A 57,671-nucleotide genomic window follows, 5' to 3' on the forward strand; every position below is an offset into this window, starting at 1 on the left:
TAATGCGTGTGTGCAATGCCACGACGGTCAAACCAACGAATGGGCAGCAAGCACGCTTGAAAAATGGCATGGTAAAGCACCGGCTTTGAGTGCAAGCGAGCACAGTATGCTTGAACTGCGCTCATTAAAAGCGATATCGCAAAATGCACATATGAGCTTAATTAATGACTTTTCGTTAAATGAAATAGACCGCGCCAGTGCAATTGCCTATTTAGGTAATTCGGGCGCTGAGCTAAACGATGCCACAGTAAAAAGTTGGGTTAATTCGCCGCTCCCGCTTATTCGCTTAGCGATTGCTAAAGTAGGCTTTTTACTCCCCGAAGCAGAGCGCTTAAAAAGCTACAAACAACTATTAACCGACAAATTAAAGTCGGTGCGTGTTGCTGCAGCGCAAAACCTAAGCCAAACAACAGCGCAGTTAAACGGGCTTAATCAATCAATTATAGAGCTTGCACACGCCAATACCGTCAATACATGGCGCGGTGAAGGCAACATCAATCAAAGTATGCTCGCGCTTAATAAACAAGACATAAACGGTGCTATAACGTCGTTACAAAAAGGCATTAGCGTTGACCCTTACTTTGATGCAAGTTATGTAAATTTAGCCGATATTTATTATCGCCTTGGTCAAACAGCGAAAATGCAAAGCACGTTAAACAGTGGTTTAAAGGCCGTACCTACGTCTGCGTCGCTGCACTATGCAAACGGTATGGCGCTTATTAGAAGCGGTAACAAACCCGCTGCGGTTGACTCGTTTAAACACGCAATGGCACTTGAGAATAATAACGTGCAATACGCTTATTTATACTTTTTAGCACTAGATAGCATTGGCTCAACAGCGCAAGCCGTGAGTGAATTAAAACTCAAAATTGGTGCTTATAATAATGCGCCGCAGCTTAAAAATTTAGGAATGAGCTTTGCTCAAAAGCTTAAAAATGCTGAGGATTACCACTTTTTTGCTCGTTTAAAATAATTTTTAAAAATTGAATTATTTTTCATTCTAAATTTGTAATTTAGATTAGAGATTAAAATTCAAACACTTAACTTAATAATCTTGTGTTACTTAAACGGTAATACAAGGTTATAACCTCAATATCACAAGCAACATTTAATAAACAAGTAATCAACACATTGCACTTGCAAACATCATATGTTTAAATTGTTAGAATGAATCATTCGTGATTATTTACACTTCTTGATTGCTTATAGCTTTATCGCAATTAAGAGTCGCTGTTTAATTAGCCTGATTCTAAATAACAGATACTGCCGTTGCATTATCTGCACACACAGTAATTATGAAGAAACGGAGTGGTTAAAATGCTTAAACACAGTAAATTGCATACAGCAATATTACTTGCATGTTGTTCTTTATCAGCTTTCACACACACTGCATATGCACAAGAAGAAACAACCGCAAAACAAGCTAAAAGCAATTCAGACGATTTTGAAGTTATTTTAGTGAGCGCACAAAAACGCGATCAAGCATTAAAAGAAGTTCCCTCTTCAATCGAAGTGCTAAGCGGTGATTTAATTCAAGAAATTGGTATAGATAATGGGTTTGATCTAGTCACCTACTTACCTGGTTTTGGCATTGATGACAGCAGTGAAATACGAACTACAACATTAAAAACACGTGGTATAGGCACTTTTACAAATTCAATTGGCTTACAGTCTTCAAACCTAGTCGTTATAGATGGTGAAGTATTACCTCGCCAATCAATGCTTAACTTACCTATTTCAGATGTACAGCGTGTAGAAGCAATGCGCGGCCCACAAGGGACTTTATTTGGCCAAAACACATCAACAGGCCTATTGCATTATGTAACTAAAAAGCCGCAACTAGATGACCGAGTTTCAGGCACGGTTAGAGCACAAGTTACTGAGTTTGATGGCACTGATTTTAGCGGCACCGTAAATGTACCACTTAACGAAAACTGGGCAGCTCGATTTAACGCACAATACAGTGATATTGATGGTTGGATAAAAAACACCATGCCTGGTGAAGAAGATTACACTATTGGCGCAAAAACAACGAAAGCTGGTCGCGGCCAACTTTTGTACGACAACGGTGAAGAGCTAAACGTACTATTTCGCTTAGAATATTCAGAGACAGACACAAATTGTTGTTCTCTTACTCGTTTAGGTGGAATAAACCCAGATTTTGGCCCTCGTCCAATCGTTAATGTAAAAGACGATGGCACTATTGAAGGCACAACCTATAACCGTGTAAATCCTGAGTCTACTTTTGAAGAAGCCGGCGGCCCGGTTACATCACGTAATGCAGAAGGTAACTTTGGTAGAACAGAAAATTTTGGCTTTTCAATATCGGCTGATTACTACCTAAATGATGAAATTACACTTAGCTATAATGGTAGCTACAGAGATTTTGATTTATATAACAGTTCAGCATTTTTTACTATTAATTTTCCTGTAGAGCGAACCGCTTTTGGTGGTAACGAATCGGTTGATGTTCTTCAACAAGAGTTTCGTATTTCGTCATTTAATAATGAAAAATTTGATTGGGTATTAGGTCTTTTTTACCATGATACCGACGGTCAGCGCTCTGAAATACGTGACGGTTGTATTGCAGGTAACCGTGGCTTTATTGAAGGCGGCGAATTAACAGGGTGTTATTCAAAGCAATCTACCGATGCTTTTTTAGCTAACTATGCAACTACTGGCGATGACGACCGCTCATTACTAACACCTTCTCGCTTACTAAATAGTGGTGATTTTACAACTGGTTTTGAAAACGTCGCTATTTTTGGACAACTTGAATACCAAATAACTGAGCAATTAGATGCTACTTTTGGTTTTAGATTATTACACGAAAAAAGTGATGCAACCTTTGCACGTACAGATTTGGCAACACCTTCTACAGGTGTTGGAATGGAAACATTCAATGAAGTATTAGAACTTGCTCAAACAGATCCATCGCTTATTTTACGCCAAGACGCGCCAACTAAATTTGATAACTCAGACACCGCATTTATATACAAAGCGGTTGTAGGTTATGACTTTACTGATGATATTCGCGGTTATGTGAATTATTCTACCGGCTATAAAGGGGCATCTTACTTTGTAACAACAAATACCGATCCTGCCGATGCAGACAACTTCCCTACCGATCCTGAAAACTCTTCAAACTTTGAAGTAGGTCTGCGTTCAGCTTATTTTGATAACGATTTACTGTTTAACTTTACGTACTTTGATATGAGAGTTGACGATTATCAAGTACGTGCCAGCCGTGTAATAGATGAAGAAAATAACATTATTTTTGCAGGCTATGTAAACGCAGCACAAGCACGTTCAACCGGTATTGAAGCCGATGTAGTGGTTAAAATATCAGATAAATTAAAGTGGTCGTTTAACTACGCTTATTTTGATGCTCGCTACGAGGACTTTGCTGATACACCTATAAACTGTCCTGCTGGTGATGGTGGTTTACTTGCTTCTCGTTGTACAACTGATTCAACAGGCCGTCAGAGCTTTGATCAAACGGGTTTATCTTTCCCTAATAATGCTGAGCAACAATTTTTAAGTACTATTTCATATAATACACAAATTGCTGATACAGGCTGGAATGCTAATACACGTGCAGTTTGGCGTTATAATGGCAGCCATACACAATCAATTAACGAACTTGCCTTTGGCGAATCAGCTAACCCATCGTCAAGCATTTGGGATGGTTACTTAAGCGTAAGCAAAGATAACTTACAGTTTAGTGTATTCATTAAAAACTTATTTGATAAGTCGTACACTACTCGCCAACGTATAAACTCTGAAGGTTTTGGGGAAGCATTCTACCCTCGTGACTGGAGTCGTTATGTGGGGGCAAGCGTTCAATATAGCTTTTAATACATAACGAAAACTGAATATAAAAAAATAGCGCTAATTAAGCGCTATTTTTCTATCTGCATTTTATTATTTAAATTACTTACAATGGCTCTTTTCTACCAACTAACTGCCCGTTAGCATCATTTATTACCGCATTGCTAATATCTACATGTTCATTATTACTCCAACGAACCGATACATTATTTATCTTTGTACACGTACCTAAACCAACGTGTAGCTTGCTGTTTTCGCTTTGTGAAAAGCCAGCACCTGTTGCGCCTACAACGCGTTTATAAGTTTGCCCACACGCTTTTATAGTCGCAGTAGCTCCCAATGCCGACACACCAGCGTTAAGTGAGTAACCAATATTAGTGACTAAAAAATTATGCTGCGCGTTTAAAGCTGTGTTGTTGGTAAATAAATGCCAACGGCCGCGCTCGTTTGAATAAATTAAGTCAAGGTCGCCGTCATTATCGTAATCAAAGGCCTGTGCGCTACCCCCTGTTGCTCCAAGCTCAGTTGAAATAACACCATGGTCTTGTAAAGTCTCAAAACCTTTACCTTGCTGATTTAAATACAGTAGCTGCTCGTTAGCTTTTGCCGGATTGCCATAACGTAATACAAATAAGTCACTCCAACCATCGTTGTTAAAATCCCCGGCTACAGCACTGGTTGTGGGTTCGCTAAGATTAATATTGAGTTTGGCTGTTGCATCAACAAATTTACCTTGCTGGTTTTCTAATAATACCGCTGGTAATGGCTCAAGCCCTTTTACTTTGGGTGAATTAGTCACTCTTTTAATAACACCCGCTGTAGGCGATTTAGTATCCCCCGCTACGCGCCAAGTATCGTTACCTAAGTAACCTATGTATAAACCTTTTTTATGTAGTTTTTTAGGCCAGCCAGCAGCTTGCTCTTTTGTTACCTGTACCGTACGTTCACTACCGCCATGCCCTTCGAGTGTTAAAGGCGCACTATTTTTGCCAATAAACACATTAAAATGGGGGTAAGCCATTTGGAGGTTTTCTATTTCAAAATTGCCTTCGATTTTAAAATCTTCAAATTTAAATGCTTCGTTACGAGTAAAAAAAGCAAAATTTTGAGATTGAGCGTCATAAAAAGTGTGTTGTTCAAATTGGTGTTTAGCGCGGGTTAAAAATAAATCAAAGTCACCGTCATTATCAAAGTCGATTTCGGTCATGCTGCTTACATGGCTAATATTGCGATTATTTCCTAGTACAGCCTTACTTTTATTTTTATAACCTAAATCAGATTTACTCTGCGCTGCAACAATGTCATCTCCACCGTAAAAAAATAAATCATCGTGCCCGTCATTATCAAAATCACTAACTAAGGCTTTATATCCAAGCCATTTTGCAGTAGGTAAGTAATCGACAAACTTAAATTGATTATGCCCTTCGTTTTTATATATATGATTAGCTCCCTTTTTTTGCTTTTTAAGTGGAAAAGCAGAGAGCATTAAATCTAAAGTGCCACTGTTATTACCATCAATTAATTTAACCGCACGTCCGCGTGTACGTTCAAAATCATCAAATGTTTCTCCACCTTCAACAGTACGGTCATGATTTATTTGAAACGATACAGGTAAACGCGGTTTTAGGCCTCCACCACCGCCTTGGGCTATTATTAAATCCATACGACCATCTAAGTCATAGTCAGCAACAGCCACGCCGTGTGTGTCGCCTTTAATAATTATCTGTGGTGCTGAAAAGGTATTGTTTTTGTTATTCCAAAAAATTTTTACTGCGTGGGTATGCTCAGTAATTAATACATCTTGATAGCCGTCTTTATCAAAGTCTGCAATCAACGCACTGTCCCATTTACGACGCGATAGTGGCTCAAAAGGTATGATATTGTGCGATTCGCTAAACATTAATTTATTACTGCTGTTGTCGCTTAGCGTTTCATTGCTTGCCCTTTGAGTGGTGTTACATCCATAAAGCAGAACACTTGTAGCGATCAGTGATAAACAAAATAACGTGTTTGCTGGCTTACTATTTTTTTTCATTTAACCCACTCCTTACTTAACTGACTGTAATGGTTTTTGTTGCCACACACGGATGTATTCAATTTCAAAGTCGACCACACCATCATCTTTTTTGCCCTCAGGGCTATTACGTTCAAGCTCTTCTTTACTTTTTGGTACGCCATGCCAAGGAAAAGTCTCCTGATCAAGCCATAAAAACAGTGGCTTAGTGGCTACGTAACCTTTATCAACCCCGCGATGCTCTTTTGCCCAGGCATCAGCTTGTTCTGCAGATACTTCGCTAAATAATTTACCGTCAACATAGTATTTAATTCCTTGGGCGCTCCAATCAATTCCATACACATGAAAGTCATCGGCTACTCTAAAACCTAAGTCTTTTCGTTCTGTGTAAGTGGGCTTGCCCATTACCTTTTTATTCCAATCGCGGATTGACCACCATAATTCACTGTCTATGTGATCTTTTTTAGGGTCGAGCGAATCGCCAAATAATTCAAAAAAATCAACTTCTAACTTTTCGCCCATCGACCAAAATGCACTGCTCACTTGCGCATCAGCGGCTTTGCTTTTAATTTCTATGTATCCGTACTGAAAAGACTTTCTGCCAATAAAGCATGCCGTTGTCAGGTTTTCGTATTTAAGTGCATCGCCAAACACGGGTTTATGTATTTTTTCTTCAAAAGGAAAGTCGGGTTCCCACCGTGTTTCTAGCTTTAGTTTGCCATTTTCTAGTCGGTAGTTATTACCCGAAAATTGCGAAGGTGCGCGGCCTTTCCATACTTTTTTATTTGGATTATCTGGATGCTTATAAATAGGTTTACCGTTTTCTATTTTACCCACAATGTACCAACGTTCTTCATCGATACTGCTGGCTTCAAATTCATCACTTACTTGAGTGTTTAAAACCCACTCGCCTTCATTTTGGGGATCCGTTAGTGGCAGTAGTAACTCATTAGCCGAAGCGCTCTTACTACCAAAAAACATCAACATACTAAGAGCAATTACACTTATTGCTGGCTTTTTAATGTGTAAAGTATTCATATAAAATTTTGCATCCTATAAATCAGATTTTAAAATTAATGTTAGGGAATATTTAGGGCATGTTGATCTTTGTGGATTGAAATTTGTTCAATCTAGGGGCGATTAAATCGCGGCGCGAGGTTTGTAACCTAGTGGGCTAAGTAAAAACCGAGCAACAAAGAGTTAATCGTCCCTAGAAAGAACCCAAAGGGCAGCGCATGTTTGGTCTTTATGCTGCGTTATCGCCTATTTATGGGGAATAACCACACTGCATAGACTCTGCCTTGCCTAAAAACCAAACAGTCTGCTGCAAATTCACCCACCAAAGATCAACACGCCCTAATTACGAGTTCAAAACAAAAATCCCATAGCTAAACTAACTATGGGATTAAAATTAAACGGCGCAGTTATTTGGTAATAAAATCGGTGGCGCTTTTAATACTGCCACCATTTTGATTAGTTCCATCAATGGCATTTTCGCGATAAATAGTCGATCGATTACGCGTAATATCACCTGCATTAAGTCCTAATAATGAATAATCAAGTGTAGCGTCAGCTTGTATAGCAGCATTAATTTTAATGTTGTATCGACCGCCAAACTTTCTATAACGCTTTCTTAGTGTGTTATTGCTACCTTCATCTAAATCTTGTCCAGATGCTTGAGCTGGGGCTTCAATATCACCATCAACAGTAAGTAAAGGGTTGTCGTAACGCTTAACTAAGTCATTCCCTACATCACTTTGAGAATATGAAGACACTACTGCAATTGGTGCTATGGGTTGACCTAACCAACGAGCGCCTGAACCATCGCGAGGCAATTTAAACAACTGAAAATTACCGTTAGAGCCATTTGATGCAGTATCACGAATACCCTCTCGCGGTAAAAAGTAACTACCAGCTTTAGTGATATCTGACTTAAAGTTTTTATTACTAACAATGTGCTTTACCGTGCCGCCTATTTTAGTGTCAGTAAAATATCCACGCGTAAAACCTATGTCGTCCGTATCAGCCCATACCGGCGCACTGCCTGAGTCAGCCCAAATAACAAAAGTGCTATTTTTACCTTCAGTTGTGCCTTTAATTTCTATGTTTTCGTTTATTTTTGTATGCGGTTTTAAAAATATGGCTGCAAACCCACCTGTATTACTAATATCTTCTAATATAATGTTTCTGTATGCACCGATACGTGGACCAGCTCGGTTTAAGCGATCTGTTACTAAACCACTGCCAGGCTCTATGCGCACTGTAATACCACGCTCACCGCTTATATTTTTAAAGTATAAATCTTCGCCACTAAAAGGTTGAATAACGGCATACCCTGTTGCTATTTTTTCTCCACTGATGTCAGCTAAATAACCTTTTTTAGGTATGCGAGCATAACTTGAGTTAAATACAACATTGCGATTTATATTAGTACCACCAGCGTCAGTTTTAACACCTGGTTGGCCATTATCATCTGCGACTAAAAATATATTGGGTGTTTGCGAGAAGTTATCTTTTTGATGTAGACGAGAAATAGAGAAATTTTCGGCATAACCAACTCTCACCATCCGTTTATCCTGAAAAATAGTATTAGTATTTACATCAATAATAAAACGGTCATTTCGGGTCGCATTTGTTTTTGCACCCGTTGTGGTTATTTCAATATTTTCTGCTTTTGCTCCATTGCCGCCACTTTTACCAAAATCAAACAAAATATTTTGATTCATTTTTAAAATAGTATCGGGTTCTATTTCAAGGCGAACATTAGAGGGCATAACAATGCGATTTAAAGTATAAGTACCTTTTTTAATAACTACTACACCACTAACCGCTGATGCAGCATTGAGTGCATTTATAATTTTATTAGTACATTGACCTGGAGTAGATGCACTATTGCTAGTACCACATTGTCCCGTATTAGTGATTGTCGCTTCTACGGTATTAGTAATAGTATTTGTAAAATACCCTGCTTTATTACCAATTGAGTCTGCGTAAGCTGAACTAATTGATGCACTTAGTAAAAGAGTGCAAAACGTAACTTTCTTCTTTTGTGTGTGTGTGAATTTCATAGGTAATCCTATTTAACGTGTGAGTTATGTGCCTCAATCGGCACATCGTTGCTAAAATAGCCATTACTGAATAAATAGTAATAACAGCAATAACTAATATTTGGTCAAGCTGTTATTCACTTATAATATCGGTACGTGTAACTGCGTAATCGTCAATCAAGATTGAATCACCCGTTGGCAGTCCATACACTTCCCAAAGGGTAAACACATCGGTAATTGAGCTCCATGTAGCTGGAATAGCCCAGTCCCGTTGATTAGTTGAATCCTCTACAAACTCGATGTATTGCCACTGCGTAGTAGCTGCGAGTGCTGCGCTAAATAAGCCGGCTTCTGAGTAACGACCTGTAAATCCATTTGCATCCTCAGGTATGCCGTCATAAACCCACGGTACAACCACATGGCGTAACGTAACGGGTTCAACAGGCACTTGATTTAACTTAACCCACACGGCATAACGGTATGTTTTACCAACAGACTCAGCACCACGCCCATAGTTGGCGCTATACCAGTTGCGTTGTTTATTCCAAACTTGCTGAGTTGCAAAAGAGTACGGTGTATTCGCTTCACCTTGAGTAGCAGTACCCGCTGTAATTTCAAGCGAACGACCATTACCCGACACAGAGGTTGCCGATACACTATAAGTGGCATTACCTTTATAAGGTGCGCCTTCACCATTGAGGTTAAAGTCGGTGTTAAAGCCTGCTTCGTGTTCAGACACACCCGGCTCACACATTTGGTTATTAACAGTATTAACCGTAATACTTTTTTGCGAAATAAGTGATAAAGGTGTACTTGCTGTATCGCCATCAATAAGTTCAACCGTTACCGTATTTGGGCTGTCTATTGTTGTAGGTGCTTTAATGGCAAGTACTTCTCCAAAGCCGCTTTTTGCGGTTAAGCTTTTCGTAAATGAAACTTCATCGTTAAGTGTCCAATCAAAAGTATATTCGCCGCTTAACTCTGCGTTTAGTAAAGCCGGCTGCACTTCTACACCACTGACCACACAGATTGGAACGTCCTTGTTACCTGAAGAAGCGCCTAACTCGTTTTTATCGTCGTTTGTTATTGCAAGACTAAAAGCACCTGTCACTGTAAGTGTGGCGCTTGCTGAAGCTTCGGGGTTATCAACACTTGTGGCTGTAATAGTCGTTTCACCGGTATTTTTAGCGCTAATAAGGCCATTTTCATCAATGGTTGCAATATCTTCATCTGCAATTGAGTAAACAAGTGCGGGGTTACACGCGTAATTTGGTATCGCTGATGCGAATACACTTGCTTGACCACCAGCAGGGATTTCAATCGGCGAGACGCTGACCTCAGTTACAACATCATCAATCGCATTGACAGTTAATTGTAATGTACGTGTAGGCAGTGCGCCGCCCGCAGCAATAGCTGCACCATTATTGATAGAATATGTCATGTTATAAATAACTTGGCTCGGAAAGTCTAAGTTACCATCAGCAATAGGGTTACCATCGCCATCTAAAGCGCCTCTTATATCGGTTTGGTCGCATTGTCTTAATGCCGCCGAAAACGCATCGGTATTTACAACTAATTTAGTGCTATCACTTGATTGCGTGAAAGGTGAAATTCGGTGTGATGCAATAGTATTAGCACTTGTTTGTGGGGTAGTGAAATTATTATTAGCCACAAACTCTAACTCACTTACGTTTATGGTTGCACCTGACTCAGAGGCTGGTTTACCGTCGATTGTTACGCCTTGCAGTAAATCAATTTCTTGAACTCCGGACTCTTCATTTAATGTGCTCGTGATCACTGCGGTATCGATTACAAGTGCTAAGTCAGATTTAAACTGCGGATCGTAACCTTCATCCGTTCCGCCGCACCCTGTTAATACTGAAAATATAATACTGCTAATTGCTGTTTTTATTAGTAAGTTATGTTTCATCTTACTCTCCAAGATTTGTAAGGCAGCGCGCCTAACGTGGCCCGCTGCTAATAGTTTCTCAATTAAAAGGTACCGCGAAGACCAACACGGAACTGACGACCTGTTTTCCAAACTGATGCTGTACGCGAAGTAGTCACACTGCCATCTTCAATTGCATTACCTTCATCAAGCACAACCTCTTGCGAGTTAGCTTCAAACGCATTACGACTAAATGAACTGGTGTAATAAATTCGGTTAGTTTCATCAGTTAAGTTAAGTGCCTGAAAAGTTAAGCTAAAGTTTTTATTAATTTTATAACTTGAGCTAAAGTCCAAACGATGGGTTGCCTCTTGCCATGTAGCGCCGCCAACTAAACCTCGGTTAACTAATTGATCCCCGGTGTAGCGACTCGCTAAACGTAATTGAATCCCTTTTTGTTCCCAATACAGTGTTGTATTTAGGGAATGCTTTGGAGTGAAAGGTTGTGGTAGTGGTTTTAAAAATATATCGGTATTACCTACCTGCTGACGATCAGATTCTGAATCTTGGTAGGTATAGTTCATGTTTAAACCTAAGCCACCCCAATAACTTGGTAAAAAGTCATAATTTTGGTTGTAACCTAGTTCAACACCTTTAATATCGGCGCCTTTACCATTGGTTACTGTGGTTACGTTTACAACGTCACATTCAATGCGCCATTGGTCAAAAAAGCCCGCGACTTGCCTAAGTGGCATACAATCTTCTTCGCCACCTGGTGCTCTATTCTCATCGTAATCAAGTAATAAATCGGCTGTTTGTAAATCGTATTCGGTCCTAACATCTTTGTAGTGATACGGAACAACCACCGTTTCTTCAAAGTCTTTCATATCTTTGTAAAAGAACGCAGCTGAAAGTAAACCTGAATCGCTAAAGTACCACTCATAAGACAAGTCGAGATTGGTTGATTTAAGCGGTTTTAAATTTGCATTACCTGCTGAGCCATTAGCAGAGTCCCATTGTTGCTCAAAAATTTGTGTACGTGGGTTTAATGAATCAAAACGAGGGCGCGTCATTGTTCTACTAACAGCAAAACGTGCAATCATTTCGTCGTTAACTGCATAATTTAAGTTTAAACTAGGTAAATAAGCGTCATGTCCGCCTTTTTTAGTTACCCATGCAACGCGGTCTTGTACTTCACGTCCGCTACCTTGTGTTCCTGTAAATGAAGTTGTTCTGTCTAAAAATGGCCAAATTTGTCCGTTACTTGCAAAGTGTGCCCATGCATTAGCTGACGTTGGAACTAAATTTCCGTTGCTGTCGTAAATTAAAGAAGGCAATGCATTGTTAGCTATAATGTTGCCATTTTCATCTACAAACACTTGCTGATTTACACCCAATCCTGTGTTGCCATCAGCCCCGGGAATTACAAATTGACCCGTTTGCGGATCAACAGGGAAAGTAGCTGGATTTGAGCGGTTATACGCATGAGTGATTTGCCATGCCCAACAATTTTGTAGCTCAGCATCGTTTGCTGGTGTGTAACGATGATCAGGCTGCCCCGTGTCAGATACCCCCATAACAGCTGCTGGGCAGGCATCTAAATTTGTATTTGCTAAACCACGCTCAACTAACAAATTATACGCATCAACCATTTGTGGAAAACGCGTATAGTTAATACCGCCTACGCCTGTTGCTGTTGTGTCATCTTTTACATACCTAAGGCCTAAGTTACCTGTTAGCTTGCCATCCATCAGCTCAAAGTTTGCTTTAAAATAAGCGGCTTTTGTTTCGGTTTCAATATTACGACTGCCTGTAATGGTTTCGCGTATACCTACTTCGCCTGCATCTTTACCTGAAACAATTTCAAGCGCTTTTTCGGCATCAAGTAACGGCCAGCCATTAAAAAACTGTGCAGAGCGATCTGATTGAATATCTTCACCAAAATTATCGTAAGGATAGGCACTATCAGCTACTATATCGGCTAAGCGAATTGTACCAAGCCCACGTACTTCAAACGCTTGATCAGGGTCTTCTAAATCTATTAAATCACTGCCATTTGTGGTTGCTCTATTTTGAATAGAGACATCTTTTTTACGATTTGACCACTTAACTCCAAATTCAAGCGATCTAATAAAGTCGCCATCAAGCGCATAGTCAAAATCAACAAAAAGCGACTTGTTTGTATCCGCTAATTTGTTTTTACGAAGCACTAAACTACCTAAGTGATTGTGCTCCATGTCATACGGATTAAAACGGCTGTATACCGCATTAGACGTACCATCAAAGGCATCAAATTCCCCTGGAGTAACGCCAGTTGAGTAACTACATTCTCCATTGCTGCCACAGTCGTAGCCAACCATTTCGTGGCTACCATCGGGCATTGATTCAACTATTTGACGACCTGCCGTGCCCCATGTAGCTGTACTAATAGAGATGTAACGGTCTTTTTCATCATCGTCTGGTGTTTCATCTGTCGTTTTAGAAAAACCAGCTCTTACATTCATATTTAATGAATCGGTAACCTGATAATCAATATCGAGTGACGCTACATTAGTATCAATTTCTCTAAGTCCGTAGGAGCGAACAAAGTTACCACCTGTAGAGCGGCTACTTGATTGCTGCAAGGTATTGGTCGATAAATCAACCCCGTTTAGTGCTGTATTGTCGTCACCGGCATAAATTAAAGGTGTTACAGGTCCCATGTTTAAACGCAGTCGTTGACTGTCGGTTAACACATCTTGCTCTGTATGAGTTACATCTAGCTGAATATCGAGTGACTCTGTTGGTTGGTATTGAAAACCTGTAGACACTGACAAGCGATCTCGTTGGTCATTATTTAATGTAAAATCAATAACCTCACGCGCTAAAACAAATAAATCACCTTCATGTAATATTTGCGTTTCAGGGTCGTAATTATTAAGTGAACTCAGTGGATTTAATAATGCTTCTCCATTTTCACCAAAAAGCTTATTTCCATCAGCATCACATTGATTGCCAAGTACCCTGATTGCTTTGCCTGTAACAGTGTCATGTGCTGTACGGCCAGTTGCATCATCTAAATCAACAATAGGAATTGCGCCGTTAGCCCAATCGGTATTGATACGATCTTGTCGTGTTTTTTGGGTATCTTTAGAGGCGGTTATAATAAAGCCAAAGGTGTCGTCGAAGTATTTATCAGAAAAACTAAAATTAATGCGTGAGTCACTTTCATCAGAAAACTCGTTGTAGCGCCCTTCAACCGTAAAAGAACGACGTGGTTTGTTTAAATTTAGCGGTTTTACAGTTCTAAGCACAACACTTGCGCCGAGTGAGCCTTCATCGTTATCAGCAGAAGATGTTTTAATTACATCGATAGATGACAATATATCTGACGAAAAAGAGCTTAAATCAACACTGTTATCGTTAGTAGCACCCGCACTAGAGCCATCGGTACTTAGCCCGCCGGTAAGTGCTACACCATTCATTGATATTTGATTTAAAGAAGGTCCGGCACCACGAATTGATATACGAGTCCCTTCACCGCCTTCTTCTTGAATACTCACCCCTGTTACTCTAGATAGTGCATCAGCGATGTTTTGATCTGTTGATTTACCTACATCTTCAGCATGAATTGAGTCACTTACGTTGTCGGAAAAGCGCTTTGCGTTTACCGCTTTTCGTAAGCTACTTTTGATTCCTTGGACTTCAATTATTTCGATATCTTTTTGTAGTTTTATTTTCTCTTTTTCTTCATCTTCTTGTGCAAAAGCAGATGATGAAATAAGCGAAGCAATAATAGCTGCAGAGACTGCTGATAACCTAAAGTTATGCTGCATTGTGTGCTCTCCTGTTTATCGGCATCGTTTTTCTCAATGCCAGTGTGTGATGATGTTGTCTATTTTTATTGTTAGTTAAGCGCCACAGATAAAATGAATGAACGTCCTAGTATCCTAATTTCGTTTCAGAGCTTTGCTTAACTTGCGATCAAGTTAAACATATGATGTTTATATTTACAAGTTGTTTACTTTGGTTTTTACATTTTTGTTTCTTTTTCAAACGAAGCAATTTAAACCGCTGTTTTTAAACAATTTAAATTCATTAATATTTAAGTGAAAGTAACGTAGATATTTTTATTTTTTATACAAAACAAAAAAAGAGACCCAAAAGCCCCATTAATAAATAAAAAATGTTGTTGAAAATGATCAAAATTGAGTTGTTCAGAAAGAAATTTACGAGGGTTTATAATATTAATTTATGCTCATTAGAGTATTTACAGCTATCAAAAGCTGCCAATCAGCAGTTTTGAAAGTGGTAAACCAAATGTATTACCCATAAACCTAAAGCTCATACATACACGGCAATACACACGATTTTAATTTAAGAACCTAATTTAAGCGCTTAACTTAAATTAAAACCTTATTTATTATGTAACTTAATTTCACTTACCGTATAAGGTTTGCCATGCCCAGTATTGATAATGCCTGGGCCTGTAAGCAAGTCAAAATTCGACATAAGCAAAGAGCCTTTATAATAAATAATATCGGCGGGTTGGTCTAATTCACCATTTTCTGAATTGTTATCGGGGTACGATGCAATAACGGTTACATTTTGGTTTGTATCAATTTTTATAACTTGATTAGTTAAAAAACCTGCAGCGTATAAATTACCTTGAGGGTCTATAGTTAAGCCATCAGGTCCACTTCCTTTTGGAAGTGTTGCATAGGTACTTTGGCCAAGCAGGTTGTTGTTTGTATCAAACGTTAATTTATAAATTAAGTCGTCACCTAGGTTGGTTACAAACAAGTTACCCTGTGAGTCAAACACTAAGCCATCAAGTCCAAATTTACGTTGCTTATTAATTGTTTTAGCCAAAAACAATAAATGCGGATCATCTGTACTGTTAGTCACTAATATATTGGTATCTGTAGCTTTAAAACGATATATCCCGCTGAGAGTCTCGGTCTTATTTTTACTTGGCACACGCAGTTGAGTTACGTAAATATAGCCATTTAGATAGCGCACACCATTTGGCGAACTCATGCCTTTTGCTACTATTTGAGTATTGATGACTTTGTTATTTTTTAAGGTGAGTTTAAGTAATCTAGCTTTGCCAGCACCTTGGTTATCGGCTATAAATAACGAGCCATCGGGGGCATAGGCAAGGCCCATAGGACGGCCCTTCCCTTTATTATTTGGCCCCGACAACTGGGCTATTTTAGTAAACGTTTTATCATTATTAATATTAACCAGCACACCCGCTTGTAGCCCTTTATTGGCATAGTTAACACACGATAAAGTAAGCTCTCCTGAAGGAGAGACAGCAAAAGCGTCTGGGGTTGGGCAATAATCAGGGAGTGATGCAAATAAACTCGCACTCTCAAGCAGTGTATTAGACGTTTTAACAGACGCTAAAGATGCACTTTCTCCCCCTTTATTTATATTTTTATTATTGCTTTGAGCCGTGTGGGTACTGCAACCAAACACAGTAAATAAGCACACTAAACCCGCTAATTTATTTTTAAGATGAGTGATGTTATTTTTATTCATTATTGCTCTCTTTTACTCTTAATTTTTTGCGAAAAAAAAGCAAGGCTTGTTACCAAACCTTGCTTTTTACCTCTCATAGTTAACTTTGTCGTAATCAAACGTTGTAATTAAAAATTGATTACTTGATCTGTCCCAACCTTAGATTTACTGATTACTTCGCCATTGCTGTAACGCACACTTACGTTATCTATTTCGTTGCACTGGCCTAAACCAAAATGAACCACATTATCAAATGATTGTGTATAAGGTGCAGCATCAGGCGACACGCGCCTTGTAAGGGTTTTACCACAGCCTTTAAGTGTCGCTATAGCGCCAATTGGGCTTGCATTATGCTTAAGTGAATTACTTATACGCAGTAATGCATAGTGATTACTGTTATTGGCTTGATTACTAAATAAGTGCCACTGACCTCTGTCGTTATTCATAATAATATCGACCTGGCCGTCTAAGTTGTAATCAAATACATTTGCGCCTGAGCCAATGGTACCTAAGGTGTTTGTTATTAATCCCGAATGAGTCGCTTGGCTAAATGTGTTATCGCCATTATTTAAATACAATATTTGCGATGTAGGCGTTACCAAGTTGCCTTGTTTAACAACAAACAAATCTTGGTAGCCGTTGTTGTTAAAATCTCCCACACTTACGCCGGTCGTATTTAAATTTGTTTTAATGCCAGCTTTAGCACTCACATCTACAAATTTTCCACTTTCATTTTTAAGTAACAAATCTGATGGAGCTATTGGTTTTCTATTTACCGTATAATGTTTAACACCGGTTACAACACCCGTTGTAGGTGAAAAAGTATTACCCGCCATACGCCATTTATCATTGCCTATATAACCAACATACAAACCTTTATTAGGTTGGATATCGGCCCAGCCTAGGCCATTACTGCTAACAATATTGACGTTTTGACCACTGTGCCTTTCACCTTCAAATTTATATTTATAAGTGCCTTCGCCTACAAATACATCTTGGTTTGGATAAGGTGACTGGTAGTTAACTAAATTAAGCGTATCGCCAATAAGTAAGTCATCATATTTAAATGGTCCACGCTTGGTGTAAAAACCAAATGTGTGGCTTTTAGCATCAAAAAACGTATCGCCTGCTTGTAATGGGTTAGCACGACTTATATATAAATCAAAGTCACCATCATTATCAAAATCGATTTCGCTAACACCCGTCGCATCCATTATTTTATTAGGTAAAACATTGGCGGTTACGTCACTAAAGGTAAAGTCACCATTGCCTTTTAAAACACGTAAAGCACCGTCGCCGTAAATCACTAAATCGTCAATTTTATCGTTATTAAAGTCGGTAATAAGGACTTTTTGACCATCTCGATTAGTTTTTGGTAAATCAGCTGCGTGGGTTATATTGCCGCTACCATCGTTTTTATAAATAAAATTACTGGTTTGTTTACCGCTATTAGCCTGCGGGAATCCCATTAGTAATAAATCTAAATGACCGTTGTTATTGGCATCAAAAAACTTACTAGTGCGCCCACGCAACGTTGGCAGTTTGGGTGAAAACTCACCGCCTTCAACAATTTCTCTTTTGTTAAAGTGAAATAACTTAGCATTACGCGCGTTATCGCCAGAGCCACCACCACGTGAAAGCAAAATATCCATTTTGCCATCTTTGTCGTAATCGCCTACGCCAATACCGTGCATATCACCCACAATAAGGTCGCGCCCTTTGTCGTAAACGCCTTTATTGTTCCAATACAAACGAATGGTATAACCATGATCGGTAAGTAATAAATCTGGGTAACCGTCGTGGTCTAAATCGCTTATTAATGCGTTATCCCATTTACGGCGATTTTTGTTTTCTAATTTAATTGCTTGGTGCTGCTCAGTAAATAATGTTTTACCCGGTGTTAGCTGAGCACCCGCTAGGGCACTCGCTTGTTGACAACCTAGTAAGCTTGCGCCCATGCATAACAAAGAAACATGCCATACAATTGTTTTTACTTTCATAAAGTCTCCATGAATTTGATAAAACTTACTTAGTTGTTTTAAACGTTTTATCGAATCGTGGCATGGCATCTAATCGCCAGTTCGCACCTTCAGTCGTTTCGTGAAACCATTTTGGCTGTTGGTTATCCCAGCTCCATTTTTCCATTTCGCGAACCATGTCGGTTAACAGTGCTTTGTTAGATTTACTTACATCGTGTTTTTCAGAAATATCGTTTTCGATATTAAATAACTGCCATGGTTGCTGGTTAACTTTTAATGCTTTCCATTGGTTCATACGAATTGCAGCATCGCTGTAACCCTTACGATGGCGAAGTGCATAAATAGGCTCATCTTTATGTGGGTTTTCATTTTTAATAAATGCAGGCCACATATTTGTACCATCTAAATGTTGGTTTTCTTCAACTTTAGCGCCCGCTAAAGCTGCAAATGTTGGGTATAAGTCAAGTGCCGATACAGGATGCGAAAAACGCTTGCCCGCAGGTACATGTTTAGGCCAATGAAACAACATAGGAACTCTAAAACCGCCTTCTTGTGTACTGCCCTTACCTGCTTTAAGTGGGAAGTTATTAGCGCCTTTACTTAATTTGCCACCGTTATCGCTCATAAATACGATAAGCGTATTATCATACTGATTATTTTTTTTCAGGGTTTCTACTAGTTTACCCACGCCGCGGTCAACTGCGTAAACCATACCTGCATATGTTTTACGGTCTTTATTTTTTATATCAGGAAACATCGCCATATCTTCATCTTTAGCTTGCAATGGCACATGCGGTGCGTTGTAAGCTAAATATAAAAAGAATGGATTTTTTTTGTCCGCTGCTTTGCCTACAAAATTAACGGCTTCGCGCGAAAGTGCATCAGTAATGTACTGCGTTTCTTTTACTTCTTTGCCGTTGTGCTCAAGCGGAGTAATGTACTCAAAAATATTTTTTAAGCCTTGTGCCTTTTGCTTTTTATACTGAAGTTGATATTGGTCAGGAAAATAATTATGCCCACCGCCTAAAAATCCATAGTATTCATCAAAACCACGTTTATTTGGATGATACTGCGGCGCATCGCCCATATGCCATTTACCTAATGCACCGGTAAAATAGTTATTTTCGTTTAGTAATTTACTAATAAACTTAGCGTCAGTAGGCACGCCTACGTTTGAGCCGCGTGTCGGTAAATTAAATTGTGAGCCAATCTTATGAGGATAACGACCTGTCATTAATGCCGCTCGGCTTGGGCCACAAAACGGGTGCGCTACGTAAGCGTCTGAAAAGGAAGTACCCGATTTAGCAAGATCATCAATATTTGGGGTAATAATATCCTTAGAGCCATTAAAACCAACATCTGCATAACCTAGGTCATCTGCAACAATAAGAATAATATTGGGTTTTTGTTCACTTGCGTGTATGCCCGCAGAGCCAATTAATAAGGCAAGCGATGATAAAGCGCTCAATAATTTTGTGTGTGTTTTCATAGTGCCAATCTCAATTTTGATAATAAAAAATAGCAGGCCAATTAAGGCCCACCAAAGGGCATTACTCGGCTATAAAAAAGCTTTCATGTGGTGATTAAATTTAGTTAATGATGGGTCTTCAATACGCTTAAGCTCTCCTGCCATTTTATGCACTAAATCAGTAAGCTGTTTTTTGTATTTAGGATTATCTATTTGGTTTGTGATTTCGTACGGATCATTTTTTAAGTCGTATAATTCATCGCGGCTGTCGCCTGGATTCCATACAAATTTCATTTCAGGGGTACGTATAGCTCTAATACCAAACCATCCGCCGTTGTACCATTCGTAGGCATATAACGAAATATCATCTTTACCAGCATCGGCACTATCGCCTTGTTTCATCAATGGTAAAAGTGAACGCCCATCTTCGTCGCCATCAAGGGGTAGTGTCATCCACTGGCGAAGTGTTGGTGCTATGTCTAGCATAGACACTTGGCGGTTAATTATTTTAGGCTCAAGGCTAGGGTCACGAATAATAAGTGGCATACGCATTAATTCGTCGTAGGCATATGGGCCTTTGTCATAAAGGTTATGCTCGCCTAGCATACTACCTTGGTCGCCTACTAAAATAATGTGTAGGTCGTCGTATAAACCTTCTTCTTTGGCGGTGTTAATAAGCTCGCCAACTGCGTGATCAATCATGGCAATGGCACCATAGTAAAAACTATGCGCTTTGCGCCAATCGGTTTCAGTCATGTGGCTTACATCGTGCCAAGGCCACCAAATATCATCTTGTGCCATTGGTTTATGTTTACGTTCTATACCAAAGTTTTTAGGAAGTTTTATGTCTTTGTAGTCGTACATGCTGGCGTAAGGTTCTGGTACGCGGTACGGCGGATGAGGTTGCTCAAAACTAACAATACCAAAAAATGGTTTGTCTGATTTGGCCGCATTTTGCAGCATTAATTTGCCTTCGTTTACTTCTTTAGCTGTTACTGTATCTGCGTATGTACCCGGAAGTGTTTTGTAGTAATCGTGCTTTTCGCCGTTTTTATCGCGCTCACCTGCATTCATACGGGCAACATTTTTTTGTGTACCATAAGGCGTAAAAGGACGGCCATTACGCTCTTCATCTTTATCGTGCCCCCACATAAAGTTTGCACCGCGCAGTGCTGGGCCTTGTGCACCTAAGTGCCATTTACCTACATAACTTACGTCGTAACCTACGCTTGTTGCACGTTTAATTACGCTGCCTTCACTAAGTGATAACTCCGAAAGGCGAGAATGATAAAGCCCCACGTTATCGTCAAGCCCCGTTTTATGTCCCCAGCGTCCAGTAAACATAGCCGCGCGCGAAGGAGAGCATAAGCCAGTAGATGTCATCGCTTGATCAAAACGTGTACCTTCGTTTGCTAATGCGTCAATATTTGGCGTTGAAACTGGGCCATTACGATAAGAAAACGTATCAAAGCGCATATCATCAAACAGTAAAATCAGCACATTTGGCTTTTTGGCTTCAGAGTTTTTCAGCTCTGCATCTTTTGCATATAAATTGGGAGCAAATAATGTGCAGCACCCTAACAGCATCACCATTTTTATTTTAAATAAGTTCATGTGTGTGTCCTTTTAAACAACTAAAAATTGCTACGTCAGTGTTTTAGCAATCTGCCTGTACTTTATTATAAAAGCATAAAATTGATTTCAATAATATAAACATATGATGTTTATATTGGCAACAAGTAAATTTTAATTTGGCTAATATTTACACTTTATTAGAATGGGCTTTAGGGTTTTTATTGCTTTAACCACGTTCTCACGTAATCAATTTCCATTGATGTTGGAAAACCTTGTGCAGACTGATTATCTGAAGGATAAAATTGATTACATTTCCATTGTGTATGCGGTGCGCGTAAGCCCTGCGATAATGTTAAGTTCATATCGCGGTGCCAGTACAAATTCTTTTTATAGCCAACCTGAACGTTATCTACATACCATGTAATGTCGTCTTTGGTTATATTAACCCCATAAGTATGAAAGTCTTCACTGGGATCAAATGGTAAGTGATAGCCATTATGGTTTGTTTCTGGCGAGCTACCAGGTCGCATCCACTTGGGTGCGCCATCTTTTATAACAATATTATGTAGGTCGTGGTCCGACTCCTGAAGCGTCTGTTTTTGAGTTAACTCAACTACATCTATTTCACTATATTGCACATCGCCTTCATTCGTTAAAGTACGATCTATTTTGCTGTACATCCAAAATGCAGGTGATACTCCCGGAAATTTATCCGCACCCTTTATACGTGCCTCATAATATCCGTAACTCCCTGTTGCCCTAGACTTAGCAACTCCCGAAGTGTAAAACAATCTATAATTAGGCACTTTTGTTTTATTACAGCCATCCCAAAACGTTCTTAAATGCGTTTCTCGTTTAGTGGTTAGTTTTAATATGCCTTCAGAAACACTGGCATTTTCATCTTTCCAAGACCAAACACCGTAGTTTTCTGTTTGAAAATTCCATTTTTCAGCATCTTTAATATCAAACTCATCTGAGCGTTCAGTTTGTAAAACCCAATTTTCGCCTGGTTGCGCAATATGAGGCATCGGCTGAGCATTAACCCCTGCACTACCAAGGATTAAGCTCAACGATATTGCTATTAGTTTAACCTTATTATTTGTTTTCATTTACTATCCACAACTTAATGTATCGTGTTAATTGAAAAGCGAGCACATAGGTATGTACCCGCTAAAAAACTATTTATTGAGCTGTAACTTCAACAAGCAAGACACCCTCAGAAGGAATATCAAAGCTGGTATTCATTTTATTGCTCGTCATTAAGTTTTTAACATGAATAGATTTACCATTTTTAAGCGACAGATCAACGGTTGCTGTTGTGTGGCCTAAATTTAAAATATTAACCAGGTAACTACCATTGTCTTGCTTAACAGTACGCCATGTTGTGGTTTTAAATGACTCACCATTATCTACTTTTACAACAACATCAGGCGTACTACCCGAAACCTCTGCAAGTGCAGTTTGTTTAATAGCTTCAACATCGGCCCCTTTTGGCATAACAATAAGCTTACCTTTACTGGCAACTAACTTAGCCTTACGCGGATGCCCGTACTCGTCTAAAGACAAGCTTTGCGCTGAGTCTAAAATAACGGTACCACCTTTGTTTAAATACCCTTGAAGCGCTTTAAATTCTTCATCTGTAACAAAGTTATTGCGATAAACCAGTATTGCATCCCAATTGTTATTGTCTTGCTTTTCGACTACATCTTTAGTTGCAAAACCAAGCGGGAAACCTTCAAAAAATAAATTTTCGTAAAGTGTGTAGCCCTTTGTCATATAGTCGTTTGTATTAATTGCTGTTGTTTCAGAGTAAAACAAACGAAGTGGGCGACGCTGCTCTCTAAGCTCAACAATTTCCTCAGAAAAACTATTAAGATCAAACATTACTTGGGTAACTTCGTTAGTTACATGTGGCTGCATATTGTTAGAACCCGCAAATGCACCGCCAAGACCTGGGTCAAAAAAGTCCAGATCGCCTTCTAAACGATCCTCTGGTGAACCATCTGGATCACGCGCCCAAAACCAGCCCATATTGGCATCCATACCAAGTAAAGTTGCAAGCCAATAAACACTACGTACATAGCTTGTACGTGTGTCTAAATCTCGCCACTGACCTGATGATAAAAAATGAGACTCTGAATTTACATTAATTTTATTCGGCGCAACTGATTCCATAAAGTCATGAAACATAGTAACTATGCCCCAGTTATATGCGTACTTTTCAATCCACTTAGATGACTTACCTGGGCGAATATTTTCGCTACCAAACGACTTAGCATCGTGCCCTACCATGGTTGTTAACTCAGCTAATGCTTCGGTATCAATACCGCCAGAGCGTGAATCGTCCATAAACATGCGCGGCATAATTTTTATATGGGTATCAGCGTCTTCATTTACAGAATGCAGTTCGTTTTGAACGTAAGTAAACCAGTCAGTGCTTCTGTCCATATTATAACGCGTCCAGTCGTACCACTTAGGCTCGCCTTTAATCGCAGGATCAATCGGTATCTCAATAGCTACATCTGCAAACTGGCTAAAATGCGTTCCCCAGTTTTCATTTAGCTCGTTAATATCACCTTGGTATTTTTTATCTAACCAACTTCTAAACTTATTTAGTGTGTATGAAGAGATGCTGGTCATTTCTTCATATTTTTGTGTCCAGTGGCCTTTTTCGGCGTACCAATGCGGCTCGTTAGCTAATACAAACCCAACTTCAGTAACTTTTTTGCCTTTAGTAAGCTCACCCGTTTTACGAATTATTTTACCCCAAAGATCTCGCGCTAATGGGTTATCAATATCGAATCCTGTAAATAACGAACGGCCTTTTCTAACTTCTGGCTCTTGCTCTTCAACCCACTTTGGAATACCCATTAACCAGTAAACTAAAAAACCAATGTTGGTATCAGGGATACGCGTCAGCTCTTTCATTAACTCTTCGTCAAAAGTGCCATCTTCACGCACTAAAAATGAATTAATGGCACGGTCGTGATCTACCGGGTATAAATCTTCACCGCCATGATAGAGCGCGCCTAAATGATCGTTATAAATATCTTTATTTGTAAGTGGCTGACCAACACTCTTTGAAAAGTAATCATACAAAAAGATAGGCTTGCCATTACTCACAAACATATTATCTTCTGCTTTTGTATTTTGCCAATCAACCTTGTTCACTGGGCGACGTTTAATATCACCTGCTAGCTCTTTACCAAGCTCTTCAATGCCTTTCTCTAAAATTTGAATTACTTTTTCGCGCTCAAAGTTTGGTAACTCTTTTGCTAGCTTTTCTTTATCAGCGGCATAATGGCGCTCGTACCCAAATAATTTGACGACTGCGTCATAATTATTTTCATCCCAATTGGCAAACTTTAAAAATTGTTCTGAAAACCAAATAATACTCTGTTCACGTGTTACATCAATCTGCTTACTTTGCGCTTGTTGCATCATTTTTTTGAGTTTTGCCATTTTTAGAATCGCAACTTGTTCGTAGTTATCTTGCGTTGCGCTTTGTGTTTCATTGTTATCAACTTTAACTACGCTTTCTTGTTGTGAGCATGCTGTTGTAAGCAAAAACAAGGGGGCTAGTGTGAAGCCTAAAAGATGTTGTCTCATATTTTTCTCCCGTTGAGGTCGTTATCTGTTAACAGGTTTTTACACTGTTGTTATTATGTGCAACAGATAATATACATCATATGTTTGTATTTGTAAGCTGTTTGAATGTTTTTGTAATTAAATTTAGATCAACCTTACATATTGAAGACTTAGGAGTAGTGTAACTTGAATGTTTTACCTCTACTTGAGTCGCTTACTAACAAAGCAGCTAGAGTATTAAAACACTTGACTACTAAATCAATTTAGGCTGATGCTAAAAAAGTAACTCTCGAAACGACACCTGATTAAAACATATGTGTATTTTAGCTAGGAGTAATAAGAATGGATAAATCACTGAGTAATGAAAATGCTCAATTAAGGCAAGGTTATCGCTCTGTTTAGAAATATTTTAAAAAAATTAAATAACTGAATAAACATTAGCAGCCAAATCTAAAACTTATAAAACTGAAATAGACAAGTTCTTAGTAAATAACTCTCTTTTTACAAAAGCTGACGTTGCCAATCTTCTCGAAATTAAAAGTGCGGACAGACTTGTTGTTGATCAACTGATATTTTTTGTCACTAACATTTATCCTAACGCTGAGGTAGCCTACCCTCGATTTCAACTTAACTTTATTGATAAAAATTAAGTCAATAAATCTTGAGCTATCAAAGTAGGTAAATCACTCTATGAAAACAGGGATCTCCCTTTTTGGTTTAAAAGTTATAATCACACTTTAGAATGTAGTGATATTGAGGCAATGAACAAGCCTGATATTTATCAAGATATTCTATCTGGTGTATAGACTGATATAGCAACGAACTTATTTTGATCCAATTATTTTTTATACGTGATTATCTCTTCTATTTTGCAGTCGAAGTAAGCACATAATGCATCCAAAGTACGCGTAGTTGTTGAGTAATTATTGTTATTAGCCATTTTTGACATCGCGGCTTTATTTACTCCTGCGGCATTTGCAACTTCATCTAACGTAATTTTACGTCCCTCTTTCAATGACTTAGCTGCGATTAATTCCTTTAAGTTATAAACAATCATTTTAATACAACCAATTATTTAAAAAGTTTCTTTACAGGATACTTTCTGTATGATTTAATCACTTTAGTTTCTTGTGAGGATACTTTTATGATTAAAAATGAATTTACTTTGCTTTCTGCTAAAGAACTTTCAAGCTTTATTAAGTTCAGTCCAGATTACATTAACCGTAAGTTGAAAGACAATGTTTTTTTTGAGGGTGAGCATTACATTAGACCTTTTGGATCAAGAAAAATACTTTACCTTTTAGAAAGTGTAATGGAAGAAATGTACAACACCACGTATAAAGCTGAGCGCGAATTTGTCATTCCTCTCGCAAGTGGAGGTGTATGTTATGGCTAGTGTAAGAAGCCGAAACGATAAGTTGTTTTTTGATTTTTATTATCAAAATATACGATGTCGTGAGCAGACCTTACTCAAGGATACAAAAGCTAATCGTATCAAACTTGAGAAAGTTCTAGAAAATATTGAAATTCAAATTATGCTCGATCGTTTTGTTTACCGAGATATGTTTCCGAATAGTAACCGCTGCAAGGCTTTTAAACTGTTTGATGACCAGATAGAAGCTATAAAAGCTAATGAAACGAATAAAGCTGATGTTATTTTACAGAATGTACCTAACTTCGAGGCATTTGCTTATGAGTGGCTAGAAGAAAGTAAAATTCATTGGAAAATTAGTCATTTTAAAAATGTGTCTATGATCTTTGAGCGTTATTTAATTCCTGAATTTGGCAAGTTTAATCTTGATGAAATAAGCCGTGCTCATATTATTAAATATCGCGCGGGCATATTAGAGCCTAAGCGTAGTAGTAAAAAACAATTGAGTAATGATTGGATCAATCATGTTATGACACCTCTTAGAGGCATACTTAAAGAAGCGTCATTACGTTATGATTTTCAAACTCCTTTTAACAATATAAAACCACTAAAAGTAGTTAAAACCAAGATAGAACCTTTTTCACTCAAGGAAGTTCAGCAATTTCTTAAGTATGTAAGAAGTGATTTTCGTAATTATTATACCGTTCGCTTTTTTACTGCGATACGAACAGCAGAGATTGATGGCCTCAAGTGGGAATACGTTAACTTTGATCGAAATGAAATTACTATTCATGAAACCTTAGTTGATGGCAATGTTGAGACACCTAAAACAGCCACATCATATAGAAATATCCAGCTATCTAGAGTTGTTGTTGATGCATTAAAAACACAATTCAAAATAACTGGTAAGAACACTTATGTTTTTTGTAATAAAAAAGGTAACCCTCTTGACCATCGAAATATAACTAAAAGGGTGTGGTATCCAACGCTAGAAGAGCTCTCTTTAAAGAGGAGACGCCCTTATCAAACAAGACATACATGCGCAACCTTATGGCTTTCTGCTGGTGAAAACCCTGAATGGATAGCTAAACAAATGGGTCACAGCACCACTAAAATGCTATTTGAAGTTTACAGCCGTTATGTTCCAAACAATACTCGACAAGATGGTAGTGCTTTTGACCGCCTACTTCTAAATGCCAACATTGAAGAAGAGGCTACTTATGAATAACTATATCTATGGTTGGTTAAAAAATTTACATATTAATGGTACTTTGCCAACAGCCAATTGTGAGCTATTGATAAGTAAGCAAATAATTTACGCTATTACATCTGCTGATATTGCTAGAAAATGCCAAATAGTGTCTGGCTTAGCTCAATTTCAGTTAACTCACGATATAATGGGTAATCATGTAGTTTGTGATATAGAGCCTATACTTTCTCAATGTAACGAACAGCAGTACCTTAATTTAACTTCGATGATAAATAATACAAATGAGCATTTAATAGCACGATTTTTTAAGCTACTTAGCTTCGTCACATGCAGTGAGTTGCAGCCTTTTATTGATTTTATTTTAACTAAACAAAGCATTTTACAAAAATTCATACAAGCACCGGCTAGCCTAAACCACCATCATTCTTATACTCATGGATTATTTGAGCACAGTATAGAGGTAGCTGAAATTGCATTTAATAATGCTAAACACTTAAATCATTCCAGTATTGAATGCCAAGCTGCATTAGTAGCTGGCTTATTTCACGATATTGGTAAAATATTTGTCATGCTACATCAAGCCAACGATCGCTACATACCAGGACCACACGAAGGTTATAACTTTGCTATCTTAGCTGAACCTTTAGCGAAGCTAGGCAGTCGTAATAGGCAATTGCTGGAGTTATTAAGCAGTTTATTAGCAGCCAAGCCATCTGGCTATCAAGCGAGATATGCAATTGAGCATATTGTGCAACAAGCTGACCGATGCTCTTCTGAATCAGCTTTTATACATGCTAAATTTCAAGAACTTCCTGATTATTACCATTTTTGTAAAGTTGGCGATAAAGTTCTTAAAAGAATGAGTTAACGTTTTAAAATACCTAAACTTAATTTGAAGCTATTAAGGGGCTTCGCCGGCCCTATAACTTATAATAAGCAGCAAATGAAGAAAGCTCATTAAGCTATGGTGGCGCCTCGACTTTTTATATGTACCTTTACTACCCTTTACTGTAATTAATAATCCAACTTCTAAAAAGCCATTGCCATTATGTTTACCTAGAAACCTGCCCTCCTCAATTGAGGCGCTTTCGATGTGACTATCGCTTAATCCAAATGACGAAACTAATTCTTCCCAGTAAGACCCGCTTGAATAACATTTTGATTTTGTAAATCTACTTGATGAAAACGAAATTTGAAGTGGCTCGACTTTAATTTAAATTTTATACATAAATTTAAAAAGTTGCGTATTACTTGCTCATCAGGACAACGAAGAGCGAAATTCTTCCCTGCAGCACCATATTTCAATATTTGTAGGGCATCAAATGCTTCACTAAGCGTTACATTTTTCTGACTTAATAAAGTATCAAATTTCTGACATAAATAATAAAATGCTTTTTGTGAAGAAACTCTTTTTAAGTCATCTTTAGTATTATCTAAACTTGGGAAGTTAGGAATTAAGGGCAGCTTTTTACCTTTCCTGGGATATTCCCTGCTTACACTCAGAGCATTATCATGTAATTTTTGAACTTGCTCCACAGGGAGTGAGTAACTCGATGCTGTATCGTGTATTGAGTTTAGTTCTAGCGATTTAAGAGCATTTGCATAATCTAACATTCTTATTTGCCCATCAACTTCAAACTTTTGTTTAAAACCTTTAAACGATGGTGTGATTAAATCACTAACCTTACCTGCATATTGGATCGAATAGTCTTGCTCTTGTTTTTTACTATAAAATTCAATTCTTTCAATTAAACTTTCACCTGGCATAAACTCCTTAAAATTAGATCTCCCTATACATTCAGATAAAAAATACTTAGATACTGTATATGTCTGATTCATTTGAGCGCAATGCTGTATGTCCTTTAAGTGTAAATAGCTATTTAGTGTCGACACTGTGACTTTATGACCAAGTAAATGAGACAAAAAAAACATTTTTGAGCGAGTATTGTCTTTAACTTTTAATCTTTTGTTAAAGTGAGTAATAAAACTTTGATCAAATAAGCCATTTTCAAATATAGATAAATACTGCCTTCCCGTTAATACCAAGTTTGAATTTAATCTGTACCAAGTCCAATTAGCAAAGCTATGTCTTAGGTGATGAATTCTTAGAGTATGATCCTTAGTATAGTAATGCAGTAATTGCGTTAATAGCTCGTATGCTTTATTTACGCTAACAGAGCAGTTAAATAACAATGAATTTGATGGCTTATTTCAGTGTTTTTTTGAACGTCATAAAAGCTTCTTAGCTTGGCTAAATGCTCTTTTGGCCATAACGCATCTAGGGGTAGTTCTCTTCTAGCTGAAGGTGTTTTTAAACCCCTTATTTTATTTGGTCTGATTGATAGTAGAACCCAATCATATTCACCTTTATTTGGCTTTATAGGTGAAACCTGAATATCACCAAAGTACAGCTTAGCGGCTTCATTACGGCGCAAGCCACTATAAAAACAAAAACACATTAATAAATATGCATATAACTCAACCGGACTGTTATTGAGGCTGTCACTTAAATATTCAAGAATTGCGCTTACATGACTAGCTGAAACTAAATTAGCATCAACTTTACTTTGGACAGGAGCTATATCAAGATCGTCAATACACAAGTCTTTGACAATTTCAGACTCTATTAAAAACACAGAGAAATAATATAAATACTTTTTACGTTGGGCAGAATTAAAATATTCACTCGTATCATTTAACTTTATTGCCCAATCTGACGCTGATATTACTGCTAGATCAGTTCGAGTAAAAACATTTAAAAAAGGTTCACTGATACTTTTCACATAATCAATTACTGTGTCTACTTTTAACTTCTTTTTAGTTACCCCTCCCTCTTTCAAAAGATAATAAAGCCAACCACACAAAATATTGAAATAAACACTATTTTTATCATTTTTCAATTCTTGTTCAACAAATTTAATGCACTGTGCCCTTGAAGCTCTTTGGCCATTCAGTTCCCTCAAGTTTTTATAGGTATACTCTAACTTGGCTTTTATTAATTTAGGCTCAATATAATCAAAGCTGTCACTATCAAATGACAATAGCTTATTAAGCTCATTAAATTTCTTAGGTTGTTTTGCTATTTCGTCTGCAACTAATGCCTTATTACTTATTAACCTTAAAAAAGCTGTTTGAGGTAGCTCGGTACAGGTACTAGACCGTAAATACATCTGATAGTCGATAGGGCTGAGGTTGATTATAGTATCTATTTTTCTAAGTGTTCGTAATTTTAAAAGTGACAAGCTTTGCCAGTTTTTACCACTAGCTTCTGTTAAAAACGTTATTATAAATTCACTTAATCTATTTTTATTTACTCGTATTTTCTCAGACGGCTTAATGAAGTTTTTATGATGTAATAATAAAAGGACAACAGCATCACATAGTACGTATCGTCGTTCCTCTTTTTCGCTTTTCCCATACCAAAATACTTGACCACCTAAATACATTAAAGCATCCGGGGCATTTATGATTGTAATAAGCTCGTCAAACTGAACACCTGTTGTCATATATAAAAATAAAACTAACCGACCATAACTAGCTTCTTTTGATAAATTAGCAGTTGGTGTTTGTAGCTCTTTACTTAATATTGACTTAATTTGTAGTGCTATCGGTAGTTTTATTAATTCTACTGGTGATAACATAGGTTTATCGCGCTTTAGTACGACGATTTGAGGGACTTTTGAAGATTCAATACCATGATGCTTTAATCCATAATTTAATATAGCATCAATAAGCATGAGCTGAAGGTGTTTAATCGTTAAGTCTTCTTTTAACCGTGACTTTAAAATGTTCATTTCACTAGAAAGAACATTCTCATCGGATTTTTTAAAATACCTAAGCATTAGCATGCATAGCTTTTTATATTCGTTTAAAAAATCATCATCGCTAAATCTAATTCCAAAATCATTATCAGAGCCGTTTCTATAAGCATTTACAATCTGTTGAAAACATTGATGGAACTTACCTTGCTTCTTCAGTTCATTTAAATAAGATCGGACTTTAGAGTTTGCCACCCTACCCCCTTAAATAACTTATCTAGGATAGGTAATAATTCATTTACAGAATCTATGTAATTTAGTGTCGAATAATCAGCTAAAGGAACCTCACCAGACTGCCAATGGCCCATTTGAAAGTTTATTAGCTCTGAATTGACGTTGTTATAAAGCAAATTACTTTTAAGCCAATGCCTTCCTGCATTTGCAGGTATTTTATGTTCCTTAGGTAACCTGAGAACTAACTCTGTAGGAGAAATACCTTTAGTAACAATTCCTGCTCTTTGTCTTTGAAATATGAATAAAGGTCCATGATTTATACGTGAATTTCTAATTAGCTTAAACCACTGACAAGATTCTTTGTAATCGAGATTTAAGCTTTTAGAGGCGGCATTTAAAAAGTCATCTATTGACTGGCATAACTTGGGCTTTAATACTCTTATTAACCCTCTCAAACAACTAAGGTGCTCTTGATAAGCTGTGATTTGCGCATTTAAAATAGACGGTAAACAAACTAATCTAGAATGCGTAAAATCACTATCATCTTTATCACTTATCCCCATGAGGTTTAGCGTTGGAAAATACAGGGAAAAAGTTGGTAACGGGTTCCAAACAGCCCGATAACCCGTTCCAAACATTAACATCCATGCCGTATAGACTGTAAACGCGTTATGGTATTTTAAGATTGCATCAAGTTTTTTTAAAGAGTTTAACTTAGTGTTTTTAACTTCTAATGCCAAAGCTGCTATGAGGCTCTTAACTGTCATATTCTCTGGTGTAAATTTAGAACCAAGCATACGATTACGCTTATCAAAACACACTAATTCAAAAAGTTTTATAGGGGATTTTTCTTTACAATAATCATAGTAATCAGACTCAACTTCTTGCCAAAACTCAAATAGCCTTTCACACCGCGTAACATCATCAATATTGCTATAGCTTCGAGATACTCGAGTAGAGTACATTTTTACATCGTAACTAAAGTCTATATAAATAGGGTCTATCACACCTGTTGCATTAATATAATTCCCAATAAAATTACTAATGCTATTGATACTTAGTCTTCCGCTATAAGCTCTATCTGATAACTTTTTTAATTTTTTGGCTAAACTGCTTTCAAGTGCTGCAAAATTGTCTACGTTAATAAGTAAGCCTTCTTTTCTGCCCTTCAAGTATTTAATTATTAAATCTGTCAAAAATGTAGGACAGGCAGTAAATACACCATTCGCTGTTTTAATAAGACCAACTTTTTTAATCGTTGGTTTAGCGGTTTGAGTTATAGGGAAATACCACCAGCCTCGACCATTTTCATCTAGAAACAAACCTCGTGTTTTGTCATCTATTTTATTAAATATCTGTAAGCTTTCTATCTCATGTAACGTCTTACCCAATAAAAACATCAGCCATCCCAATATCGCAAGCTCAATATTTTTATCGGAACGGCCATACTTATTTAATGTATCAAATAATAAGCCCAGTTCTGGCGCCTTTAATAATCGCGTATCTTGGTAAGCAATATTATGAGCTCGGTGCACATTGCGAGTTATATCTATTTGTTTTTTCTTCTTAGAGGCGGGACTAAAAATCATTTCAATGCTTTGATGATCGGTTTTATCTCTTTCAGTATTGCTTTCATTGTTATCAATTACAAAAGGCATCTGAACCTCAGAATCTTCAGGGTTAAGTCCCTCTGTATCTGATAAAAAGTTTAAAGATGGTATTAAAACTGACAAATTATCAACAGCCCCAGTAATAGGTAAAGTATTAGGTTTTTTATACCATTTAGCGATGGAGCCTCTGTAACGGCCTCCTCGTTTATACAGCCGAGCTGGTTGCCAGTCATTCTTATAAAAATGAATTAAAGTATTTAAATAACCTCTATCCGTTACATTATTAGTATATATATCATTATTAATAATTGACTCTAACTTACTCGCGATTGACGAAGCTGAATCAAGGTAGTTTGTTAATATTTTATCTTTATAAGGTACGAAGGCTATATTGGACTTTTTCATTAATAAGCGAAACTTATTACAAACCTCAGCTTCTCTTGTTGATGAGCTTGTAGCTAATTCAGGATCGATGAGTGTATGTATTTTTTTAAAATAATTACCAATAAAATTAGCAAGAAGATTTAATGATTTTGAATCTTGCTTATACTCATATGATTTAATAAGTAATACATAGAATGGTATCTCATTGCACCAACCATTTTTATATGTGCTGCGATTAAAACTCTCTCTTGAGCTTGCATCTAGCTCAACTCCATACTCATTAAAGGCATAATAAATATACTCAGGAAGACATAGTTCACTTTTAGTAAATTCCCATAGCTTCCATGACGCATCATTCATCCTTTTTAATAATAAAAAAACTTGTGATAAACCACTCAAATCTTCAGGAGCACTTATGCGAGAAGTAAAATCATCAAAGTCAGATTTTATATCCTCGATACTGATTTCCAAGTTTACCCCTTTGCAATACAACTCAATATGCTCAAGAAGCTTAACTTTTAGCATACCCGTCATAATTTAATCACTTTTGTACTAATTTTAAGCCATTTACATAATTCTGTTTTTGTTTTAATAGCTGGAAATAAGGTACGCCATTCTGTTGAATCAATTACTGGTTGTTCACCTTTGAATAAGCCAATAAGTAACTCTGAGATTAAAGGGCCGGATGCATTAAAGTACTGCTTAAAAAGTAGTCGAACAATATCATTAAGAAAAATTAAACGTCTAAGATCGGGTGTCGGACGATTAGGAAGGATCAAACATGGGACAAGTTGATTTGACTGATATTGAAGTCGACAAACTTTATGAAATGTAAATAAGCCAGAGACTAGTTTTAACTTTTCGTTATCAGTTTTATATCCAATTATCGGGGCTTGATAAGCATCAAGTTTCCAAGTAGTAATTGTATCAAAGCTGTCGTTTGAACTTGGTTTTAAAAACGAAAATAAATTTATATTACTGATTAAATTATCTATGGTTTTTTCAAGGGTAATATTTTCTGCGACAATATACTCAAATGTAGACCTGTCTAATAATTCATCGATCTTTTTTAATTTGCCTTCAACATTCTCATCAATCATATTCAGCACCAGAACAATAAGTAGTCATTTTTGACATTTTCATAATGTGCCTAAATAGTGCCCAGATCAAGCTTTAAATGTTCGTAAAACACTCAAAAACAGATTTTAATATTAACTAAATTTTATCTAAGTTATTGTAATAATATGCAATTAATTATATTTACTGGAGATTATTATTTATAGAAGTAGTTAAAATAACGTCTTGACATGGTAGGGGTCGGTGGTTCGAATCCACTCAGTCGTACCACTTCAAAGTAATAAAAAAACCAAAGAAAAAGCACTACCCACTCTTGATCACCCGGTCCAAGCGTCAGCAGTTCGAATCCACTCAATCGTACCAATTCAAAGTAATAAAAAAACCAAAGAAAAAGCACTACCCACTCTTGATCACCCGGTCTGTAGTGGTAGAGTAATTTTGGTCACCCATTAAGAAAGAAATGTTATGCTATTTGCATACAAATTTGGGTGAAAAAAATGACAAAATTAAATCGTGCAACGTACTCCGCTTCAATCAAATTAGAAACGGCTCAACTTGTAGTTGACCAAGGTTATACACAAGAAGAAGCAGCCAAAGCGATGGGTGTTGGTAAATCAACCGTAAGTAAATGGGTTGCTCAATTAAAGCAAGAACGTAATGGCCAGTCACCATTGGCTTCACCAATGACACCCGAACAAATTGAAATCCGTGAACTTAAAAAGCAAATCCAACGCATTGAATTAGAAAAGGATATATTAAAAAAGGCTACCGCTCTCTTGATGTCCGACTCCCTGAACAATTCTCGTTAATTGAGAAATTAAATCAACGAGAGCGTTACCCTATTAGTGTGCTATGTAGTGTATTTAATATGCATCGTAGCAGCTATAAATACTGGGCTATACGGGATACGACACCGACACCAGAGCAAGTAAGGTTAGAGGCTGAAGTTAAAGCCATACATACAATGAGTGGGGGCTCAGCAGGTGTGAGGACAATCGCGGCAATCGCAACGAATAACGATTTTGAATTAAGCCGTTATCGTGCTGCTAAGTTAATGATTAAATTAAAGCTAGAAAGCTGCCAAGTACCTCAACATTCATATAAACGCGGCGGTAATGAACACCTTGAAATCCCAAACCTGCTTGATAGGCAGTTCGATGTTGTTGAGCCAGATACCGTGTGGTGCGGTGATGTTACATATATTTGGACAGGCAATCGCTGGGCTTATTTAGCGGTCGTTATTGATTTATTTGCGCGTAAAGTTGTGGGTTGGGCAATGTCATTGTCGCCAGATTCTAACTTAACGCTAAAAGCGCTTGAGTTAGCTTACGAAAGCAGAGGCAGACCAAGTGGGTTGATGTTTCACTCAGACCAAGGAAGCCATTATACGAGCTTGAAGTACCGCCAACGTTTATGGCGCTATAAAATCACACAAAGCATGAGTCGACGCGGAAATTGTTGGGATAATGCGCCAATGGAGCGATTTTTTAGAAGCTTTAAAACAGAATGGATGCCAAAGGTTGGATATGGGAATTTTATAGACGCTAAATATAGTGTGAGTGATTATATCAACGGATATTACAACAATGTTAGACCGCATCATTATAATGCTGGTTTAGCGCCAAATGAATCTGAGATTAGATACAAAGACTCTAAAACTGTGGCCAAATTTTATTGACCACTACAATATTTAGTACGTTTGGCACCTTCTAGCATCTCGCTATGACTTAAAATACAGTTATCTACAAATATCCTGATTGGTGTGTTCATAAAGCTATCTCTAATTATTATTTCAACCAATATATATGAACTTAAGTTCATTGATAAACTGTCAATAGGTCTGATGAGTGTATTATTTGATAGAGGTTTTTAAAGTTTGTATGTGAAAGGAGTCGATATCAATCAGCTTTAGTTGATTGTTAGTAATTTGGGTTGTTTAAATCTTCTTTTCTAACACGCTTTTGTCCAAAAACGAGTTGACCCACAGTCCGGTTATCGCTCTTTGCCGAAGTTCGGCTCAGTGCCAACAGCGGACATTAGTGACGCCTCGTTATACGCTGAATGCACCTATCTAAAAGCTTTAATTGCCTCATTAAGCTGCACATCTTTTCCGCTTTCAATATTGTTCACATTAAGAAATACAAATTCATGATCTACAGGCAATCCAATGTTTTCATAATTTTCCCCATGAGAATTGAGATACCTTTCATTTGATAATGTGATCCCCCAACCATTAGGCAAAGCTTTTGTTAACGCATCGCTAAAAGCTCCGTAGCTTCTTTCACCAATAAAAGTAACATTGCCCCTTGCTTGTAAACCTAAAAGAAATACTTCAGCCGCACTAGGTGTTTTTTGACTAGTTAGAACAACAATGCTTCCTGTGTAATTATTAATTTTTGATGGAGCGACAACAATTTTTTGAAGTTCACTGTAACCTGTCGATGTTTTAAACTGTTTCCCCCCCAAGGCTAATTCTGAATCTATTAAGTAAGATAAAATAGAAAATGCCACTAAGTCACTTCCACCCATACTAAAACGTAAGTCAATAATTAAACCATTGCTTTGTTTGATGATAGGCGTAAATATCTCCATAACCTCTTTTGTTGCTTTTACGTCATTATTTGAGAAATCATCAAAGTTACTTATTTTTAAATAGGCAATATTTTGAGGCGTGTTTGCTAAGGTAAAATTATCGTGATATTGAAGAGTGGAATAGTTTTTATCAATGTAATTCTTAATGCTTTCCTGAGATTTTTCAATTAATGCGGTATGTAATTCCCAGTAAGTTGAGTATTCAGGGTAATTTACTGAGTGCGCTTTTAATTCATCCCAAAATGACCACTTTCTTGGTGAGTAATGTGAAAGCCTATCAAGTTCTTGATTGAGTAATATGGCATGACCGTCGCGTAATTCTTTAAGAAAGTCATCTATGATACTAAATAGCTCATCTTGCGTAGTTTTTGAGGTTATTCTTTTTTGCCAAAGTTTTCTCTGCTCAACCCAATTAATATTTTTATCTTTTGAAAATGCATAGTGCTCTTCAAAATTATTCATTAGAACGTCAAGAACAATACTGGCATTAAATTCATAGTTTTTGTCTTTAATACTAACAATTTTTTCGGATTGACATTGAGCGGGTAAACTATCTAATTTCGTTAGCTTTAACGGAAACAAACCACCAAAGTTAAGTAAGCGAGTATCTTTATTCACTTTTTTTGTTTCTTCAATGAACGAGATTTGTTCAAACTCATCGGTGATAAAGTGGTTTTCCAAACAATGCTTAGTTGTTAAATCAAAGGCTGTTGTTTTATTGTCCACAGTATGAAAAACGTAACCATAACCTTGGGTTTTCCAAGTTGTCTCAGCGGAGTTCGCAGAATTAATGGTACAAAGTACGGTGAGTAGAAATAACAAAATCCCTTTATTCAAAGTTTACTCCTAATAGTGAATCACAACCGAACTAGACTAAGCGTAGAATGCTGTCTTAAGCGGCAAATTGCTGTTGGCTAAAAGAACTGAGGTCCACCATTTTTAAAATTTGTAATTAATAGCTGATTTTACTGGTCGTCCACCTTAGGGCGTGTTGTTAGGCAACGCTTTGCGCTATTTTGCCCCGTAACCTTTTTATTTGGAATAGACTTACAACAACAAAACTAATGCCTATGCCTAACAAAAGCAGACTTGGTAACCATAAGGACATAAATCCACTTATTACAGGAGCTTTAACATTACCACCGCTATAAAGAACGGTTACTTGCTCTTGTTCTTTATAGCAAGCAGGACTACAACCATAATTAGACTCAAAAGTATGCTGTTTTTCAGTTTCATCCATGAAGCTTACTACAGGATATAGCGAGTCGTCTTTTTGAATTAACTCAATTACAGTGCCTTTTGCTGATAACGCGTTGTCGATAAAATCTGACGTACTTTTAGTAATATACAAGCCACCCAAAAACATGAGAACACCAAGTACCAGATACATATATCCTATCTTAATGTTGTTGTTCATTTTGCTGACGATACTGAACATACTTGAGTTACCTAAAAATTTAATAGTGCGCTCATCGCACATATTCCTGCCGATGCCACGCTCATTTTTCTACATTATATAGTTTTAGCAAATAACCTAAGGTATTACTATCACTAAGTTTTCTAAAACTTTTAGGTAAAGTTAAATGAACCAATATGCGCGCAGCACTCATTTTCATGAATATATGCGCTAACGACACACTTTAACGAATCAATTCACGATGATATTTGGCCAATCTCAATGTCCGCTTCTCGCTCACTGCAGACTATCAGCTGTATTTGCTTTTTAGCTGCTTATTACGCCAACCACTCTACTACGTCTTTTTACAAAAACTACGTCACGTCTAATATTATTCATTTTTAGAACATGGCCGAAGGTTGATGACCCAGTTAACAACTAAGGGAAAACGGCGATCGAGGCAGCTTAAATCGAAATAATAAAAGTTTAAAAAATGATGTTAAACGCTATTGCAAATCGTGATATTGAACAAGCGACTCACACTTTACTTAAGTGCATTAGTAATTTAACTATTGAGAAATTAGATAGTTGCTGCGAGTTTATAAAGTGTTTGGGTTTAGTAAAAAGAAAGCTTAACGAGTGAAGCAGTCTAACAACGCCAAAACTATTGCTTTAGTTCTATTATTTTAGTTCTATTGCTTTAGTTTTGGCGCTTATTAAAGGGGTAATATTTACCCTTTCATTTGCTCAGGCTCTTTGCCTTTGGACGAGTCGATTTTAAATAAATCACTCGATAAATCTAACTTTAGACGTAAGTTTAAAAAAATGAACTTATTAATAAACTGCAAAGAAAAGCAAACAAATGTGGCACAAAGAGCCGCAACGCTTTATCATTTTGACATAAACGTGTACGAAATATTAAGAGAGTTTGGTTTTACGTTTGAGTATTAATTGCTTAAAAACCTTATTGGATTGAGGTTTACTCTTTATGAACTAACTGCATATTGCTAAAGTGTATGCGTTACTTACAATTTATTCCCATTATCAATACACACTAATCAAAAAGGAGCTTTTTACTTGAAACTTACGCCGCCCTAGGCAACCACTCCCTTTTTCATCAGCACATTGCATGCAACCTTAATCGCCATCTGTGCGAGAATCATTGTTATTTAAATAAAATACTCCCCTATACTCTGGGAAACTAACTAATTAGGTTTATTACATGTTTGATCACGTAAAAAGAGATTGGCTCTCTAATGTTCGTGGCGATGTGCTTGCTGGTATTGTTGTGGCGCTTGCCCTAATACCGGAAGCTATTGCCTTTTCTATTATTGCGGGTGTTGATCCAAAAGTAGGTTTATACGCCTCATTTTGTATCGCCGTTATTATTGCCTTTGTAGGCGGACGCCCTGGCATGATATCGGCTGCTACCGGTGCAATGGCGCTATTAATGGTGACGCTGGTTAAAGATCATGGTCTGGAATACTTACTGGTTGCCACCTTACTTACCGGTGTACTGCAAATATTTGCAGGCTTTTTAAAGCTCGGTGAGTTAATGCGGTTTGTATCGCGCTCTGTTGTTACGGGGTTTGTAAACGCACTGGCGATTTTAATATTTATGGCGCAGTTACCTGAGCTGACCAATGTTACTTGGCATGTTTATGCGATGACCGCAGCGGGCCTAGGTATTATTTACTTATTTCCGTATATTCCAACTATTGGCAAAATCCTTCCCTCTCCTTTAGTGTGTATTGTTGTTATTACGCTGGTTTCACTGTTTTTAGGGCTTGATATAAGAACCGTTGGCGACATGGGCGAACTGCCAGACACCCTGCCTATATTTTTATGGCCCGATGTACCGCTAACACTCGAAACGCTGCAAATTGTTTTACCGTATTCGATTGGTCTTGCGGTTGTGGGCTTACTTGAATCCATGATGACCGCCACTATTGTTGATGACTTAACTGATACAACGAGCGATCGTAATAAAGAGTGTAAAGGTCAAGGTATTGCCAATATTGGCGCAGGTTTATTTGGTGGTATGGCGGGTTGCGCCATGATTGGACAGTCAATTATTAACGTTAAATCGGGCGGTCGTGGACGACTTTCAACCTTTATTGCTGGTTTATTTTTAATCATCATGGTGGTGTTTTTAGATGAGTGGCTGCGTTTAATTCCTATGGCGGCATTAGTTGCAGTAATGATTATGGTGTCGATTGGTACATTCTCTTGGGCATCAGTTAAGGATTTAAAAAAGAACCCGCTTTCGTCAAACGTAGTGATGATTTCTACGGTTATTGTAGTTGTTGCCACGCATAATCTAGCCATTGGTGTTTTAGTTGGCGTATTGCTAGCTACGTTGTTTTTTGCGAACAAAATTGGTCGCTTTATGGTTGTTACAACTAAGCACGATGAAACTAAAAACCTAGTAACTTATGAAGTTGTAGGCCAGGTATTTTTTGCCTCAGCAGAGCAGTTTATAGCGTCATTCGATTTTAAAAGTGCGGTAACAAATGTTGTTATAGATTTAACCCATGCCCACTTTTGGGATATAACCGGTGTATCATCACTCGACAAGGTGGTTATTAAATTTAGACGCGAAGGCGCAACAGTTAATATTGTTGGTATGAATAGCGCAACCGAAACAGTTGTTGATAAGTTTGGCGTACATAACGACCCTAAAGAAGTCGATAAACTACTTGGCGGTCATTAAGGAGAATGTAATGAAAAAAATAATTACCTGTATCGATGGCTCTGTCATTACACACGCTGTAACCGAAGCTGCTATTTGGGCTTCGAAAAAGCTAAATAAACCAATTAGCTTTATACATATGCTTGAAAAAATACAACAAACTAATGTAGGTAACTACACCGGTACGATTGGTTTAGGTGCTCAATCGGCTTTGCTTGAAGAAATGACAAAACTCGATGAACACCGTAGTAAAATTTCTTTAAAACTAGCAGATGAATTACTCGACTCGGTTGCTGTAAAAGCAAAAATTGCTCATATTCAAAACTATGAATTAATTAAACGTCACGGTGATGTAATCGACGCTATTATTGATTTTAAAGATGATACTCGCTTAATCGTTATTGGTCGAAATGGTGTTGATCATCGTGTTGATTTAAATGCACTTGGTTCACACATCGAAACGCTCGTGCGTAGCGCCTCGCAACCAATATTGCTTATTTCTAGAAAGTTTAAGCAGCCTAAATCATTTATGATTGCGTACGATGGTCGCGAAACAGCCGACAAAGCACTGCAACAAGTTATTGATGGCGGTTTATTACATGGGCTTCATTGTCATTTAGTGAGTATTAATAATAATGAGAAGAACTTAGAAGAGAAGTTTCTTAACGCTCAATTTAAACTCAGTAGTATGGGTTTTGAAGTGTCTGCAAGCTTTTTAGAGGGCAATATTTTCGACTCGTTAATGCAATACAAAGAGCAAAATAACATTGATTTGATTGTTATGGGGGCTTTTGGGCATTCGAAGTTAAGGCAGTTTTTTGTGGGCAGTAATACCATTAAAATGCTCGAAAACAACGATGTGCCAGTTATTATATTAAAGTAAGTAGTTGTTTTAAGTAAGCGCCACTTTTAATTAAGTAACTATTTTAAAATAATATTTTAATAATCCACTTTAAAAAACCTAAAATCACTTAACTGATTTTAGGCTTTTTTGTTTTTGGCTTAGCTTCAAACTTTTCAAATAAAAACTGAATAAACGACGTGACCTTTTGAGCCACAAACTTTCTATGCGGATAAATAGCAAATAAACCAAACTCAAAGGTTTTATAACCTTGCATAACCTGTACAAGTTTACCCGATGCAATATCGTCTCTCACCACTATTTCAGGAATTAAGCCAATACCGCCACCCGCTACAACCACCTCTTTTACAGCTTGTGGATTATTAACCGAAACACGCGAGTTTACGCTTGCCGTTAATGCCTCGCCACTAGGTGAAACGAGAGGCCAATGGCGACCTATTTTAAAGTTGCTATCAATCACCGTAGCATGTTGCTCAAGCTCGTCAACACTCGCTGGTGCGCCAAAGCGCTGAATATAATCTGCTGATGCACATAAAATTAAAGGGTAACTGGTAATTTGCCTCGCGATTAAATTAGAGTCAGACACACTGCCAATTCTTATTGCTAAATCAACCCCCTCTTCTAGCAAATCAATTGTTTTGTCTGAAAGCACTAAATCAATACTTAAATCAGGATAACGGCTCAGTAATTCAGGCATTAACGGCGCAAGGTTTGATTCGCCAAACGACACCGGCGCACTCACCCTAAGCTTGCCGCTAGCAAGCGCTGTTTGACCCGATAAGTTATCGAGCATTTCGCTGTAGCTTTCAATTACAGGCACTACGCTTGCGTAATAACTTTGCCCCGCCTCGGTAATCGAAATTCTGCGCGTGGAGCGGTTAAATAATCTAACCCCTAAGTCTTGCTCTACAATGCCCACGTACTTACTGACCAGCGCCTTTGAAAGCCCTAGTCTGTCGCCTGCGGCTGTAAAAGAGCCTGTTTCAACAACCGCGATGATTGTTTTAATGCCAATAATAGTATCCATGATTGTCAATATAGCATTGACATTAATTCCTTACTAGCTCGGTTTTTCAATACTGATAATAGTGAAAGAATAGCGTTATTAAAAATTACTATTCAAATTAAAAACAGGATAACCATGAGCAACCTAACGCTATACCGTTTTACTTTATCTGGTCATTCACATCGTGCAGAGCTATTTACATCGCTTTTAAAGCTTGATGTAAATATGGTCGATGTTGCATTGCAAAACGGCGCACAAAAACAAGCTGACTTTCTAAAAATGAATATTTTTGGGCAAGTACCCGTACTTAAACATAACGATGACGTTATTAACGATTCAAACGCTATTTTGCTGTACTTGGCACAAAAATTTGATGCTAACAGAACCTGGTACCCAGAAGATGTAACTGTTCAAGCGCACATTCAGCGCTGGTTGAGCGTTGCTGCAGGGCTTGTGGCTTCAGGTCCGTGTGCAGCTCGTTTAGTCACTGTATTTGGCGCAGAGCTTGATCATCAAAACGCGATAAACATTGCCCATACATTATTTAAAACAATGGATGCGTATTTACAAAATCGCGAGTACTTAGTAGGCACTCAGCCTACTATTGCCGACATTGCCAACTTTTCATACATAGCACACGCACCAGAGGGTGGCGTATCACTTGAGCAATATCCAAATATTTTAAGATGGTTAAACAACGTTCGTAAACTTGATGGCTTTATAGCAATGCCTGAAACAAAAGCAGGTTTACTGGCTTAGTTTTAAGTATTTAATACTGTTTTATAAGAGGCTATTAAGCCTCTTTTTTACGATATAAAATCAACTATTTTAGTAAACTCACATCACATAATAATCATATTCACCTAAGTGGTTATAACTTAGATGGTCAACATTATGGGTTAAGAGTTGATTACAATAACTTAAAAATTATTTATGATAATATCTTCGAAACTTATGCGTTTTGAGACGTTCATGAGGGACTTATGCCTGTTCATTTGGCATTTGAAGGTATGTAATCAATCTGACAACAGGTACTGAATTACTCTGCTAGAGCTAATAAAGCTATCTATTGCAAATTTTAAAAGTCCTGAGCTAAATTCTGTTATGATCACCAGATATGCCGCTCATTTCAATTTTTCGCTATCCGTTTTGTATCTAACTAAAGTGAATTGGTGAGCAAATATTCATAATCAGCTCACCTTTAATAAAAATGTTTACCAAATAGTATTTAACTCGTTCACGGTATTAAGAACACTCGTATAGCCGCCTGTTATTACATACCATTGCGTTGGGTTTAAGTAGTAAACATGTTTTTGTTGCCACGCTTGAGAGTTTTCTATAAACGGTGCTTTTGCTAAAGCTTGCTCAATATTGCTTTGCCCCCCAGTTGCTAAACCTCTGTCGAGTATAAACAGCCAATTTGGTTTTGTTGCCATATAATCCTTTGTTAATACTGCAGCTTGTTTGGCTTTTTGCACTTTAGTTTGGCTTTTATCGTTATCTTTTAGCTGTGGTTTATTAATTTTATCTGGGCTTTTTATACCAAGTAGTTCATACACCATACCAAATCTGTCTCCAGATAAGTGCGCAATAAACATATCTTTTACAGTAAATAAAACAAGCCCTGGCCCTTTACCCATTGCTTTAGCCTGTAAAGCATTAATTTTATTATTTAGATTGTTCCACAATAACTTTGCTTGCTGTTGTTTTTCAAAAACATCACCCAGTAATATAATATTTCTTTTAATATTAGAGACAAAATCATCGGAACTTAATGTTAAATCGATGGAAGGTGCAATTGCAGTTAATTTATCTAATGCTCTACGGCTGCGTGGTCCGACTATAATTAAATCAGGTTTAATTTTTTTAAGTGCCTCAAAGTCTGGCTTAAATAAGCTACCCGCTATTGCTTTGTTTGGGGAGTTATAATGAGCTAAATACTCAGGAAACACTCCCTTAGCAACCGCTGTTACATCAACATCAAGTGCTGTTAATGTATCAAGTACACCTAAATCGTATACAACTACTTTTATAGGCTTTTTTTTTATAACAACTTGGGTATTCCCTTGGCTAATTGTTATTGGGTAATTAGCAAAGCTAGCTACTGAGAAAAAACTACAACCAGCTATAAAAAATATTTTTATTAGTATGCCGTACATTTATATTTCCTTTTTAATTTATGAACATATTAAGGACATGCTAGCATGCCACACATTAAATGATAATGAGTAGCATTTACTTTTATTGATTAAAAAGCGGTTTTTTACGTTGCAGTTTCTAAAACACTTAAAATAAATTGTCTAAGTAATACTAAATAAAATTTACATTTCTTGGCAAAGCTCATTATCCCATTCCTGCGGTAAATTGCTTTTTATATGCTCTATAAAAGCACGCTGCTTTTTGGCTAATTTACCAAAAGGATAACATAACCAAATAGGAACAGGATGACCTACCCAGTCTTTTAAGCAACGCTCAAAGCATTCGGGGTGAGCATTAAGACGCATGTTTGCTTGCCATAGAGGTAATAAACCAAGCCCATGCCCTTGGCTTATTGCATCTCCTTGTAACACCAACTGATCTGACTGAATTCGTGACGAAGGAACTGGTACACTTAATGTTTCTCCTCCTTGGTTTGTCATAACTAACTGCTCATTTTTATTGCCAATTAATTGTAACCAGTGAGTATTTATTAAATCTTCCGGTGAGTTAGGATAGCCGTTACACTTAAAGTAATCTTTACTACCAAATACCCCCTGCCAAAGAATACAGAGTTTTTCTTGGCGTTGGCTGGATTCAGGTAACTGCCCCATACAAAGCAAAATATTGTCTTGCCATTGGTTTGAGTTAGATTTTATATCTGTTTTAAGAGTCACGCTAACATCTGGAAAGCGCGTTAAAAACTGAGTAACAACATCACCTAGCCATCCTCTTAATAAGCCGGTATCAACATAGATAACTACTTCACCCTGTACTTTTTCATCTAAGGTATCTAATTCTTGTTTAGCTTCTTTCGCTATACTTAGTATTTGCTCACAATAATCATAAAAACACAGCCCCGCCTCTGTAGGCACCAAGCTGTTAGGCATTCTTTTAAGTAAAATACTCCCTACATCTTGCTCTAAGTTTTTAAGATGTCGGCTAATAGTTGATTTAGACAACTGCAGTGTTTTTGCCGAATTTGATAAGCTTCCTGAACTAACCACAGAGACAAAACTACGTAATTCTTTAAATTGAGGCATTGCAACATCCCTACTGCGTTTAATACGCTCAGTGACGGCTAATTTACATAATAATAAATTAGCCATTACACGAGCAAACGATCAACATGTGTTGCAACTTTGGCAACACATTGTTCCATTTAAGTTCCTTTACATGATAACAATAAGTATTATCATTTGCACTCTTGAATTTAGGCCTACATGTAAAGGAGAACATTTTAATGTCCAAACGATCAATGTCGAAGTTAGTACCATTGACCTGTAAAAAGTTACCTCTCGCTATTTTGATCCCTATAGCCATGAGCGCTTCAGCGGCAGAAAAAACAAATGAAATGGAAACAATGGTTGTAACAGCAACCGGTTATCAGCAGAAAATTATAGATGCTCCCGCATCTATTTCGGTCATATTACAAGAAGAGCTACGCAAACAATCTTATACCACTGTTGTTGATGCTGTTCGCGATATACCAGGCGTATATGTAACTGGTGGCGGTAATATGCAAGATATTAGTATCCGTGGTATGGATGATCAATACACATTATACCTTGTCGATGGTCGTCCTCTTTCGGCGGGTCGCTCAGTAAATACTAATGGCTCAGATGGGGGTAAACAAATAGGTATTCCACCACTTGCAATGATTGAACGTGTGGAAGTTATTCGTGGTCCTATGTCATCACTTTACGGCTCTGAAGCAATGGGCGGAGTGATTAATATTATTACTCGTACGGCTCCACAACAATGGGCCGCAAGCTTAGCCGCAAGCTATACTTCATCTATGAATGATGTGAGTAATGATCAATACAATACCGACTTTTACGCTGGCGGTGCGTTAATTAAAGATGTATTAGGCATGGAGCTTACAGGCTCAATACAACATACAGATGAAAGTGATTACTCTGGCGGTGGCGACGCTACTGCTAGCCGCCCAGACTCAGATACAACCCAATTTGGGGTTAAATTTAACTGGGCCGTTGATGATAAAAACAAGGTGAGTCTAGCCTACGATACATCAAATATTGATTTTGAGCATACACCAGGTAACTCAATAGCTATTGATGCAGAAGGCTCACAGTACGAATTTGAAAAACAAATGTACTCCCTCACCCATATGGGTAATTACGGAAAATTAACAACAAACACTTATCTTCAGCAAGATTTATCTGAACGCGTGCAAGATGAAGATAAAAAAGAAGAAATAATTACGTTTAATACATCTGCAACTTATGCAGCAGAGCAACATATTTATACTGTGGGTGCACGATATAAAACCGAAGAACTTGTTGACGAAACGAATGGTTTGCTAGATGCCAACGTGGCTATTGCCAGTGATACAGTTGACCGATGGATTGGGGCTTTATTTACTGAGGTTGAATGGAACTTTATAAAAGACTTATCCATAACTACCGGTTTAAGATACGATAACGATGAGCAATTTGGTTCTCATTGGTCACCTAGGATTTATGCTAACTGGCATGCAAATAACCGCTTTACTGTTAAAGGAGGGGTTTCTACAGGGTATACTCAGCCTTCATTATCTCAAGCTACTGCAGGCTTTGGTCGAGGCACAGGCGGGGGCGGATCTCCTAACCTATCTTCCACTGGAACATCCATTTCACGTGCCCTGATAATAGGTAACCCTGACTTAGATCCAGAAACTAGCGTTAACTACGAAGTTAGTTTTATTTATAACGATCATAAAATTGGACTATCGACCAGCTTAACGTTTTATCATACTGATTTTGATGATAAAATAGCAGAAGATCGCTACTGTATTAGTGAAAATATTGATAGAAATGATTTTGAAAACTATCAATGTGAATTCAGTGGGAACACTTATCAATTTTTGAGTACGCAAAAAAATATTTCAGAGGCAGAAATGCAAGGGGTAGAAGCGACTGTAAACTACCGTATTGCCGACAACCTTCGCTTTAAAGCTGACTACTCTTTTACAGACTCTGAGCAAAAATCTGGAGACTTTGCAGGCGAGCCTTTAAATAAAATACCCAAGAGTATGGCTAATGCTACCTTAAACTGGGATGCGAGTGACACGATAAATTTATGGAGTCGTGTAAACTACCGTGGTGAAACCACTGACTATTTAAGCCGTACAAGCTTAAGTGATGGTACACCCGGCTACACCATGATGGACATAGGCGCACAATATTGGATGACTGATAATCTGAAAGTAATGGCTGGTTTATACAATGTTACAGACCGTGTAGTGACTAATGAAACCTACGGCGTTGTGCTAGACGGAAGAAGGCTTACGGTCAGTTTTAATTTTGAGTTTTAATAAAAGTAATTCAACGGAGCGTTTTTAAAACGCTCCGTTTGATTAACAAAAAACAGTTGTTTTAGCGCATAGTTTTGTATTTAAAAGCGCTGTATTTAAAAACGCTATATTAACAACTACAGCTCTAAATCAAGCACCTCAACGCCTTTAGCAGGTACGGCGCAGCAAATTAGCGCCTGCCCTGTCTTTACTGGGTAACTTACGTTATTGCGATAAACCACAGCGCCTGCGTTTATTTTTACAGCGCAACTGCCGCAGCTGCCGTTTCGACAGCCAAACTCAGGTTCTAAACCATGGGATTCGGCTACATTGAGTAATGTATTGTCACCTTTATTCCAACGCTGTTCAAAGCCCGATTTACTAAATTTAATTACAGTGTTGTCTGCTTCTTCTACGCTAATCTCTTTGCTTTTATTAGGCGCTTCGTTTGTGTTAAGTACTTTGCGCTTAATACTGGAGGGTCCAAATGCTTCAGCAAATATGTTTTTATCCTGCACACCGAGCAATAACAGTTCGTTATATACGTGCTGCATAAACGCAGCAGGTCCGCATAAAAAGAACTCGTAATCATCAAGTGGTAAATAGTATCTAAACACATCCGCATTTATGCGCCCTTTTAAATCAAAGTTTTTGTCTTTTAAATTAAAGCTCTCATCTTTTGAATTAGAGCCATTGCCTTGCTTTTCATCAAGCTCAGGCTGAGATAAAAGTGAGTAGTAATCAATTGCGCCGCCACTTGTATCTGCAAGTGTTTTTAGCTCGTTATAAAACGCACGCTGCTGGGCATTTTTAGCACTGTGAAAAATATGCAACGGGCGAGTATAACGGGTTCTTAACCCTTCATTGGCAATGTGTTTAGCCATTGAGATCATAGGTGTAATGCCTATTCCTCCACCAATCAATACCGCTGGTTTGGTACTGGTTGGGTCAATAAAAAACTGCCCTTGTGGGTATTTAGCTAAAATAACGTCGCCTACTTTTACGTTATTATGAAAGTAGTTAGACACCTCGCCACTGAGTTCTTTTTTAATCGATAACCGATAAAATAGTTCATGAGGGCTTGATGACACGGTGTAGGTTCTAATAACAGGTTTGCTATTACTGTTATTGCTATTGCTACTATTTTTACTTGGTATTTGTACGGTTAAATGCTGCCCTGCTTTAAACGGTAACAAGGTTGTATTGTTATGCCCTTCTAAATAAAAGGAGGTAATTACATTACTTTCTTTAATTATTTTGGTTACTTTTAAAGGCTGCCAAGTATGTTTTAGTTTTTCGGCTTGTTTGTTTTTATCAGCCTCAAGCCACGTGCCCGTCATTTTAGTGTTAGGGGAGTAAGCATCAAATTTAGCACTAAACGGGAGTAAGTTTTTAAGCCTCATTCCTTTAGTGAGGGTAAATTTCCAGCCTCGGTCTGCGCCAATAAAGCCTTCAAGCTCTGGGTGCCCGTCCCATAAAATTTCAACGTTGCCGGTAAGCATTAATACATTGCCCGTGTCAAAATCAGGAAATAACAAACCTGCTTTTGGGTTTAATAAAAAGTTACCCAAGGTATTAAAAAAATTGTTTCCTGCGTAATCAGGAATCGTTAATGTGTTGCCTTCGCGCTTTACAAAACCCGGCAACCCACCACGGTGAGAAACATCAACCCCTTCAATTTTTGGATTGTTTTTAGCGGTTATAAAGCTTGAAACAAAAAATGTATCGGTTGTGTCAATTAACGTACTGGCTGCGTTATCAAGTGTATTAAATTCAACTTTTTGTACTGCACTACTTTTAACTAAAGGATCTCTATTAAACGTTAAGTCGCGCGTTTGAATATACTGTGGGCAATTCCCAAAGGATTGATCAACATTAAAACTCACCTGATTATCGTCAATTACCTCACCTACGCGCACATTTAAACGGTTACGCCTACGCGTGCCTAGCTCAATGCCTAATAAACCAATTGGCGAACCGGCAATCTTTAATGTGTTATGTAGAGGGTCGTTTTTATCAACAGCGTGGGTCATTAATAACGACGTAGGAGTTGGGGCGCTTAAAAAGCCTGACTGTCCTGAAACAATAGATACCCACGGATTAGCGTTTTCATCAACACTGCCTGCAACCACAAATGGTAACTGCTCAAAAAAGGCTTGATGCTGCTTTGGCATAAATGAGCGCACGGCACGTTTACCAAATGTTTCCATTATTTCTCGTTTACCGAGTTTGTCTTGTATTGCCAGCTCGCCTTCGTGAAAAGGTGAAGCATCTATTGAGTTTGTGTTAGTCATTTTTCTCGTAAATTTGTGTGCGTATTTTATGGGTTAAATTTAACTCAATACACAATGAATGATAATGGGTGTTTTATTGACTGATAATGCACAAAACAATGACAATACTTGCACCCTCTTAGTGCCAGGCGCGCACCAACATATAACAAAACAGGTTTTATCCTCACTCTAAAAATACATTAAATACTATTTAAACAATAACTTAAAAAACTGGCTGTATTTTTGCAAACATTCTATTAACAAGCCCGTTTTACTTACGGCAAAAATTTAGGTTGTTAACACAATAGCTATTAGCAACCATCGGCAAAGAAGCCCGCACTCAATTATGCATAATGCGTATTTGTGGCGGGCTTTTTTGTTATTTGTATTTAAACCGTCACTTTAAGGAATGCCCTATGCAAACCTCGCAAAAAATACTCATTATTGGTAATGGTATGGTCGGACACCACTTTGTTGAGCAAATGCGCCAAAGCGATGCCAACGCAGACATTACTGTACTTTGCGGAGAAGCAAATCTTGCATACGATCGCGTGTACTTATCAAGTGTATTTGATGGCAAAACAGCCGCCGATTTAGCACTTACAACTCACGACAACTATAAACAGCTTAATATTAATGTGCATACCAGCCAGTGGGTTGAAGGCATTGATAGAACAGCAAAAATAGTGACCACATTAACCGGTGAGCAATACCCATACGACAAACTGATACTCGCGACAGGATCGTTTCCGTTTGTGCCGCCTATAAAAGGTAACGACCAACCCCATTGTTTGGTGTATCGCACATTAGAAGATTTAGAACAAATAAAAGCCAGTGCCGCTGTAAGTAAAAGCGGTGTTGTTATTGGTGGTGGTTTGTTGGGGCTTGAAGCCGCAAACGCCATTAAGCAACTAGGGCTTGATACCCACGTAGTTGAATTTGCGCCACAACTTATGGCTGTTCAACTTGATGGACAAGGCGGTACGCTACTAAAAAATAAAATAGAAAAACTCGGCGTAACAGTACATACATCAAAAGCAACCAGCGAAATAGTAAAAGGCGAAACCAGTCGCTTTAGATTAAATTTTTCGGACGAGTCATTTTTAGAAACAGATCTGATTTTGTTCTCTGCCGGTATTCGCCCGTATGATCAGCTAGGTAAAATTGCTGATTTAGAGCTCGGTGAGCGCGGCGGTATTATTATTAATAACCAATGCCAAACATCAGATCCTGATATTTTAGCCATTGGTGAATGTGCTTTGTGGGACAAAAAACTATTTGGCTTAGTTGCACCGGGTTACAACATGGCGCGCGTTGCAGCGAGCCAATTAAGTGGCGGCGAGCTTGAGTTTTTAGGTGCTGATATGAGCACAAAACTTAAGCTGTTAGGTGTAGAAGTAGGCTCAATAGGCGACGCTCATGCAAAAACGCCAGACTGTAAAGAGCTTATATATCAAGACGCTATTCGCGGCTGTTATAAAAAAATCATACTAAGTGAAAAAGGCGATAAATTACTGGGCGCTGTACTTGTTGGCGATACCAGCGATTACGATGCTTTATTACAGTACATGCTTAACGACATGGACTTGCCAGAAAACCCTGAGTGTTTAATTTTACCAGATAGCGGCGGCGCGCCGTCGTTATCTGGCAGTGCCCTACCCGACACAGCCACTATTTGTTCATGTCACAATGTGAGTAAAGGCGACATTGTAGGTGCGATTGATGGCGGCTCATGCGATTTAGCCTCTGTAAAATCATGTACTAAAGCAGCAAGTGGCTGTGGTGGTTGTGCCGCGTTATTAAAATCAGTTGTTGATAACGAATTAGCAAGCCGCGGTGTTGAAGTAAACAACCATGTATGTGAGCACTTTGCGTACTCACGCCAAGAACTACTGCACATGGTGAAAGTAGAAAGCATTAAAAGCTTTGATGACTTACTAACTAAACACGGCAGTGGTCATGGCTGTGAAATATGTAAACCTGCCATTGGCTCTATTTTAGCCTCAACATGGAACGACTTTATTTTAGAACCCGCTCATGTTGGCTTACAAGACACTAACGATACGTACCTAGCAAATATGCAAAAAGATGGTTCGTACTCTGTAGTACCGCGTATTGCTGGCGGCGAAATAACACCCGACAAACTCATTGTAATTGGACAAGTAGCAAAAGATTTTAACTTGTACTGCAAAGTCACTGGCGGTCAGCGTATTGATTTATTTGGTGCACGCTTAGAAGAGCTTCCTGTTATTTGGGAGCGACTTATAGAAGCCGGATTTGAGACAGGTCATGCTTATGGTAAGTCTCTTAGAACCGTTAAATCATGCGTGGGTAGTACGTGGTGTCGTTATGGTGTGCAAGACAGCGTTGGACACGCAATAGAAATAGAAAACCGCTATAAGGGACTACGTGCGCCGCATAAATTTAAAATGGCGGTATCGGGTTGTACTCGCGAATGCGCCGAAGCACAAAGTAAAGATATTGGCATTATAGCCACCGAAAACGGCTGGAACTTATACGTGTGTGGTAATGGCGGTATGCGCCCTCGCCATGCTGATTTATTTGCGACCAATTTAGACACGCCAACACTGATTAAATATATTGACCGCGTAATTATGTTTTACATTAAAACGGCTGACAAATTACAGCGTACGTCGGTATGGATGGAAAATCTTGAAGGCGGTTTAGACTACCTTAAAAGCGTAGTCATTGACGACAGCTTAGGCATTTGCGACGAGCTAGAAGCGCAAATGGAATTAATTACGCAAACTTATGCGTGTGAGTGGAAAAAAGCAATTGAAAGCCCAGATGCAGCCAAACGATTCCGCCAGTTTGTTAATAGCCCCGAAACCGACGACAACATTTTATTTGTGCAAGAGCGTAACCAAATTCGCCCTGCTACAGAAGCCGAAAAACGTGAGCAACGTAATACACAAAACCGTATTCCTGTAATGGAAGTTGAAGAGGAGCAAGCTGATGTCTTGGCATAATATTGGAACAATCGACAACCTAGTGGCTAATAGCGGCGTATGCGCATTAGTTAATAATCAGCAAGTGGCTATTTTTTATATTCCGCAAAACCCAACGGCTGTGTTTGCCATTAGCAACTACGACCCTATTGGCAAAGCCAATGTATTATCGCGTGGCATTATTGGCTCAATCGACAATAAATTAGTTGTTGCATCGCCTTTATATAAGCAACACTTTTGCCTAGAAACAGGCGAATGTTTAGAAGCAGAAGCAATACACTTACCGGTTTTTAATGCAAAAATTGAAGACGGCAGTGTATTTATAAGCTCTGAACCAAAAGTTACAACAGCTGTGGCTTAGGGGAATATTATGAGTGTACTGTCTTATTTTTCGGGTATTGAAAACGTGTGGCTAAATAAGCTTGTTACTAAGCTAACAAGCTCAAGTGATCGCAGTGCTAAAAGCGGCAACGTTTATATAATTGGTGCCGGCCCAGGAGACGCAGAGCTAATTACGGTAAAAGCTCAGCGTTTAATTAATACCGCCGATGTTGTTTTATACGATTGGTTAGTAAGCGATGATTTATTAAAAACGCTTCCTAAAAAAGCACAGCGAGTATTTGTAGGTAAACGTGCTGGTAAGCACTCAATGACCCAAACTAACATTTGCGAACTACTGGTTAAATACGCGCAACAAGGCTTAAACGTAGTACGTTTAAAAGGCGGTGATCCGAGTATATTTGCACGTATTAACGAAGAAGCCGATGCGCTTACTAAGCATAATATTAATTTTGCTATTGTTCCGGGTGTCACAACGGCTTGTGCTACTTCCGCTTATACGGGTATTCCGCTCACTGCACGCGATGTAGCGCGTAGTGTTACATTTTTAACGGCGCAGTTTGCCGATCCTAACAAGCAACCTCATTGGCAAAATTACGCGTTTATGCCTGGAAACAACAACCCCACTTTAGTGGTTTATATGGGGCTTTCGCGCTTACAAACGCTAAGTAATGGTTTGCAATCAGTGGGCTGGCCAAGTAATACACCCATTGCACTAATAGAGAATGCCACTACAACTAAGCAAAAGGTAATTACTAGTACGCTTGAACTGATAGTAAATGAGCATGCTAAACACAACCTTCAAGGCCCTACCCTAATTATGATTGGCGAAGTAATAAATCATAAAATGGCTATCAGCCCAGAGTTACTAAACAGTGTAAATGTTAACGCATGATACAAAATGAATAATGCACTTTTCGCGCTTACTACCTCCCCAGGAGTAGGCGCTTTTTTTGTTTTTAATTTGGGTTCAAGTTGTGTGCAATAACATGCTTAAATGCACCAAATAAGTTAAAAGTAATGGTAAGTTAAATTATAGAAACACAGTGAAAAACAAAAATAATACTTTAAGCAATTGTATTAGCTTGATTTTAAATTCAATGATGAAATTTATTAATGATTGGAACAGTGGTTGCAATTTAAAAACAAAAAAGTGTGGAATAATACCAATGGCGACAAGCAATCCTCTCACAAAACAGTTTTTATTAGCAGCAAAGTATCAAGAAATACACGCGCTAAAGCAATTACAAAACAGTTGTGCCTCGCTTACTAAATTAGGCGATTTTGTACATCAGTTACAAAAAGAACGCGCAATGAGTAATATATTTTTGGCCTCAAATCGAGAGCGATTTAAAACCCAATTACAAGAACAAATCCCTTTAAGCGACAGCGCACAAACTGCATTTTATGATTCTCTTAAACAAACATTTATAAACGACAACGCCGATACTGGCCATACTCGGTTATTTAATTTAATTACCTATAGCTTACAAGCACTCGATGCATTACCGGTATTGCGCAAGCAAATAGCACAACAAAACATTAGTGCGGTGCATGCTACGCAGTCGTACACGCAGTTAATTGCTAGTTTACTCAATATTATTTTAGAGGCAGCTGATGGCGCAAGCGATCCCAAAATAACGCGCTTATTAGTCGCATTTTTTAATTTTATGCAAGGTAAAGAATACGCAGGACAAGAGCGTGCCTGTGGTGCACAAGCATTTGCAGCGAGTAAATTTACCACAGAACAAAAACAACAACTCGCGCATTTTGTACAAGAGCAAAACCACAGCTTTGACTTTTTTAATGAGTACGCCGATGCGCACCTTTTAAAATGTTTTGCCACACTAACAACCCATCAGGTTAATAATCAGGTAGAGCAACTTAGAAGTTTACTGCAAAAACTCGATGACGAGAACGCTCAACCGCTCTCACAACTTAGCGAAGTATGGTACGAAGTAACCACTACGCGCATAGATATAATGCACAAAATTGAACAAAATATAGCAGATCAGTTAATTGATACCGCAGCAATGCAAATAGCCTGTGCTCAACGTAGCTTAAATACAAATAAGCAGGTACTTAACAATATGGTAGAGCAACACATAGCCCCTACTTTTGGTCAATTAGCCGTTAAGCAACCAGAGCCAGAAGTAAGCCAAAACATAGCGGCTGATAAGCTCAATAGTAATAAAAGTATGTACGATTTAATTATCGAGCAAAGCCAACATATTAAACAAATAAACCAAGCGTTACTTGACGCTAAAAAAGTAATTAGTGAGCAAAAGGTAATTCACCAAGCCAAATATATACTTATTGAACAGTTAAAACTCACTGAAGAGCAAGCCCATAAACAGCTACAAAAACAAGCAATGGATACACATAAAACCTTATTTAGCGTAGCGCAAACAATTATACAAATGAGCGATTAAATATGCTGTTTTTACTTGGGCGTATTGCTCTTTAGTAAGAACACTACTCTACATAATACTTATTTATTCAGTTATAAATTTCACGATCAGACTTAGTTTGACCTTATTAGAAAATAGATTCATAAGCTACTGACTATAATAAGGTAAGGCTTTAATTTGGCGTTAATTTATAAAGTGAATAATTCAACACATTCAAAATAATCAACTACAATAAGTTAATCATTTGTTGCATCTCATTTTAATGAGGCATATTTATTTAATACTGTTGTAGGAGTTTGAATGCCCAATGTAGAGAGTTATTTAGAAGGTGTATCATTAATAGATGAGCAGCAATTAACGACTTCTCTTGATAATGACATTCAAACAAGCTTAGAAAGCTTTGCTGAGCTAATTTTAAACATTTTTGATACGAGCTCATTCTCTATTGTTGCTAACCTGCCTCAACGTGCTGTCGAGCTATATAAATCAGGTTCAAAAATAACAGTAGCTAAAGAGCAACTATCTGATGACGTTTTTAATCAATCGATTATCGAGCATGCTCCTAAAATATTTAGAGTGGTATCACCTATTATTTTGCCCTCAAACCTTAAGTTTGGATGGTTTATATTTGACCGAGCAAGTGATTCACTACTTACCGAAAAAGAAAAATTAATCTTAAATAGTTTACAAAAAAACTTTGTTAATCAGTTAGTCCAACGTAAAAAATCATTAGATAAAATAAACAGTTCTAAGTTTCACTCAACAATTACCGAGCTAAAAGAAGACGAAACTGAAAAAGATCGCCTAATCAAAAAATTACAAAAAATGAGCGATGAACTTGATGAATTTACCAGTATTGCTTCACACGATCTCAAGTCACCATTAAATGCTATAAAACGTTTATTAGAGTGGATTTATGATGACTGTAAAGATTTACTCCCTCAAGAGCACTTAGAAAATTTTCAGCTTGTGCTCAGCCGGGCTAATAGAATGCAAGTACTGCTAGATGATTTACTAAGCTACTCGAGAATAAATAGCTGTGATTCAACTCATGCAAACATATCTTTAGAAAGTATTTACCAAGATATAGAACATATTTT

Annotated in this window: 36 protein-coding genes and 2 pseudogenes (1 of these 38 only partly in view); 16 read left to right on the forward strand and 22 right to left on the reverse strand. The window is 37.8% G+C overall.

Features of this window, described 5'->3' with window-relative positions:
* Both GQR54_RS10515 and GQR54_RS10520 read left to right on the forward strand, forming a co-directional pair.
* Nucleotides 1-973, forward strand: a pseudogene (locus GQR54_RS10515) (hypothetical protein); the annotation flags it as partial.
* Nucleotides 974-1,317: 344 nt separating this feature from the next.
* The gene (locus GQR54_RS10520) at nucleotides 1,318-3,858 is read left to right on the forward strand and encodes a TonB-dependent receptor (RefSeq protein ID WP_166377577.1); all 2,541 of its coding nucleotides are present in this window, start codon (nucleotides 1,318-1,320) and stop codon (nucleotides 3,856-3,858) included.
* Between the two features lie 79 nt (nucleotides 3,859-3,937).
* Here the strand turns inward: GQR54_RS10520 and GQR54_RS10525 are convergent, their stop codons facing one another.
* The 12 genes from GQR54_RS10525 to GQR54_RS10580 all read right to left on the reverse strand — a co-directional run bounded on the left by GQR54_RS10525 (nucleotide 3,938) and on the right by GQR54_RS10580 (nucleotide 25,952).
* The gene (locus GQR54_RS10525; protein ID WP_166377578.1) at nucleotides 3,938-5,866 is read right to left on the reverse strand and encodes a CRTAC1 family protein; all 1,929 of its coding nucleotides are present in this window, start codon (nucleotides 5,864-5,866) and stop codon (nucleotides 3,938-3,940) included.
* Nucleotides 5,867-5,878: 12 nt separating this feature from the next.
* Nucleotides 5,879-6,883 (reverse strand): family 16 glycosylhydrolase, encoded by a 1,005-nt coding sequence (locus tag GQR54_RS10530; protein WP_231609347.1) that lies wholly within the window; start codon nucleotides 6,881-6,883, stop codon nucleotides 5,879-5,881.
* Nucleotides 6,884-7,269: 386 nt separating this feature from the next.
* The gene (locus GQR54_RS10535; protein WP_024594191.1) at nucleotides 7,270-8,913 is read right to left on the reverse strand and encodes a hypothetical protein; all 1,644 of its coding nucleotides are present in this window, start codon (nucleotides 8,911-8,913) and stop codon (nucleotides 7,270-7,272) included.
* Nucleotides 8,914-9,025: 112 nt separating this feature from the next.
* Nucleotides 9,026-10,822: an Ig-like domain-containing protein gene (locus tag GQR54_RS10540; protein ID WP_166377579.1), complete on the reverse strand. Its 1,797-nt coding sequence runs from the start codon at nucleotides 10,820-10,822 to the stop codon at nucleotides 9,026-9,028.
* 62 nt (nucleotides 10,823-10,884) lie between these two features.
* A complete protein-coding gene (locus GQR54_RS10545) occupies nucleotides 10,885-14,595 on the reverse strand; it encodes a TonB-dependent receptor (protein ID WP_166377580.1) in 3,711 nt (1,236 codons plus the stop codon).
* Between the two features lie 580 nt (nucleotides 14,596-15,175).
* On the reverse strand, nucleotides 15,176-16,306 hold the full coding sequence (locus GQR54_RS10550) for an SMP-30/gluconolactonase/LRE family protein (RefSeq protein ID WP_166377581.1): 1,131 nt from the start codon (nucleotides 16,304-16,306) through the stop codon (nucleotides 15,176-15,178).
* A gap of 107 nt (nucleotides 16,307-16,413) precedes the next feature.
* Entirely contained in the window at nucleotides 16,414-18,285 is a 1,872-nt protein-coding gene (locus GQR54_RS10555) for a CRTAC1 family protein (RefSeq protein WP_024613064.1), read from the reverse strand.
* A 25-nt stretch (nucleotides 18,286-18,310) separates the two neighbouring features.
* The gene (locus GQR54_RS10560) at nucleotides 18,311-19,753 is read right to left on the reverse strand and encodes a sulfatase-like hydrolase/transferase (RefSeq protein ID WP_024594195.1); all 1,443 of its coding nucleotides are present in this window, start codon (nucleotides 19,751-19,753) and stop codon (nucleotides 18,311-18,313) included.
* A 69-nt stretch (nucleotides 19,754-19,822) separates the two neighbouring features.
* Nucleotides 19,823-21,346 carry a sulfatase-like hydrolase/transferase gene (locus GQR54_RS10565; protein ID WP_024594196.1) on the reverse strand — a complete coding sequence of 508 codons (1,524 nt, stop codon included), beginning with the start codon at nucleotides 21,344-21,346 and terminating at the stop codon, nucleotides 19,823-19,825.
* A 179-nt stretch (nucleotides 21,347-21,525) separates the two neighbouring features.
* Nucleotides 21,526-22,416, reverse strand: a complete 891-nt coding sequence (locus GQR54_RS10570) for a family 16 glycosylhydrolase (RefSeq protein ID WP_024594197.1) — start codon at nucleotides 22,414-22,416, stop codon at nucleotides 21,526-21,528.
* 73 nt (nucleotides 22,417-22,489) lie between these two features.
* Nucleotides 22,490-24,916 (reverse strand): glycoside hydrolase family 42, encoded by a 2,427-nt coding sequence (locus tag GQR54_RS10575; protein WP_166377582.1) that lies wholly within the window; start codon nucleotides 24,914-24,916, stop codon nucleotides 22,490-22,492.
* A gap of 817 nt (nucleotides 24,917-25,733) precedes the next feature.
* Nucleotides 25,734-25,952, reverse strand: a complete 219-nt coding sequence (locus GQR54_RS10580) for a helix-turn-helix transcriptional regulator (protein ID WP_024594199.1) — start codon at nucleotides 25,950-25,952, stop codon at nucleotides 25,734-25,736.
* Between the two features lie 87 nt (nucleotides 25,953-26,039).
* Between GQR54_RS10580 and GQR54_RS10585 the strand changes: the two genes are divergently transcribed.
* The 3 genes from GQR54_RS10585 to GQR54_RS10595 are packed head-to-tail and all read left to right on the forward strand — an operon-like array spanning nucleotide 26,040 to nucleotide 28,345.
* Complete coding sequence (locus GQR54_RS10585) at nucleotides 26,040-26,291, forward strand: hypothetical protein (protein WP_024594200.1); 252 nt, start codon at nucleotides 26,040-26,042, stop codon at nucleotides 26,289-26,291.
* On the forward strand, nucleotides 26,284-27,495 hold the full coding sequence (locus GQR54_RS10590; protein ID WP_024594201.1) for a site-specific integrase: 1,212 nt from the start codon (nucleotides 26,284-26,286) through the stop codon (nucleotides 27,493-27,495). Before GQR54_RS10585 ends, GQR54_RS10590 begins: the two co-directional genes overlap by 8 nt.
* A complete protein-coding gene (locus GQR54_RS10595) occupies nucleotides 27,488-28,345 on the forward strand; it encodes a TraI domain-containing protein (protein WP_024594202.1) in 858 nt (285 codons plus the stop codon). Before GQR54_RS10590 ends, GQR54_RS10595 begins: the two co-directional genes overlap by 8 nt.
* Before the next feature lie 254 nt (nucleotides 28,346-28,599).
* On the opposite strand, the gene GQR54_RS10600 is transcribed toward GQR54_RS10595, so the two are convergent.
* The 4 genes from GQR54_RS10600 to GQR54_RS10615 all read right to left on the reverse strand — a co-directional run bounded on the left by GQR54_RS10600 (nucleotide 28,600) and on the right by GQR54_RS10615 (nucleotide 34,563).
* Nucleotides 28,600-29,244 carry a hypothetical protein gene (locus GQR54_RS10600; RefSeq protein WP_166377583.1) on the reverse strand — a complete coding sequence of 215 codons (645 nt, stop codon included), beginning with the start codon at nucleotides 29,242-29,244 and terminating at the stop codon, nucleotides 28,600-28,602.
* A gap of 398 nt (nucleotides 29,245-29,642) precedes the next feature.
* Nucleotides 29,643-31,490, reverse strand: coding sequence for a hypothetical protein (locus GQR54_RS10605; RefSeq protein ID WP_166377584.1), 1,848 nt, complete (start codon nucleotides 31,488-31,490; stop codon nucleotides 29,643-29,645).
* Nucleotides 31,460-33,934 (reverse strand): hypothetical protein, encoded by a 2,475-nt coding sequence (locus GQR54_RS10610; RefSeq protein WP_139015469.1) that lies wholly within the window; start codon nucleotides 33,932-33,934, stop codon nucleotides 31,460-31,462. Before GQR54_RS10610 ends, GQR54_RS10605 begins: the two co-directional genes overlap by 31 nt.
* 59 nt (nucleotides 33,935-33,993) lie before the next feature.
* Nucleotides 33,994-34,563 (reverse strand): hypothetical protein, encoded by a 570-nt coding sequence (locus tag GQR54_RS10615; protein WP_024594206.1) that lies wholly within the window; start codon nucleotides 34,561-34,563, stop codon nucleotides 33,994-33,996.
* A 474-nt stretch (nucleotides 34,564-35,037) separates the two neighbouring features.
* Here GQR54_RS10615 and GQR54_RS10620 point away from each other — a divergent pair.
* A protein-coding gene (locus GQR54_RS10620) for an IS3 family transposase (protein WP_166377585.1) occupies nucleotides 35,038-36,218 on the forward strand; the annotation gives its coding sequence in 2 pieces (ribosomal slippage) (nucleotides 35,038-35,296 and nucleotides 35,296-36,218; 1,182 coding nt in all).
* A gap of 389 nt (nucleotides 36,219-36,607) precedes the next feature.
* Here the strand turns inward: GQR54_RS10620 and GQR54_RS10625 are convergent.
* The gene (locus tag GQR54_RS10625) at nucleotides 36,608-37,969 is read right to left on the reverse strand and encodes a S41 family peptidase (RefSeq protein ID WP_166377586.1); all 1,362 of its coding nucleotides are present in this window, start codon (nucleotides 37,967-37,969) and stop codon (nucleotides 36,608-36,610) included.
* A 157-nt stretch (nucleotides 37,970-38,126) separates the two neighbouring features.
* Nucleotides 38,127-38,570 carry a DUF3592 domain-containing protein gene (locus tag GQR54_RS10630; protein WP_166377587.1) on the reverse strand — a complete coding sequence of 148 codons (444 nt, stop codon included), beginning with the start codon at nucleotides 38,568-38,570 and terminating at the stop codon, nucleotides 38,127-38,129.
* Nucleotides 38,571-39,296: 726 nt separating this feature from the next.
* Between GQR54_RS10630 and GQR54_RS10635 the strand changes: the two are divergent.
* The 3 genes and pseudogenes from GQR54_RS10635 to GQR54_RS10645 all read left to right on the forward strand — a co-directional run.
* A pseudogene (locus GQR54_RS10635) lies at nucleotides 39,297-39,479 on the forward strand (NUDIX hydrolase); the annotation flags it as partial.
* A 271-nt stretch (nucleotides 39,480-39,750) separates the two neighbouring features.
* Complete coding sequence (locus tag GQR54_RS10640; protein ID WP_007585195.1) at nucleotides 39,751-41,241, forward strand: SulP family inorganic anion transporter; 1,491 nt, start codon at nucleotides 39,751-39,753, stop codon at nucleotides 41,239-41,241.
* Nucleotides 41,242-41,251: 10 nt separating this feature from the next.
* Entirely contained in the window at nucleotides 41,252-42,103 is an 852-nt protein-coding gene (locus tag GQR54_RS10645) for a universal stress protein (RefSeq protein ID WP_166377588.1), read from the forward strand.
* A gap of 88 nt (nucleotides 42,104-42,191) precedes the next feature.
* On the opposite strand, the gene GQR54_RS10650 is transcribed toward GQR54_RS10645, so the two are convergent.
* Nucleotides 42,192-43,109, reverse strand: coding sequence for a LysR family transcriptional regulator (locus GQR54_RS10650; RefSeq protein ID WP_166377589.1), 918 nt, complete (start codon nucleotides 43,107-43,109; stop codon nucleotides 42,192-42,194).
* Nucleotides 43,110-43,223: 114 nt separating this feature from the next.
* Here GQR54_RS10650 and GQR54_RS10655 point away from each other — a divergent pair, with 114 nt between their 5' ends.
* The gene (locus tag GQR54_RS10655; protein WP_166377590.1) at nucleotides 43,224-43,847 is read left to right on the forward strand and encodes a glutathione S-transferase; all 624 of its coding nucleotides are present in this window, start codon (nucleotides 43,224-43,226) and stop codon (nucleotides 43,845-43,847) included.
* 455 nt (nucleotides 43,848-44,302) lie between these two features.
* On the opposite strand, the gene GQR54_RS10660 is transcribed toward GQR54_RS10655, so the two are convergent.
* Both GQR54_RS10660 and GQR54_RS10665 read right to left on the reverse strand, forming a co-directional pair.
* The gene (locus GQR54_RS10660; RefSeq protein ID WP_166377591.1) at nucleotides 44,303-45,247 is read right to left on the reverse strand and encodes an ABC transporter substrate-binding protein; all 945 of its coding nucleotides are present in this window, start codon (nucleotides 45,245-45,247) and stop codon (nucleotides 44,303-44,305) included.
* Between the two features lie 162 nt (nucleotides 45,248-45,409).
* Nucleotides 45,410-46,327 carry a LysR family transcriptional regulator gene (locus GQR54_RS10665; RefSeq protein WP_166111391.1) on the reverse strand — a complete coding sequence of 306 codons (918 nt, stop codon included), beginning with the start codon at nucleotides 46,325-46,327 and terminating at the stop codon, nucleotides 45,410-45,412.
* Nucleotides 46,328-46,527: 200 nt separating this feature from the next.
* Between GQR54_RS10665 and GQR54_RS10670 the strand changes: the two genes are divergently transcribed.
* Nucleotides 46,528-48,600 (forward strand): TonB-dependent receptor, encoded by a 2,073-nt coding sequence (locus tag GQR54_RS10670; RefSeq protein WP_166377593.1) that lies wholly within the window; start codon nucleotides 46,528-46,530, stop codon nucleotides 48,598-48,600.
* Nucleotides 48,601-48,716: 116 nt separating this feature from the next.
* Here GQR54_RS10670 and GQR54_RS10675 read toward each other — a convergent pair whose 3' ends face one another.
* Entirely contained in the window at nucleotides 48,717-50,873 is a 2,157-nt protein-coding gene (locus GQR54_RS10675) for a pyridoxamine 5'-phosphate oxidase family protein (RefSeq protein ID WP_166377594.1), read from the reverse strand.
* 395 nt (nucleotides 50,874-51,268) lie between these two features.
* Here GQR54_RS10675 and nirB point away from each other — a divergent pair, with 395 nt between their 5' ends.
* The 5 genes from nirB to GQR54_RS10700 all read left to right on the forward strand — a co-directional run.
* On the forward strand, nucleotides 51,269-53,842 hold the full coding sequence (gene nirB / locus GQR54_RS10680) for a nitrite reductase large subunit NirB (protein WP_166377595.1): 2,574 nt from the start codon (nucleotides 51,269-51,271) through the stop codon (nucleotides 53,840-53,842).
* Nucleotides 53,829-54,182 carry a nitrite reductase small subunit NirD gene (gene nirD / locus GQR54_RS10685; protein WP_002959861.1) on the forward strand — a complete coding sequence of 118 codons (354 nt, stop codon included), beginning with the start codon at nucleotides 53,829-53,831 and terminating at the stop codon, nucleotides 54,180-54,182. The genes nirB and nirD overlap by 14 nt, the downstream gene beginning before the upstream one ends.
* Before the next feature lie 9 nt (nucleotides 54,183-54,191).
* A complete protein-coding gene (gene cobA, locus GQR54_RS10690) occupies nucleotides 54,192-55,055 on the forward strand; it encodes a uroporphyrinogen-III C-methyltransferase (RefSeq protein ID WP_166377596.1) in 864 nt (287 codons plus the stop codon).
* A gap of 274 nt (nucleotides 55,056-55,329) precedes the next feature.
* Nucleotides 55,330-56,592: a nitrate regulatory protein gene (locus GQR54_RS10695; RefSeq protein ID WP_166377597.1), complete on the forward strand. Its 1,263-nt coding sequence runs from the start codon at nucleotides 55,330-55,332 to the stop codon at nucleotides 56,590-56,592.
* Between the two features lie 279 nt (nucleotides 56,593-56,871).
* Nucleotides 56,872-57,671 carry the 5' portion of a HAMP domain-containing sensor histidine kinase gene (locus GQR54_RS10700; RefSeq protein ID WP_166377598.1) on the forward strand. 391 nt of this gene lie beyond the right edge of the window, so only the first 800 of its 1,191 coding nucleotides appear in the window; it begins with the start codon at nucleotides 56,872-56,874; its stop codon lies off the right edge, out of view.

Origin of the sequence: Pseudoalteromonas sp. Z9A4, assembly GCF_011378845.1 — a bacterium.
GTDB classification, from domain to species: Bacteria; Pseudomonadota; Gammaproteobacteria; order Enterobacterales; family Alteromonadaceae; genus Pseudoalteromonas; species Pseudoalteromonas arctica.

Coding starts and splice junctions, on each gene's coding strand:
- GQR54_RS10595 (WP_024594202.1), top strand. CDS start 27,488: ATGAATAACTATATCTATGGTTGGTTAAAAAATTTACATATTAATGGT.
- GQR54_RS10545 (WP_166377580.1), bottom strand. CDS start 14,595: ATGCAGCATAACTTTAGGTTATCAGCAGTCTCTGCAGCTATTATTGCT.
- GQR54_RS10535 (WP_024594191.1), bottom strand. CDS start 8,913: ATGAAATTCACACACACACAAAAGAAGAAAGTTACGTTTTGCACTCTT.
- GQR54_RS10630 (WP_166377587.1), bottom strand. CDS start 38,570: ATGTTCAGTATCGTCAGCAAAATGAACAACAACATTAAGATAGGATAT.
- GQR54_RS10665 (WP_166111391.1), bottom strand. CDS start 46,327: ATGCCTCAATTTAAAGAATTACGTAGTTTTGTCTCTGTGGTTAGTTCA.
- GQR54_RS10540 (WP_166377579.1), bottom strand. CDS start 10,822: ATGAAACATAACTTACTAATAAAAACAGCAATTAGCAGTATTATATTT.
- GQR54_RS10570 (WP_024594197.1), bottom strand. CDS start 22,416: ATGAAAACAAATAATAAGGTTAAACTAATAGCAATATCGTTGAGCTTA.
- GQR54_RS10555 (WP_024613064.1), bottom strand. CDS start 18,285: ATGAAAGTAAAAACAATTGTATGGCATGTTTCTTTGTTATGCATGGGC.
- GQR54_RS10565 (WP_024594196.1), bottom strand. CDS start 21,346: ATGAACTTATTTAAAATAAAAATGGTGATGCTGTTAGGGTGCTGCACA.
- nirD (WP_002959861.1), top strand. CDS start 53,829: ATGTCTTGGCATAATATTGGAACAATCGACAACCTAGTGGCTAATAGC.
- GQR54_RS10640 (WP_007585195.1), top strand. CDS start 39,751: ATGTTTGATCACGTAAAAAGAGATTGGCTCTCTAATGTTCGTGGCGAT.
- GQR54_RS10675 (WP_166377594.1), bottom strand. CDS start 50,873: ATGACTAACACAAACTCAATAGATGCTTCACCTTTTCACGAAGGCGAG.
- GQR54_RS10575 (WP_166377582.1), bottom strand. CDS start 24,916: ATGAGACAACATCTTTTAGGCTTCACACTAGCCCCCTTGTTTTTGCTT.
- nirB (WP_166377595.1), top strand. CDS start 51,269: ATGCAAACCTCGCAAAAAATACTCATTATTGGTAATGGTATGGTCGGA.
- GQR54_RS10660 (WP_166377591.1), bottom strand. CDS start 45,247: ATGTACGGCATACTAATAAAAATATTTTTTATAGCTGGTTGTAGTTTT.
- cobA (WP_166377596.1), top strand. CDS start 54,192: ATGAGTGTACTGTCTTATTTTTCGGGTATTGAAAACGTGTGGCTAAAT.
- GQR54_RS10645 (WP_166377588.1), top strand. CDS start 41,252: ATGAAAAAAATAATTACCTGTATCGATGGCTCTGTCATTACACACGCT.
- GQR54_RS10530 (WP_231609347.1), bottom strand. CDS start 6,883: ATGAATACTTTACACATTAAAAAGCCAGCAATAAGTGTAATTGCTCTT.
- GQR54_RS10585 (WP_024594200.1), top strand. CDS start 26,040: ATGATTAAAAATGAATTTACTTTGCTTTCTGCTAAAGAACTTTCAAGC.
- GQR54_RS10655 (WP_166377590.1), top strand. CDS start 43,224: ATGAGCAACCTAACGCTATACCGTTTTACTTTATCTGGTCATTCACAT.
- GQR54_RS10590 (WP_024594201.1), top strand. CDS start 26,284: ATGGCTAGTGTAAGAAGCCGAAACGATAAGTTGTTTTTTGATTTTTAT.
- GQR54_RS10580 (WP_024594199.1), bottom strand. CDS start 25,952: ATGATTGTTTATAACTTAAAGGAATTAATCGCAGCTAAGTCATTGAAA.
- GQR54_RS10525 (WP_166377578.1), bottom strand. CDS start 5,866: ATGAAAAAAAATAGTAAGCCAGCAAACACGTTATTTTGTTTATCACTG.
- GQR54_RS10670 (WP_166377593.1), top strand. CDS start 46,528: ATGTCCAAACGATCAATGTCGAAGTTAGTACCATTGACCTGTAAAAAG.
- GQR54_RS10550 (WP_166377581.1), bottom strand. CDS start 16,306: ATGAATAAAAATAACATCACTCATCTTAAAAATAAATTAGCGGGTTTA.
- GQR54_RS10560 (WP_024594195.1), bottom strand. CDS start 19,753: ATGAAAACACACACAAAATTATTGAGCGCTTTATCATCGCTTGCCTTA.
- GQR54_RS10615 (WP_024594206.1), bottom strand. CDS start 34,563: ATGATTGATGAGAATGTTGAAGGCAAATTAAAAAAGATCGATGAATTA.
- GQR54_RS10600 (WP_166377583.1), bottom strand. CDS start 29,244: ATGCCAGGTGAAAGTTTAATTGAAAGAATTGAATTTTATAGTAAAAAA.
- GQR54_RS10695 (WP_166377597.1), top strand. CDS start 55,330: ATGGCGACAAGCAATCCTCTCACAAAACAGTTTTTATTAGCAGCAAAG.
- GQR54_RS10520 (WP_166377577.1), top strand. CDS start 1,318: ATGCTTAAACACAGTAAATTGCATACAGCAATATTACTTGCATGTTGT.
- GQR54_RS10650 (WP_166377589.1), bottom strand. CDS start 43,109: ATGGATACTATTATTGGCATTAAAACAATCATCGCGGTTGTTGAAACA.